We start from the raw sequence: 56,439 nt of genomic DNA on the forward strand, positions 1-56,439 counted from the left end.
CACGCCCAGCCCACCCAAAGTGGTCTGGCCGAAAATGCCGCAGGCGATGCCGCCCCACACGCCGCACAAGCCATGCAACGGCCACACACCCAACACATCGTCGATGCGCCATTTGCCTTGGGCCGCGGTAAAGCACCAGACAAACAACGCCCCCGCGACGGCACCGGTGACCAGCGCCCCCACAGGATGCATCAGGTCAGAACCGGCACAGATTGCCACGAGCCCCGCCAACGGGCCGTTATGCAGAAAGCCGGGGTCATTGCGCCCGACAATCAGCGCCGCCACCGTACCGCCCACCAGGGCCATCAACGAGTTCACCGCCACCAGCCCGCTGACACCTTGCAGGGTTTGCGCACTCATGACGTTGAAGCCGAACCAGCCAACAATCAGGATCCACGAGCCCAGTGCCAGAAACGGGATGCTCGATGGCGCGAACGCGACCAGCCGGCCCTCGCGATACCGGCCATTACGCGGCCCGAGCAACAGCACCGCCGCCAGTGCCAGCCAACCGCCCATGGCATGCACCACCACCGAGCCGGCGAAATCATGGAAACCGGCGCCAAAGCGCTCCAGCAACCAGGCTTGCAAGCCCAGATTGCCGTTCCAGACAATGCCTTCGAAGAATGGATAGATGAACGCGACAATCAACGCGGTTGCACACAGTTGCGGGACAAACCGGGCGCGCTCGGCGATCCCTCCGGAAATGATCGCCGGGATTGCCGCGGCGAAGGTCAGCAGGAAGAAAAACTTCACCAGTCCATAGCCATGGTCGGCATTGAGCACTGCCGCTGGTTGCATGAACGTCACGCCATAGGAAATCCAATAGCCTATAAAGAAGTAGGCCAGTGTCGAAACAGCGAAGTCGCTGAGGATTTTCGACAACGCATTGACCTGGTTTTTCTGTCGCACGGTTCCGACTTCGAGAAAGGCGAAACCGGCGTGCATGGCCAGAACCATGACCGCACCGATCAGAATGAACAGCGTGTTGGAGCTATGGACCAGGGTGTCCACAGCGCTTTGCAGATTTTCCATGGAATGGGCAGACCTTATGGCAGAAAAAAAGCACCAAAGCAGTTCGCGATGGCTGCCCATGCACCAATTTGCAGCTTCCAGGGATCAGCAGACTGATCCCGTTGAACCACTTTGGCGCACGGATGCCGCCCAGGAAAAACGCGCCCCGGACGTTTACGCGAGTTTTTGATTGTTGGTCCTACGGTTTTACTGAAATCATGCCCGGCAATAACGCAATGGTGCGGACCGGCGCACCACGACTCAGCAAAAGTTGTACCAGCCATTTGTACTGAACCTTCGCCGAAGGCTCATACTCGAACGCATCAGAACGCCACTTAAGGAGATCCACCATGGCCCGCACACAGGCAAAGACTGCTCAAGAAATCCTGATGAACGACTTTCAGACACTGGTCAGTGACACCGAACGGTTGCTGGAGCACACCGCGACCCTGGCCGGCGATCAGGCCGACGAGTTGCGCGAGCAGATCCACGACAGTCTCTTGCGTGCCCGTGAAACCCTGAAACTGACCGAAGACTCCCTGCGCGAACACGGCAAGGCTGCTGTCACCGCCACTGAAGACTATGTCCAGGCCAACCCTTGGCAATCCGTCGGGATCGCGGCCGGCGTGGGTTTCCTGATCGGCCTGCTGGCCAGCCGGCGCTGATATGTCGATCGGCGAATCCGGCCCGTCCATGACGGGAACCAGCTCCTCATCGCGGCGCCTGGGTGCTGCCTTCCTTGGGTTGCTGCACAGCCATGTCGAACTGTTCGGCATCGAATTGCAGGAACAAAAAGCCCGCACCGTCAGCCTGTTGCTGTTTGCCGGCCTGGCGCTGGTGTTTGCGTTGCTGCTGCTGGTAGGGCTGTCGACGCTGGTGCTTATCCTGTTCTGGGACACGTATCGCCTGGCCGCCATCATCGGGCTCTGTGTGTTCTACTCCCTCGCCGCCATATTCTGTGGGATGCGCCTGAGAGCAGCGATTTTCGATGAGTCCTCGCCCTTCCACGGCACCCTGGAAGAGTTGGCGAACGATCGGGAGCGCCTGCTGCCATGAGCCTGCCTGAATTGCCACAAAACAGCTCGCGCGCGGAAATGCGCAAGGCCCTGATCCGCCTGCGCATGGAAATGCACCGTCAGGAAATCCGCCACGAATCCGCGCAACTGCTGCAACCCTTGCAACGGGTGCGCGGGATGACGCAAAACCTGCAGGACGGCTTCGGCATCAAGCACGCTCCACTCTGGGGCGTGGCCGCCGTCACCTTGCTGGGTTTTCTGACCGGAAAGGGTGCAAAAAACGGGGGTGGTATCAGCAGCCTGACCCGGCTGATCCGCCTCGGCACCTCACTGGGGCCGCTGATCAAACTGATCATGCAGGGCTCTTCGCGCAAAGACTGATCAGTTTTTTCTGGCTGTATTCTTGCCATATCGACGGGATGTGCCCCTCTATCGAGGGGTGCAATCCTGTGCGCCTACCCGGTCAACAGGCACCCTCCAAAAAAGATCTTACAAGGAGGCCTCGATATCGACGCCGCCAGGTTGTAGTTCCGCTTGCAGGTCATGGCGCGAAACGGGAAGCTAGGCTATCAGTCACCTGACGGAGAGACCCCGCCTTGGATTGGCACACCCTGCTTACCCGCGAACGCCTCGGAAAACCTCTGCACAGCCCTGAAGAACTCGGCCGCAGCCCTTTCCACAAAGACCACGACCGCATCATTTTCTCGGGGGCTTTCCGCCGCCTCGGGCGCAAGACCCAGGTCCATCCGGTGTCCAGCAACGATCACATTCATACGCGCCTGACCCACTCGCTGGAAGTCAGTTGTGTGGGTCGTTCACTGGGTATGCGCGTCGGCGAAACCATCCGCAAGACTCTGCCCGAATGGTGCGAACCCAGCGACCTGGGGATGGTGGTGCAATCGGCCTGCCTGGCACACGACATCGGCAACCCGCCGTTTGGCCATTCCGGTGAAGACGCGATCCGCCATTGGTTCCAGCAAGCCGCCGGCCGTGGCTGGCTGGATGCAATGAGTGAGGCCGAGCGCAATGACTTCCTGAATTTCGAAGGTAATGCCCAAGGCTTTCGGGTACTCACCCAACTGGAGTATCACCAGTTCGACGGCGGCACCCGCCTGACCTATGCAACGCTGGGCACGTACCTGAAGTATCCATGGACGGCCAGGCACGCCGACTCGCTGGGCTACAAGAAACACAAGTTCGGCTGTTATCAGAGCGAGCTACCGCTGCTGGAGCAGATCGCCCATAAACTCGGCCTGCCACAACTGGAGGAGCAACGCTGGGCTCGGCATCCGCTGGTGTACCTGATGGAGGCCGCGGACGACATCTGCTATGCGCTGATCGACCTGGAAGACGGCCTGGAAATGGAGTTGCTGGAATACGCCGAAGTCGAATCCCTGCTGCTGGGGCTGGTGGGCGATGACTTGCCGGAGACCTATCGCCAGCTCGGCCCCGACGATTCGCGCCGACGCAAACTGGCTATCCTGCGCGGTAAAGCCATCGAGCACTTGACCAATGCCGCGGCCCGCGCCTTCGTCGAGCAACAGGATGCGCTGCTGGCCGGTACACTGCCCGGCGATCTGGTGGAACACATGCACGGTCCCGCCAAGCGTTGTGTGCTCAATGCCAAGGACATGGCCCGCAAGAAAATCTTCCAGGACAAGCGCAAGACCCTGCATGAGATCGGCGCCTACACCACGCTGGAAATCCTGCTCAACGCCTTTTGTGGTGCAGCGCTGGAGCAGCACAATGGGCGTACGCCGTCGTTCAAGAGCCGCCGCATCCTTGACCTGCTGGGCAACAATGCACCCGACCCTCACGGCCCGTTGCACACTTCGTTTTTGCGCATGATTGATTTCATCGCAGGCATGACCGACAGCTATGCCAGTGACATGGCTTTGGAAATGACCGGCCGCGCCAGCCACTGAAGTGAATCGGTTGGTCAGCCATTACGGCATTCGTTATGGCTGATCCCCCCTTGAACATCCAACAGCACTCAAGTTTCGTCGAATCGCCCTACAGCACATGGCGAGCAAACTGATCGCTTGCCCGGTACTCTCGCGAAACAATCGCCCTCCCTTCTGTTCGACAGATGAAGTGCACCCATGGCCGAAGACGATCTACGCATCCTCGTGGTGGAAGACCATCCTTTCCAACTAATAGCCACTCAATGCCTGCTGGAAAGTTATGGCTTCACCCGGCTGACGACCACCGACAGCGCCAAAGGCGCTCTGCAGCAACTGCTCGGGGCCGAGCAACCGTTCGACATCCTTTTATGCGATCAATGCCTGCCCGATCTGACGGGACTCGAACTGGTCCGGTTCGCCAGCCAGCGAGGGCTGATCAGGCAAGCGATCATTCTGAGTAGCCTGACGACGTCTGAACTGGATGAGCTTGAAAAAACGGCCACTAAACACGGGCTGCCATTATTGGGTTACTTGATAAAACCACTGAAACAATCTGAATTTAGAAACTTGTTGACCTCAGCACCACTATAGAAAAAAACATATAAAAGCTGACAAACACAAAGTGAAAAACCTACAAACAACTTCCTTTTAATGCACATCCACGGGCTGGACTTTTTTCAGCCTTCCTAATAAGAAACCTAGTTAATACGTAGTCCCATTCTTTTTAATCTGTAGGATTTCTCCTATATTGCTGCTACAGCTCGGTCAGTTCATGCGTCCCTTCTAGTATCTGAGCTATGGTGCGCGCTTTATTTGAGCTCGCATGGGACTTGATTATGAACTCCGTTTTTATTGTCGACGATCACCCGGTTATCCGCCTTGCCGTTCGAATGTTACTGGAGCATGAAGGTTACAAAGTCGTCGGCGAAACTGACAATGGGGTCGACGCCATGCAGATGGTTCGCGAATGCATGCCGGACCTGGTCATTCTCGACATCAGCATTCCAAAACTGGATGGCCTGGAAGTGCTGTCCCGATTCAATGCAATGAGCACCCCTCTTAAAACACTTGTACTGACAGCACAATGCCCGACACTTTTCGGTATTCGTTGCATGCAATCGGGTGCATCGGGCTATGTCTGCAAACAAGAGGACATCAGTGAACTGGTCAGCGCCATAAAAGCGGTATTTGCAGGTTACAACTATTTCCCGAGCGAGGCGCTGAACCCCATCCGCGGAGATGAAACACGCTGTATCGAACTGGAACTGTTCAAATCGGTAAATGACCGGGAACTAATGGTCTTGCAACTTTTTGCCCAAGGTCGCACAAACAAGGAAATCGCCAAGGGCATGTTCCTGAGCAACAAGACCGTGAGCACCTACAAAAAGCGCCTCATGCAGAAACTCAAAGCCAAATCCCTGGTTGAACTAATCGAGATGGCAAAACGTAACGCACTCGTGTGAGAACCTGGATGCCCAGCCGTTTGAAGGTCTATCTGATTCAACTGACCGCAGGTCTATGCGTGAGCACCTCGTTGCTCGGGGCACCGGGCAATGAAAACTACACGTTGCTCAGCCGCTCGAAGGTCGGAGCGCTGGAGGTTCGGCTGGATGAATCCCAGCAACAATGGATAACACAAAAAAAACAACTGACGCTCGGTACGTCGGCCCCGGACTATCCCCCATTCGACCTGACCACCAGTGGTCGGGACTATGAAGGGTTTACCGCCGATTACGCCGGTCTCCTGGGGAAAGTAACCGGTCTGCCCGTCACGGTTCGGCGTTTCGATTCCCGAGGGGCCGCGATCGCTGCGCTGGAGAACGGCGAAGTCGATCTGCTTGGCACCGCCAATGGATTCGAAGCTGGCAATGCCGACATTGCACTGTCCATACCCTATGCCGTCGACCAACCCGTATTGGTGACCCGCGAAGGGGAAACCCGATCCCTCACCGATGGCCTGGCCGGATTGCGCCTGAGCATGGTGTATCACTACTTGCCGCTGGCGGAAGTCAAGGCGTTGTACCCGAAGGCGATCATCACGTCCTATCCGTCCTACCAGAATGCTATCAATGCCGTTGCTTTCGATCAGGCGGACGTGTTTCTCGGTGACACCATTTCAACTCACTACATGATCAACAAGGGGTACCTGAACAACATCCGCATGGCCAACTTCGGCAAACATGAAGCCTTTGGTTTCAGCTTCGCCGTCAACCGCAACAACCCCGAGCTGCTTGGCATCATCAACGCGATGATCACTGCCATCCCCTCCAGTGAACGAGAAAACATCGCCAAACGCTGGAGCGCCGGCAGCGACATTCTGCTGACCGATCAAAAGCTGCAACTCACTGACCGGGAAGAGCGCTGGCTGAGCCACCACCCGATTGTGCGAGTTGTCGTCAACGAAGCCTTTGCGCCACTGACCTTTTTCGATAGCAATGGCAATTTTCGTGGGGTCACCGCGGATTTGCTTGAGCTGATCAGGCTGCGTACCGGCTTGCGCTTCGATATCCGGAGCAGTCGAAGCGATGACGAGATGATCAAACAGATCAAGGACAACAAGGTAGATGTGATCGCTGCGTTGCTCCCCAGCGCCCAACGCCAAACCCAGCTGAACTTTACCCGCCCCTTTCTGGAAAATTCCTACGTCCTGCTGACCCGCAAAGCCGCTGACAGCCCGACCAACCTCGCGCAGTTACAGGACAAGCGCCTGGCCATTGCCCGCGGCAATCCACTCATGGATTACCTGCGCGGTGAGTTTCCCAGGATCAAGTTGATCGAAACGCCGGACACCTTCAGCGCCGTAGAATTACTCGCCGAAGGCCAGGCAGAGGGCGCGGTGAACTCATTGGTCATTGCCAATTACTTCATTTCCTCGCGGCTGTTCGAGCACACATTGCAAATCAGCACCACCATCGGTACCGAGCAGGCGGCGTTTTCCCTTGCTACCGCTCTGGGCGCCAAAGAGCTGAACGCCATTCTCGACAAGGCGCTGCTGAGCATCTCGCCGGAAGAGCTGGGCATTATCAACAGTCGCTGGCGCGGCTATTCTGCGTCCTCGCAAAGCACCTGGCGCAACTATCAAAGACTGTTCTACCAAATTGTCATCGGTGCCGGCGTGCTGTTGCTGATTTCCGTTGCGTGGAACGACTACATGCGACGCCAGATCAAGCAGCGCAAGGCCGCCGAGCGTGCGCTGAACGATCAGTTCGAATTCATGCGATCGCTGGTCAATGGCACGCCCCATCCGATCTACGTACGTGACCGCCAGGGGCTGCTGCAAAGTTGCAACGACAGTTACCTGCAAGCGTTCTGCGCCCGGCGTGAAGATGTCATCGGCAAAAGCGTCATGCAGGGATCGATGAGCAATGTGTTTGAAGCCCGAGAGTACCAGGCCGACTACCAACGCGTGGTGGCCGAGGGCAGACCGTTGATCGTCGATCGCGAGCTGCACATTGGTGGCCGGCGGCTGACGATCTATCACTGGATTCTTCCCTATCGGGACTCCAGCGCAAAAGTGCAAGGCATTATCGGTGGCTGGATCGACATCAGCGAGCGGCGGCAACTGCTCGATGATCTGCGCTGCGCGAAAGAACGCGCCGATAACGCCAACCGGGCCAAAAGCACGTTTCTGGCCACGATGAGCCATGAGATCCGCACGCCGATGAATGCAATCATCGGCATGCTTGAACTGACACTCAAGCGTCTTGATCATCAGCACCCGGAGCGTGCGGCCATTGATGTCGCGTACAACTCGGCGAAAGGGTTGCTGGAATTGATCGGCGACATTCTCGACATCGCCAGAATCGAATCAGGACGCTTGAGCCTGAGCCCGGAGCGGGTTGATCCGGGTGAACTTGTGACCTCGGTCGTGCGGATTTTCGAAGGTCTGGCCCGACAGAAGGAACTCGAGCTAGTGCTGGAGTTTTCATCGGCGAACCCGACTTTCGATGTGTTGCTGGACCCATTGCGCTTCAAACAGGTGTTGTCCAACCTGATCAGCAATGCCATCAAGTTTACCGAGCAAGGCCAGGTCCGGGTCATTGTCGACCTGCACCCGGCAACGCAACCTGAGCGTGTGCATATGCGGGTGCAGGTTCACGACAGTGGTATCGGGATCAGCGAACAGGATCAACAACGCCTGTTCGAACCCTTCGCTCAGGCCGACCACGCCATGCAATCGGCCAGGGGAGGCGCAGGGCTGGGGCTGGTGATCAGCCGCAATCTCTGCGAGATGATGGGCGGTAGCCTGCAATTACGCAGCGAGCCGGGCATCGGCACCCAAGTGGAGGTGTTGTTGCAGCTGGAAACGTTGCCGTTGCAACAGTCAGCCCAAGTGGTCGAAACCCAAATCGTCGTCGCCACAACCCCATTGAATGTTCTGGTAGTCGACGATCACTCGGCCAATCGATTGCTCACTTGCCAGCAACTGGAGTTTCTTGGGCATCGCTTCACTGTCGCGGCCGATGGACAGGAGGGATTGGAGGCATGGAAGGACCAGCCTTTTGATCTGGTGATCGCCGATTGCAACATGCCAGTCATGAGCGGTTATGAGCTGAGCCGTGCCATTCGCCAGCATGAGCGACAACTCCATCGTCCTCCCTGCACCGTTCTCGGCTTTACCGCCAATGCCCAACCGGAAGAAATACAACGCTGCAAACAGGCCGGAATGGACGACTGCCTGTTCAAACCTCTCAGCCTCGGGGCCTTGAGTCAATGGGTGCAAAGCATTGAACCAACCCATGCAACCCCGGCGTTCAGCCTTCACGGGTTGAAACTGCTGACCGGGGGCAACCCGATGTTGAACCGACGATTGCTGAACGAGCTGGTGAACAGCAACCGCCAGGATCTGCCAACGCTGTTGTCGTTATCCAGCTCCGGGGATACCCAGGCGCTGCTGGACATTGCCCACAAAATCAAAGGCGCGGCCCGGATAGTACAAGCCACCCGCCTGATCGACCGTTGCGAGGCACTCGAAGCCGCCTGCCATGAGGATTTCGATCGCGAAGAAGTAGCTGGATGCTGCAAATCCATGGAGCGCGCCATGCTTGAGCTGGAGGACGCGTTGCTACGTCAGATCGAACATTACGACGAAAGCAAAATGCCAGAGCCTTAACTATGCTTGGTCCCTCGGCAGTGTGTTGACCATCATGGAGAAACCCGCAATGCCTGACCCACTGCGCACGGATCCACGAAGATTTCCGCTGCATGTCCATATCAGCGTGATGTTCACCTTTTTGTTGTTGCTGACCGGGGCGGTGCTGGGGCTTTTCAACTACCGGCAAACCACACAGATCATCTTGTCCGGCAGCGAAAAACTCTTCAACCGCATTGAGCAGGATGTCCGGCTGGACCTGCACGCGACCTATGACCCCATTCGTCATCTGTTGAGCCTGCTGGCACTCAATCCGGCGGGCCAGTCCCCTGATCTGGAACAGCGCCTGGCACTGCTCGAACCGTTCAGCCAGTCACTCGAGGACAACCCCAACCTGGCTTCGCTATACCTGGGCTACGACAATGGTGACTTTTTCATGGTCCGCCCGCTGCGCACTCCAGCGGTCAAAGCCCTGGTCAAGGCACCGGACACGGCGGTTTACCAAGTCTGGAGCATCGAGCACGACAGCAGCGGCCAGGCCCACTCCCAGTCGTTGTTTTTCGACCGGAACCTGGCACTTGTCAGCCGTCAGGACAACCTGAACGACACGTACGACCCACGCAATCGCACCTGGTTTACCAGCGCCCACGGAGACAATGACCAGATCACCACCGAACCCTATATCTTCTTTTCCACTCACAACATCGGCACGACGCTGGCGCGACGCAGCGGCGCCAAGGCAATCCTGGCCGCTGACCTGACCCTGGCCGAACTCAGCGCGACCCTGGCCAAGCACGTCGTGACCCCCAATACCGAAATCGTGCTGTTCGATGCCGAAGGCAATGCCATTGCCTACCCCGACAGCCACAGGCTGATCATCGATGATCAGACGTCCCGCCTGATCAAGGCGGCGGACCTGAGCCCCAGCCTGGGTGCGCTGCTCAACAGCCCCCCTCAGGGCAGTCGCCTGAACGCCAGCGGCCGGCAGTGGATCGTGGCCCGCAGCAGCATGCAGGAAGGCGGCCCCCAAGGCCTGCAACTGGCGCTACTGGTACCGGAAGACGAGTTGCTCGTCGACGCGTACCGGATGCGCTGGCAAGGTGCGCTCATTACCCTGGCAACCCTGCTGTTATGCGTACCGCTGGGTTGGCTGACGTCAAGAATCCTGGTCAAACCCTTACGCGCCCTGGTGCAGGAGGCCGATGCGATTCGCAGTTTCGACTTCAATTTTCCACTTTCCCGTCGCTCGCCGGTGCTCGAAGTCGACCAGTTGAGTGTGTCGATGGCTCGGATGAAAGACACCCTGGCGAGTTTCTTCCAGATCACAGACAGCCTCAGTGCCGAAACCCGTTTCGCCCCGCTGCTGGAACGGGTGTTGTTTGAAACCGTGAAAATCGGTCAGGCCCAGGCCGGCCTGATCTACCTGCGCGAAGGTGACGGCGAGCACATGGAACCCCACGGACTGGTCATCAATAACACCGCCGAAAACCTGCAAGCCTTCGACATCCGCGGACACTCGCTCAATAACCCGCAAAGCCCCCCATGGCTGAGCCAGTTGGCCAACGTCGACACTGTCGTCAGCAACCTGGGTTTCGAGCAGGCGGGTGATCTGCAGAAAATCCTGCTCGCGCTGGAAAGTCCCCGGGTCCATCTGATCGGGATCCGCCTGCACAATCGCCACAACGAAACCGTAGGTCTGCAGGTGTTGCTGTTGGCCGACAGTGGCGAGCAGAGTGATCTGGACAAACTGCGGCCGGACCGCATCGCGTTTCTCCAGGCGGTGTCCGGCGCGGCCGCCGTATGTATCGAAAGCCAGCGCCTGCAAGCCCGGCAAAAACAGCTGCTGGACGCCTTCATTCAACTGCTGGCCGGCGCCATCGACGCCAAAAGCCCCTACACCGGCGGCCATTGCCAGCGCGTGCCGGAACTGACCCTGATGCTTGCCCAGGCGGCGGCAAACAGCCAGGAGCCCGCCTTCAGCGCCTATCAGCCGACCGAAGATGAATGGGAGGCACTGCACATCGCCGCCTGGCTGCACGATTGCGGCAAGATCACCACCCCGGAATACGTCGTCGACAAAGCCACGAAACTGGAAACCCTGACCGATCGCATCCATGAAATCCGTACCCGTTTCGAGGTACTCAAGCGCGATGCCTGGATCAGCTACTGGCAGGCCATTGCCCTGGGCGGTGACGAACAAGCGCTGGCAGAATTACGCAATGCCAGCCTGGCCGGACTGGATAATGATTTCGCCTTCGTGGCCCATTGCAATCTCGGTGGCGAAACCATGGCCGACGCAGATCTGCAACGCCTGCGCAGTCTGGCTGAACGCACTTGGACCCGGACCCTGGATGACCGGCTGGGCGTGTCCTGGGAAGAAAACCGGCGTCAGGCCCGAACGCCCGCCCCCACCCTGCCCGTCAGCGAACCGTTACTGGCGGACAAACCCGAGCACCTGTTCGAACGCAGCGAAAACGAAGTGATACCGCAAGACAATCCCCTGGCCTTCAAACTCGACGTTCCGCCCCACAAATACAACCGGGGCGAGCTGTACAACCTGAGCATTGTCCGGGGCACACTGACCGGCGAGGAGCGCTATGTCATCAATAACCACATCGTTCAGACGATTCTGATGCTCAACCATCTGCCGTTCCCCGAGCACTTGCGCAACGTCGCGGAAATAGCCGGCGGGCACCACGAAAAAATGGACGGCAGCGGATATCCGAAACGCTTGAAGCGAGAAGAAATGAGCCTGCCAGCGCGGATGATGGCGATTGCCGATATTTTCGAAGCCTTGACGGCCGCCGACCGCCCCTACAAAAAAGCCAAGACCCTGAGCGAGGCGCTGGGCATCATGGCGTTCATGTGCCGTGATGCCCACATCGACCCGGAACTGTTCGGGCTGTTCATCAAGGCACAGATCTATTTGCAGTACGCCAGGCGCTTCCTCGACCCCGGGCAGATCGATACGGTGGACGCCTCGGGCCTACTGGCCAAGGCCGGCCTGGCGTCTTGATCAGCAGTCGGTCAGGCGCAGGAAAATCGCCGCCAGCTGTTCGATCCCGGCCTGGTCCTGCGCGGTGAAACGCGCGAGTTTCGGACTGTCGAGGTCGAGCACACCGATCAATATGCCGTCCTTGACCAGCGGCACCACCAGTTCGCTGTTCGAGGCGCTGTCGCAGGCAATGTGACCGGGGAACGCATGCACATCTTCGACTCGTTGAGTCTGCAAGGTGGCCGCCGCCGCCCCGCAAACGCCACGACCGAACGGAATCCGCACGCAAGCGATCTGCCCCTGAAACGGGCCCAGCACCAGTTCCTCATTACGATTGAGGTAGAAACCGGCCCAATTCAAGTCATCGAGTTGGTTGAACAGAAACGCCGAAAACTGTGCGGCATTGGCGATGAAGTCCCGCTCGTCCGCCAGCAATGATTCCAGCTGTGCGTGCAGCATTCCGTAGCCTTCGAGGCCCTGGCCGCTTTTTTGTAAATCGATCATGCCTTGTGCTCCAACAGTTTCAGCCCGACCCAATAACGGGCAAATTGATAGGCGCAACGCCCATTGCGATTGCCTCGGCCGGTGGCCCAGCGTACCGCCAGAATGTCCAGCTCTTCGCTGCGCTGCCAGGCCAATCCGGCCTTGCCGGCCAACTGGCCGATCCAGTGTTCGACGACGTCTAGGAAGTGTTCCTGGGTAAACGGATAGAACGACAGCCACAAACCGAAACGGTCCGACAGCGCGATCTTGTCTTCCACCGCCTCGCTCGGATGCAGTTCGCCGTCGACCCGTTTCCAGTTTTCATTGTCACTTTCCTTTTCCGGCACCAGGTGGCGACGGTTGGACGTGGCGTACAGCAAAACATTGTCCGGAGCCTGTTCCAGCGAGCCGTCGAGGACGCTCTTGAGCACCCGGTAATCACCTTCGCCCGACTCGAACGAGAGGTCATCGCAAAACAGCACGAAACGCTGGGGCAGCTTGCCGATCTGTTCGACCACTCGCGGCAGGTCTGCCAGGTGATCACGTTCAATCTCGATCAAGCGCAAACCGGCTTGAGCGTGCTCAGCCAGCAAGGCGCGCACCAGCGACGACTTGCCGGTGCCGCGCGAGCCCCAGAGCAAGGCGTGGTTGGCCGGCATGCCGTCGAGAAACTGTTGGGTATTGCGCCCAAGTTGCTCGACTTGCCGGTCGACGCCGATCAGATCCGACAAACGCATGTCGAGGCTGACTTCCAGCGGCATCAGATAACCGCCGCGCGACTCACGCTGCCAGCGCGCGGCCAGGCATTGCGTCCAGTCGATGGCGGGCCGTGGCGCCGGCAGCAACGGCTCGATACGGGCCAGAACGGCATCGGCGCGTTCAAGAAAAGCATTCAATCGAGAGTCCACGACTTCTCCTCAGGCACGTTCACAGTAATGATGGTGATACAGCGACGAAACACAGCGTCACACAAGCGGCTGCCCCCGCAGTACAGGCCTCGCGAGAACATCAGCAGGCAGGCATGATCGGCTATGCTTGAGCAGCGAAAGGAAACCGAAGTGGTTCACCCCCTCATGGACATCAAATTCACCAACCGGCTGTCATTCAAGCAAGCCCGGCTTACCGTGCTGGTCGGTTTCATTCTGGGCACGCTGCTCAGCCTGCTGCAAATAGGCATCGATTATGCCAGTGAAGACGCCTCCATCAATCGTGAAATCCTTTCATTACTGGAGATCAGCCACAATCCGGCCTCGCGAATCGCCTACAACATCGACGCCGAACTCGCCAAGGAACTGACCCAGGGCCTGCTACGCTCGCCAGCGATCATCGGCGCAAAACTGACCGACAACAACGGCACCGTGCTGGCCAACGTCAAGCGACCCGGTGTGGAAAACGGTTACCGGATGCTCAGTGACTTCCTGTTCGGCGCCAACCGACAGTTCGAAGACCGGCTTTACCTGGATCATTTACCCAACGAATCCCTGGGTACGCTGCGGCTGAACGTCGACACTTACGCCTTCGGCGACCGGTTCCTGCGCCGGGCCGAAGTGACCCTGATCAATGGCTTCGCCCGCAGCCTGCTGTTGTCCGGCATCCTGCTGGCGCTGTTCTATGTGATGCTGACCAAACCCCTGGTGCGGGTCATTCGTGAACTCAGCGGTCGCGACCCGAGCAGCACCGAGCCGACCTCACTGGAGTGTCCCGTCGTACACGCCGACGATGAGATCGGCGTGCTGGTCAAGGTTGCCAATCAGCAATTCAAGAACATCGCCACCGAAATCCAGCAGCGGCGCAACGCGGAAAACCGCCTGACCGAGTATCTGGGCCAACTGGAAAACATCGTCTCGGCCCGCACCGCCGAACTCAAGGCGATCAACACCCGGCTGAGCCAATCCAACGAGGAACTGGAAGTCGCCCGCAGTACCGCCCTCGACATGGCCGATGCCCGCTCGGTGTTCCTGGCCAACATGAGCCATGAAATTCGCACGCCTCTCAATGGCTTGCTCGGGATGATCGCGCTGTCCCTCGACGGGCCGTTGAATGCCGAACAACAGCAGCAACTGTCGATCGCCCATGACTCGGGCAAAGTGCTGGTGGAGTTGCTCAACGATATTCTCGACTTGTCGAAGTTCGATGCCGGCCAACTCGAACTTGAACACATCCCCTTCGACCTCGGTTCGCTGATCGAAGACACCGCCAACCTGTTGTCGCAGAACGCCGCCCCCAGCGTCGAACTGACCTGCCTGATCGATCCGCATTTCCCGGCACTGGTGCTTGGCGACCCGACCCGGGTGCGGCAGATCGTCAGTAATCTGCTGTCCAACGCCCTCAAGTTCACCCGTTTCGGACGGGTCGACGTGCGCCTGTCGACGTTCGGCGACGGCGTCAGAATCGAAGTGTGCGACACCGGCATCGGCATCCCTCTGGATGCCCAGGTCAAAATCTTGCAGCCCTTCACCCAGGCCGGTGTCGGTATTACCCGCCAGTTTGGCGGCACCGGGCTGGGCCTGGCCCTGACCTACAACCTTTGCGAAGCCATGCAAGGGCGCCTGACGATCAGCTCCGAGCCGGGCTTTGGCAGCCAGTTCTGCGCGGATTTGCCATTGCCCAGCCATACCCGTGCAACTGCTGTTTCGCTCAAGGGCAAAGTCATTGCCATCACGGCCGCCAGCAGCGGGCTGGGCGAGCTGCTCAACAGTCTGTTGCCTGGCTGGGGGCTGGACTATGAACGGCGTTCCATGGATGACTCACTGCTTGGCCTGGCAGCCGACGTGCTCATCACCGACTGCCCCGAATGCCTGTTCAGTTTGCGCCCCACCCTCAGCGCGCCGATCCTGCTGATCACCGCTTATGGCAACTTCATGCCCAGCGAAGAGGTCAACGCCCTCGCCCCCCTGCAACAACAGGCCCGCCCCTTGGCCCGCAGTACGCTGCTTCAGACGTTGCAGCGGATCCTGCAACCGCAAACCCACCCGATCAATGAGGCCCGGCTCGACACGCAATGCCCGCTACGCCGCGGACGCGTGTTGTTGGTGGAAGATAATCCGGTCAACCAGTTGGTGGCCAAGGGCATGCTCGGCAAACTCGGTTGCGAAGTCACCACTGCGGCTCATGGTGGAGAGGCCCTGGATCAACTCGAGCAACGGGAATTCGACCTGGTGCTGATGGACTGCAACATGCCGGTGATGGACGGCTATGAAGCGAGCCGGCAAATCCGCCGCAGCGGACGCTGGCCCCAACTGCCCATCGTCGCCCTGACGGCCAACGCCATGTCGGAGGAGCGCGAACGCTGTCGTGCCGCGGGCATGAGCGACTACCTGGCCAAACCCTTCCGGCGCGAAGAACTGGCCGCCCTGCTGGACCTGTGGATCCCCGCTACGACAGCGCCTTGATCTGCCCCAACAGGTGATCGAGGCCATCGCGCAAGTCGTTGAGACGATTCAGATCGACCCCGCTGTCGCACAACAGGCGCGCCTTGAGTGGCCCGACCTGGTCGCGCAAGGCCGTGCCGGCTGGTGACAGGCTCAGATGCACTTCACGTTCATCGCGTGCCGAACGCTGACGCTGCACCAGTTGCAGTTGTTCCAGGCGCTTGAGCAAGGGTGTCAGCGTGCCGGAATCCAGGGCCAGACGCTCGCCCAATGCCTTGACGGTCGGTTGCTCCGGGGCCGCTTCCTGCCACTCCCATAAAACCAGCATCGCCAGGTACTGAGGGTAAGTCAGGCCCAACTGATCGAGCATCGGCTTGTAGGCGCGAATCACCGCTCGGGAAGCCGCGTAGAGCTTGAAACACAGCTGGCTGTCGAGCTTCAGGGAATCGACTGACAAGGTATTCATTTGAGCAGGGCTTCGATCTCGCGGGTCAGGTCCTGCGGCTTGGTCGCCGGAGCGAAGCGCTTGACCAGTTGCCCATCCTTGCCGATCAGGAACTTGGTGAAATTCCACTTGATGCCCTGGGAACCCAGCACCCCCGGTGCGCGCTTTTTCAATTGCACGAACAGCGGATGGGCGTCGGCACCATTGACGTCGATCTTTTTGAACAGCGGGAAGCTGACACCGAAGTTCAGCTCGCAGAATTCGGAGATCGCCCCTTCGTTGCCCGGCTCTTGCTTGCCGAACTGGTTGCAGGGAAATCCGAGTACCACCAGGCCCTGTTCCTTGTAGGTCTGCCACAACTCTTCCAGGCCTTTGTACTGCGGAGTGAAACCGCATTTGCTGGCCGTGTTGACCACCAGCACGGCTTTGCCGGCGAAATCCGCCAGGGTTTTTTGCTCACCCTTGATCGTGGTGCAAGGGATGCTCAGCAGGTTGTCGCTCATGTTTGAGGTTCCGAATGAATGGAAGAATCAACAAAGTAGCGAGCAATTGAATTGTGTGCAATTTAAATATCGGGAAAGCGATCATCGGATCGCTTCGGGGACTTACTCGCGCGGTACCAGGTCCAGGCACACCGAATTGATGCAATAACGCAGGCCCGTCGGCGGCGGACCATCAGGGAATACATGCCCCAGGTGCGCGTCGCATTTGGCACAGACCACTTCGGTGCGGATCATGCCGTGGCTGACATCACGGATCTCGGTCATGGCGCTGTCGCCGATCGGCGCGTAGAAACTCGGCCAGCCGCAGCCGGAATCGAACTTGGTCCTGGAGTCGAACAGCGGCTCGCTACAGCAAATGCAGTGGTAGATACCGTCGGTCTTGGTGGCGTTGTATTTACCGGAAAACGGACGTTCGGTGCCTTTGAGGCGGCACACGTTGTACTGCTCTGGGTCGAGCATCGCCTTCCATTCTTCCAGGGTTTTTTCCAACTTTTCCATCATCACACCTCAGCGGCTGAAAAAGCCCGATCTGTACCTTTTCCACGGATCGGGCGGCACGTATGATTGCGCCTCGTCAAACGCCAGTCTGGCAGCCAGACCACGCGCATTCAAACGGAAATATGGGTGCTGCATCTCAAGGCGTCAGGCCTGTGTGAATACGCAGGATTCCCAGCACGGTTGCCCAAACGCCGTCTGGATCGTTCATTTTCGGGAACACATCGCCATGCAGGTCAGCAAATCGAACAAGCTCGCCAACGTCTGCTACGACATTCGCGGCCCGGTGCTCAAGCACGCCAAGCGCCTGGAAGAGGAAGGCCATCGCATCCTCAAGCTGAACATCGGCAACCCGGCGCCCTTTGGTTTCGAAGCACCGGATGAAATCCTCCAGGACGTGATCCGCAACCTGCCGACCGCCCAGGGCTACAGCGATTCCAAGGGCCTGTTCAGTGCGCGCAAGGCCGTCATGCAGTACTACCAGCAAAAGCAGGTGGAAGGCGTCGGCATTGAAGACATCTACCTGGGCAACGGCGTTTCCGAACTGATCGTGATGTCGATGCAGGCCCTGCTCAACAATGGCGACGAAGTGCTGGTGCCGGCGCCGGACTATCCATTGTGGACCGCAGCCGTGAGCCTGTCCGGCGGCAATCCGGTGCATTACCTGTGCGACGAGCAAGCCAACTGGTGGCCGGACCTGGCCGACATCAAGGCCAAGATCACCCCGAACACCAAGGCCCTGGTGATCATCAACCCGAACAACCCGACCGGCGCGGTGTATTCCAAGGAAGTGCTGCTGGGCATGCTGGAACTGGCCCGCCAGCACAACCTGGTAGTGTTCTCCGACGAGATCTACGACAAGATCCTTTACGACGATGCCGTGCACATCTGCACCGCCTCCCTGGCGCCGGACCTGCTGTGCCTGACCTTTAACGGTCTGTCCAAGTCCTATCGCGTGGCCGGTTTCCGTTCCGGCTGGATCGCCATTTCCGGCCCGAAACACCATGCCCAGAGCTACATCGAAGGCATCGACATACTGGCGAACATGCGCCTTTGCGCCAACGTGCCGAGCCAGCATGCGATCCAGACCGCCCTGGGTGGCTATCAGAGCATCAATGACCTGGTGCTGCCCCAGGGTCGCCTGCTGGAGCAACGCAACCGCACCTGGGAGTTGCTCAACGACATTCCGGGCGTGAGCTGCGTCAAGCCGATGGGCGCGCTGTATGCGTTCCCGCGGATCGACCCAAAGGTCTGCCCGATCCATAACGACGAAAAATTCGTCCTCGACCTGCTGCTCTCCGAGAAACTGCTGGTGGTTCAAGGCACCGCATTCAACTGGCCATGGCCAGACCACTTCCGCGTCGTGACCCTGCCCCGTGTCGATGACCTGGAGATGGCCATCGGACGCATCGGCGGCTTCCTCAAGTCCTACCGCCAGTAAGCGATCTGTCACCGTGCGACGTCACCGAACGTCGCACGGTGATTCATCCGGCAACATTTGTTTGCATTGCGCCACTGGCTGCCCCTTTGCCCGTTGGCGGATATCACCTTGCCTGCTCGCGCCTAACAAAGGCGGGGCCTTCGACACGAATTGACTGACAAACACTTCCCGCACACTTGTCGGAAATGCCCTGCAAGCAGCTAGACTGTCGCCGTAGGACACAGTTTGAAATAGTCACCCGGTTGAATACCCCGGTGCAGCACCTTATATACCCCGCAGTACGCTACATCTTTAGCTTGAGGAGATTTCTACAACCATGATGCGCATCCTGCTGTTCTTGGCCACTAACCTGGCGGTCGTGCTGATTGCCAGCATCACCCTGAGCCTTTTCGGCTTCAACGGGTTCATGGCGGCCAATGGGGTTGATCTCAACCTCAATCAGCTGCTGATTTTCTGTGCGGTCTTTGGTTTCGCAGGTTCGCTGTTCTCGCTGTTCATCTCCAAGTGGATGGCGAAAATGAGCACCAGCACCCAGATCATCACCCAGCCACGCACTCGTCATGAGCAATGGCTGCTGCAAACCGTCGAGCAACTGTCCCGCGAAGCCGGGATCAAGATGCCCGAAGTCGGTATCTTCCCGGCCTACGAGGCGAACGCCTTCGCCACTGGCTGGAACAAGAACGACGCGCTGGTCGCGGTCAGCCAGGGTTTGCTCGAGCGATTCTCGCCGGATGAAGTGAAAGCCGTTCTGGCCCACGAAATCGGCCACGTCGCCAATGGCGACATGGTCACCCTGGCGCTGATCCAGGGCGTGGTGAACACCTTCGTGATGTTCTTCGCACGGATCATCGGCAACTTCGTCGACAAAGTGATCTTCAAGAACGAAGAAGGCCAGGGCATTGCCTACTACGTGGCGACCATCTTCGCCGAACTGGTTCTGGGCATCCTCGCCAGCTCCATCGTCATGTGGTTCTCGCGCAAGCGTGAGTTCCGCGCCGACGAGGCCGGTGCAAACCTGGCCGGTACTGCCGCGATGATCGGCGCTCTGCAACGCCTGCGTGCGGAACAGGGACTGCCGGTGCACATGCCGGACACCCTGAATGCCTTTGGCATCAACGGTGGCATCAAGCAAGGCTTTGCCCGCATGTTCATGAGCCACCCGCCACTGGAAGAGCGTATCGACGCTCTGGCTCGTCGTCGGAGCTAAGAGACTTCACAGCAAAAATGAAAAGGCCCGCAGCGATGCGGGCCTTTTTTTGTCTGCTGGAATGTTTCGATGTTTTCAGGGCCCCTTTGCGAGCAGGCTCGCTCCCACATGGGATTGGGGCCGACCGAAAATCTTGTGGTTCAACCCGATCAACTGTGGGAGCGAGCTCGCTCGCGATGAGGCCAGCAAAGCCAGCCACTATTACCGACTGGAAACCCGATACACCCGCTCCTCCAGCCGCGTGACACCCGCCTCCAGGAATTTCCCGCTCTCGCTCAACACATCCTGATCTTCCAGGATCTTCAGCGCCCATGAGTCCCCGAACAACCGCCGCACCTCATCATCGAGTACAGCAAACGGCGGGCCGGGCATTTGCGCCTGGTCATAGTCCAGGGTGATCAACAGGCCAAGGGACTCCTTCGGCAGAATCCGCTTCAAATGGGCGGCGTAACGCTCTCGCATTTCCGCCGGCAGCGCGATCAACGCCGCGCGATCATAAAGTGCGGAGCAATCGGCAGCATCGCCTGCCGTCAGCTCGAAGAAATCGCCGCACCACAGCTCAATGGAGCCCGCCCGATAAACCTTGAACGGCCCCTGCTCGCTGACGGCGGGATCAAAGCCATGCTCGCTGAAAAACTCCTCGACGGCTTTTTCCGACAGCTCGACTCCCAAGACCTCATGGCCTTGATGGGCGAGCCATAGCAAATCCAGGCTTTTTCCACATAACGGCACCAACACGCGTGCGCCTTCTTCAAGGCTTAACGCTGGCCAGAACCGCTTCAGATGAGGGTTCACCTGCGGCAGGTGAAAGCCGATCTGGTTCGCCGCCCATTTCTTGTGCCAAAACTCCGGCTGCATAAATAACCCCGAAAATTCGATCAAAACACCCTAAAACTTATATTAGATTTAGATTAATGATCTGACTGAAGATGTTGCATCTTAACTCTCAGGAGCTCATTCATGTTCCCCAGCCTGTACATATCCCACGGCTCCCCCATGCTCGCCCTGGAACCCGGCGCCAGCGGGCCGGCACTCACCCGCCTGGCCGCCGAGATACCGAAGCCAAAAGCCATCGTGATTGTGTCTGCGCACTGGGAAAGCAATGAGCTGTTGGTCAGCGGCAATCCACAACCGGAAACCTGGCATGACTTCGGCGGTTTTCCCAAAGCCCTGTTCGAAGTCCAGTACCCGGCTCCCGGCGACCCATCACTCGCCACAGAGGTTGCCGAGTTATTGAAATCCGCTGGTTTTCCAGTACGTATCGACAGCAATCGGCCTTTCGACCATGGCGTCTGGGTGCCGTTATCGCTGATGTATCCGCAGGCAGACATTCCGATTGTCCAGGTTTCGCTGCCCACCCGTGGCGGCCCTGCCCTACAGACCCGCGTTGGCCACGCGCTGGCCAGCCTGCGTGAGCAAGGCGTCCTGCTGATCGGCTCCGGCAGCATCACTCACAACCTGCGGGAACTGGACTGGCATGCCGGCCCCGAGAGCGTTGAGCCCTGGGCCCAGGCATTTCGCGACTGGATGATCGACAAACTCGCAGCGAATGACGAAGCCGCATTGCACGACTACCGCGCGCAAGCACCGAATGCTGTGCGCAACCATCCCAGCGACGAACACTTGTTGCCACTTTACTTTGCCCGCGCCGCCGGCGGGCCGTTCAGCGTTGCCCACCAGGGCTTCACCATGGGTGCACTGGGCATGGACATCTACCGCTTCGGCTGAAGCACAGGGCTGTTTCGCAGGCAAAAAAAATCCCCGAACCAGTCGGGGATTTTTCATGTTCGATCAATCAGCCCGAGAGCGGATCAATCTTCGCGGTAGCGACGCAGCTTCAACTGCTTGCCGGCAACGCGAGTGTCCTTCAGCTTGGTCAGCAACTTCTCTAGACCATCTTCCGGCAGCTCGACGAGGCTGAAGCTGTCACGCACCTGGATGCGACCGATCGCTTCACGCGCCAGACCACCTTCGTTGAGGATGGCGCCCAGCAGGTTCTTGGCAGCGATACCGTCACGCGCGCCCAGCGCGGTACGGCAACGTGCACGGCCTTCGCCCAGTGGCATCGGAGCACGACGCTCGCGGTCGCCACGCTCAGGACGATCACCGGAACGCTCTGGACGATCGCCACGCGGTGCATTGTTCGGCACCAGTGGACGTTCTTTCTCGATAGCGGCCAGGGTCAGCGCTTGAGCGTTGGTAGCCTTGCGCAGCAGAGCAGCGGCCAGGGCACGCGGGGTGCAACCGATGTCGGCGGTCAGACGATCCAGCAGATCGCCATGAGTCGATTCGGCATCAGCAACCAGCGGCGACAGGCTGTTGGTCAGTTTCTTGATGCGCGCATCCAGAACGGCTTGAGCGTCCGGCAGGCGAACTTCAGCAACCTTTTGACCGGTTACACGCTCGATCACTTGCAGCATGCGGCGCTCACGCGGAGTCACCAGCAGCAGTGCACGACCTTCACGACCGGCACGGCCGGTACGGCCGATACGGTGAACGTAGGACTCTGGGTCGTACGGCATGTCAACGTTGAACACGTGAGTAATGCGCGGAACGTCCAGACCACGAGCAGCAACGTCGGTCGCCACAACGATGTCCAGACGGCCATCCTTGAGGGACTCGATCACGCGCTCACGTTGGTTCTGGGCGATGTCACCGTTCAGCGCAGCGGCTTTGTAGCCTTTGGCTTCCAGGGCACTGGCCAGGTCCAGGGTCGCTTGCTTGGTACGCACGAACATGATCAGGGCGTCGAAATCTTCCACTTCCAGCAAGCTGAGAACGGCGGAAGTCTTCTGGTCAGCGTGAACCAACAGGTGAGCCTGTTCGATCGCGGTAACGGTCTGGGTCTTGGTCTGGATCTTCACGTGTTGCGGATCGCGCAGGTGGCGTTCAGCAATGGCACGGATCGACTGCGGCAGGGTGGCCGAGAACAATACGGTCTGACGGGTGACAGGCAAGGCCTTGAAGATAACTTCCAGGTCGTCCATGAAGCCCAGTTTGAGCATTTCGTCGGCTTCGTCGAGAACCAGGTGGTTCACGGTCGCCAGTACTTTTTCGTCGCGACGCAGGTGGTCGCACAGACGGCCCGGAGTGGCGACAACGATCTGTGCGCCATTACGGATTGCTTTCAGCTGTGGGCCCATCGGCGCGCCGCCGTAGACAGCCACAACAGTTACGCCCGGCATTTGCTTGGCATAGGTTTCGAAAGCGGTTGCAACTTGTAGCGCCAACTCACGAGTTGGAGCCAGGATCAGGGCTTGCGGTTCGCGCTTTGCAGGATCGATGCGATGCAGGATCGGCAGGGCGAACGCAGCGGTTTTACCCGTACCGGTTTGCGCCTGACCAATCATGTCGTGACCGGCCATGATGATCGGGATCGATTGCTGCTGAATAGCCGATGGCTCTTCGTAGCCAGTCGCGGTGACGGCTGCAAGAATATTCGGATTAAGATTAAAAGCGGCGAAGCCGCCGGTTTCCTGGGTCATGGGTCTGCCTCTAAGTGCATCCGCAAAGACCCATGCTCCAAAGCTGCGCGTGCCGTGTTGAGACTCAAGAGTCGCCCTGGCAGCTTTGTCGGCGGGGATTTGCGAAAACGAATGAATGAAAAGAATCGTCAAGGGAGAGTCCGCTGGGCGGACGTGCAGCCGAAGCTGGCTTCGGGGAATTGCGCTACCTAAACGCGGCCCGGTTAAAGGCCGGCGCGCACTATACCGGAATTCACCCAAAAAGGGAGCTTTTTTTATCGGAAATCCACCGGATACACCGTTGTGTAACAGGCTTTGCGAATAATCGATCAGCCGTCTACTTTTCAAAGGCCCGGCCTTGCGGGTTATGGCGCTAAAACGGTTCACCCTTTGCCGTGTAGACCGCCGGTCTGGCACGCCTTTCCCACACCGAGGACAGCCACATGAATCAGCCCAACTCCAGTCGAGTCAGCCGCGAACGGCATGGTCATGTGTTCCTGATCGGTCTGGATCGGGTGGCCAAGCGCAATGCCTTCGATCTCGACCTGCTCAACGCGTTGAGCCTGGCCTATGGCGAGTTCGAAGCCGACAGCGAGGCGCGGGTGGCGGTGGTGTTCGCTCATGGCGAGCACTTCACTGCCGGGCTCGACCTGGTCAATGCCAGCGTCACTCTGGCAGATGGCTGGCAGGTTCCGCCCGGCGGCTGTGATCCGTGGGGGGTGTTCGCAGGCCCCAGGGTCAGCAAACCGGTGATCGTCGCCGCCCAGGGCTATTGCCTGACCATCGGCATCGAATTGATGTTGGCCGCCGACATCAACCTGTGCGCCAGCAACACCCGGTTCGCGCAGATGGAAGTGCAACGCGGGCTCTTCCCATTCGGCGGCGCCACCCTGCGTCTGCATCAAGTCTCCGGCTGGGGAAATGCCATGCGCTGGTTATTGACCGGTGATGAATTCGACGCCCGTGATGCCTTGCACCTGGGTCTGGTGCAGGAGGTCATGGCCAGTGAAGACTTGCTGCCCCGGGCGATTGAACTGGCCGAGCGGATCGCCCGGCAGGCACCGCTTGGGGTGCAGGCGACGCTGATGTCTGCGCGACAGGCCCGTTATGAAGGGGAAAACGCGGCGGCAAAGGCGTTGCCGCTGCTGGTCAGGAAGTTGATGGCCAGCGAGGACGTCAAGGAAGGTGTGCGGTCGATGGTGGAGCGGCGGCCTGGAGTATTCAAGGGTTGCTGACATAAACTTTGTGGCGAGGGGGCTTGCCCCCGTTGGACCGCGAAGCGGTCCCCAAATCCCTGCACCTAGCTCACTCGGACACACCGCGCCAGCCAGAAACACGACTGCTGCGCAGCCGAACGGGGCGGTGCGGCGGTCCGACAAGCCCCCTCGCCACAGTCATCTCACCAACTTTCAGGTGGCCGGACGAATGCACTTGATCAACGACTGCAACGAATACCCCAACCGCGGCGCCAGCGCTTCGGCACGGGCGATCAGGCCGTCCATGTCCAGTTCCTGGTCCAGCTCCGACGGCACGATCAGAATCACGTTGCCCTCCTTCACCGGTAGTTCCCAGTAATGTCGGTGATACAAACCGCGCAACAAGGCGGCGCCCAGGGGTTTACCATCATCGGTAGCCCACTGATTGATGACCAGCCAACCACCCGGATTCAATCGCTTCTGGCAGTTTTCCAGAAAGCTCCAGGCCAGATGCCCGACACCCGGACCGACGTCGGTATAAAGGTCGACGAAAATCAGGTCCGCCGATTCGGCGGTGTCCAGCAGCTCCAGCGCATCGCCAATGCGGATGTACAGGCGCGGATCGTCATCCAGCCCCAGATATTCAATGGCCAGGCGCGGTACGTCCGGGCGTAGCTCGATGGCTTCGACATCTTCCAGCGGCAGGAACTTGAGGCAGGCCTGGGTCAGCGTACCGGCGCCTAGACCAAGAAACAGCGCACTTTCCGGTTGCTCGTGGCACAGCGCGCCGATCAGCATCGCCCGGGTGTAATCGTACTCGAGCCAGCTCGGATCGGCCGTGAACACGCAGCTTTGCTCGATGGCATCACCGAACTCGAGAAAACGGTAATCGGCCACTTCCAGCACACGAATCACGCCGAACTCGTCCTGTACCTCGGCGAGCAGATGCTCGACGCGCTCCTCAGTCATTTCATCTCCTGATCGTCACCGGGGCCGGCAACGCAATAACACCGCGGGTAGAGAGCGGCAAAGGCGAGATTGTCGGCGAAGCGACAGGAACAGGTCACGCACTAATTTGCTGATAACATGGACGTCCGAGCGAAAACACTAGAGACCGTGATGAGCCAACCCTGGAGCCCTGACAGCTGGCGCGCCCTGCCGATCCAGCAACAACCCCAATACCCTGATGCCGCGCATTTGCAGCAGGTCGAGCAGACCCTGGCCAGCTATCCGCCGCTGGTGTTTGCCGGCGAAGCCCGGGAGTTGCGCCGTCAGTTTGCCGAGGTGACCCAGGGCCGCGCATTTCTGTTGCAGGGTGGCGACTGTGCTGAAAGCTTCGCCGAATTCTCCGCGGCGAAAATCCGCGACACCTTCAAGGTGTTGTTGCAGATGGCGATCGTGATGACTTTTGCCGCCGGCTGTCCGGTGGTCAAGGTCGGGCGCATGGCCGGGCAGTTCGCCAAACCGCGTTCGGCCAACGACGAAACCATCGATGGCGTGACCTTGCCCGCCTACCGCGGCGATATCGTCAATGGCATCGGCTTCGACAAAAAAAGCCGCGTGCCGGACCCGGAACGCCTGCTGCAGTCCTATCACCAGTCCACCGCTACCCTGAACCTGTTGCGCGCGTTCGCCCAGGGCGGTTTTGCCGATCTGCATCAGGTGCACAAGTGGAACCTGGACTTCATCGCCAACTCGGCGCTGGCGGAAAAGTACAGCCACCTGGCCGACCGCATCGATGAAACCCTGGCGTTCATGCGCGCTTGTGGCATGGACACCTCGCCACAACTGCGCGAGACCAGTTTCTTCACCGCCCACGAAGCGCTGCTGCTGAACTACGAAGAAGCCTTCGTGCGTCGCGACAGCCTGACCAACGACTACTACGACTGCTCGGCCCACATGCTGTGGATCGGCGACCGCACCCGCCAGCTGGACGGCGCCCATGTCGAATTCCTGCGCGGAGTGAACAACCCGATCGGGGTCAAGGTCGGCCCGAGCATGAACCCCGACGACCTGATTCGCTTGATCGACGTGCTCAACCCGCAGAACGATCCGGGTCGCCTGAACCTGATCGCGCGGATGGGCGCGAACAAGGTCGGCGATCACTTGCCGCAGCTGATCCGCGCCGTCCAGCGCGAAGGCAAGCAAGTGCTGTGGAGTTCCGACCCGATGCACGGCAACACCATCAAGGCCAGCAGCGGCTACAAGACCCGCGACTTTGCGCAAATCCTTGGCGAGGTGAAGCAGTTCTTCCAGGTGCACGAAGCCGAAGGCAGTTATGCCGGTGGTATCCACATCGAAATGACCGGGCAGAACGTGACCGAGTGCATCGGTGGTGCGCGACCGATCACCGAGGATGGCTTGTCGGATCGCTACCACACCCATTGCGACCCACGAATGAATGCCGATCAGTCGCTGGAACTGGCATTTTTGATTGCCGAGACTCTGAAGCAGGTTCGGCGCTAAATCCCGGCGCCCTCATCGCGAGCAGGCTCGCTCCCACATTGGACCGCGCTCCCCTGTGGGAGCGAGCCTGCTCGCGAAGAGGCCAGCTCAGTCACCATCAATCTGTGCCAATGCCACCCGCAACCTTGCCGCACTGGCCCGCGGGCAATTGAGCTGAACCTGTGCCAGCCCCAGCCAATCCGCCATCTGCCGCAGATTGACCGCCAACACCATCATCCCATCTTCATCCAGCCCCGCGTCCTCTTCATGCACCGCATGCACTGCCAAACGGCCCGCCCCCCGTTCGGCGCGCAGATCGACCCGTGCGGCAATCCGCTCGTTGTGCAAAAACGGCAGGACGTAATAGCCGTACACCCGCTTGTCCTGCGGCGTGTAGATCTCGAGCCGATAGCGGAAATCAAACAGCCGCTCGGTCCGGCTGCGCTCCCAGATCAGCGAATCGAACGGCGAGAGCAATGCACTGGCGACGACTTTGCGCGGCACTTTTGGCTCGGGCAGACAATAGGCCGGATGCCGCCAGCCCTGGACTTCGCAGGTCAGCAATTCCCCGGCCTCGACCAACTCGGCCAAACGGGGGCGGCTGTCCGCTGGGTTCAAGCGGAAATAGTCACGCAAGTCTTTCTCCGTACCGACACCCAAGGCCATTGCCGCATGCCGCAACAGGCCGCGCTGGGCCTCGTCATCACTCAGGACGGGGATCGCAAGCACCTCCGAAGGAATCACCCGCTCCGGCAGATCGTAGAGCCTTTCGAATCCGCGCCGTCCGGCAACGGTCACTTCACCGGCAGCGAACAACCATTCCAGCGCATGCTTTTCCGCGCTCCAGTCCCACCAGGAGCCGGCCCGTTCCTGACGGGTCGACAGACTTCCGGCCCCCAGCGCGCCCTGCTCCTCGACCGAAGCCAGCACCCGGCGAATGGTGTCTTGCTGTTCACGGCCGAAGCGCGCCAATTGCTGATAAATGTCTTCGCCACGGCTCGCACGCTGCATGCGCCAACGCATCAACGGGTACATGGAAAGTGGTAGTAACGAGGCTTCATGACCCCAGTACTCGAACAACGTACGGCGCCGGCCCTGGCTCCAGGCAGCCTGGTCAAGCAAATCGGATGAGTAATTGCCGAGGCGGGAAAACAGCGGAAGGTAGTGCGAACGCACCAATGCATTGACCGAATCGATCTGCAGAATGCCCAGCCGCTCGATCAGGCGATTGAGCGCAGCAGCCTTGATCGTCGCTGGCGACGACCGCCCGTTGAACCCTTGGGCGGCCAGCGCCAGACGCCGAGCCTGTTTGAGGGTAAAGGACAATGTTGCGGGCATGAGTGCCTCCTTGTCTGCTCGCAACCTACCTCACCGGTAAGGGGTTTGTGTAGCGTGGCCTTCATCATTTATGCATCGGGTCATTCCAGAACGGTTTGATCGACTCGTTCTCCACATCCGCACGGCTCATGCCGATGTCCTTGAGTGCTTCGTCGCTCAAGCTCGCCAGCAGTTCGCGCTCGCGATGCAGTTCGTACCAGCGGCCGACCTTGTGCAGCAGATCGGATATCACGTGAATAGAGTGTTTTTCTGATCCGTGGAACTCGTGTTGACCTTTCATCTTGTTGCCCTCCGTTTGGATGGCTCCAGTCTCGCGCCGGGTCTAAGATCAATCCAACGAATGTTTCTGATGTCACATATCTCGGAGATTGATGGATGTCCGCCTACCCGAGTATCGATACCGAAGTGTTGCGCACCTTCGTCGCCATCGCCGACCAGGGCGGCTTTACCCGCGCCGGCGAAATGGTCAACCGCACCCAGTCAGCCGTCAGCATGCAGATGAAACGACTGGAAGAAGATGTGCTGCAGCGCCAGTTGTTCCAGCGCGACGGGCGGCAGGTGCGACTGACGGCTGAAGGCCAGGTGTTGCTCGGCTATGCGCGACGGATCCTCAAGCTGCACAGCGAAGTATTCAACACCTTGCGTGAACCCGACATGGTCGGCACCGTGCGCATCGGCACGCCTGACGATTATGTGATGCGGTTCCTCCCGGGGATTCTGCGCCGGTTTGCTCAGTCTTACCCGCTGATTCAGATAGAAGTGCACTGCGAATCATCAAAACAACTGTTGATGCGCCAGGACCTCGACCTGTCCATCGTCACCCGCGAACCAGGCAGTGAAATCGGCCAGTTGTTGCGCAAGGAGCGTTTTGTCTGGGCCGAAGCGCAATGCTACAGCGCTCATGAGCAGACGCCGCTGCCACTGGCGATGTTCAACAGTGATTGCTTCTGCCGCCAGTGGGCCTGTAACGCCCTGGATGCCCGGGGGCGTGATTATCGGGTGGCGTACAACAGCGACAGCCTGTCAGCGATCATGGCGGTGGTCAGCGCCGGCCTGGCCGTCACGGCGCAACTTGAAAGCCTGATCACCGCGGACATGCGCATCCTCGGCGAGGCCGAGGATCTGCCGCTACTGCCCGAGGCCAGCATCATGCTCGTGCGCAACCTGCATAACCCGTCACCCATCACCGAGTGCCTGGCCGAGCACATTGTCGATGGCTTCAAACCTTGAAGGCGAGCATCACCGCACAGAACACCAGGAACCCGCAAAACAGCCCGCGCAGCAGCCGCTCCGGCAATGCGTGGGCAACCTTCACGCCCCAACTGATGCTCATCAGCCCACCGATCGCCAAGGGTAAGCCGATCACCCAGCTGACCTGATGGTGCGCGGCGTAAGTCACCAGCGTCACCCCCGTACTCGGCAAGGCCAGCGCCAACGACAACCCCTGCGCAACTACTTGGCTGGTGCCAAACAGGCTGGTCAGCACCGGTGTCGCCACCACCGCGCCTCCCACGCCGAACAATCCGCCCATTGTGCCGGATGCAGCGCCAAGCAGGCCCAGCCAGGGCCATGAGTAGTTCATCTGAGAAGCCGCCGGGGCGCTGGCGGCGAACATGCGGACGAGGTTGTACGCCGACAGCGCAACTAGAAAGGCGACAAAACCCATGCGCATGGTTTGCGCATCAATGCCCACCGCCCAGATCGATCCGAGCCAGGCGAAGCAGAACCCCATGATGGCCAGCGGTAACGCGTGGCGCAGTTCGATCCGGTTGCGCTGATGATAGCGCCACAGCGCCAGCATCACGTTCGGCACCACCATCACCAGGGCCGTGCCTTGGGCTATCTGCTGATCGAGCCCGAACAGCACGCCCAGTAGCGGAATGGCGATCAGGCCGCCGCCGATGCCGAACAACCCGCCGAGCGTGCCCAACGCAGCGCCAAACGCCAGATACATCAAGAACTCAATCACCACATTTTCCCCATTGCCATCAGGCCTTTGATCCTACGCAGTTGCTTCTGGCGCGGAAACGCACAGCATCGCACAATGGCTGTGCCAAATTTGCACAAGCGCAAACCTGCCATGAACCCCAATCAACTGACCGACCAACTGGCCTTGTTCCTTGACGTGCTGGAAACCGGCAGTTTTTCCGCTGCCTCACGGCGTCATCCGCTGACCCCTTCGGCCGTGGCAAGGCGTATCGACAGCCTGGAAAGCGCGGTCGGCAGTCAGTTGTTCCTGCGCAGCACTCATGCGGTACGCGCCACTCCGGCGGGATTGGCCTTTGCCGAGCGCGCACGGCGGATCGTCGCCGAATTGCGCCTGGCCCGGGCCGAGGCCGTGTCCCTGAGCAGCGCGCCGGAAGGCCTGATTCGTATCGATGCGCCGGCAGCCTTTGGGCGCCGGCACCTGGCACCGGTGATTGCCGATTTCCTGATGCTCTACCCCGGGCTCGATGTGCAACTGCACTTGATCGACAGCTTCGTCGACATGCAGGGCCTGAACCTGGGCAAGGTCGATCTGGTATTGCGCGCCGGGCAACTGGCCGATACCCGGCTGGTGGCCACGCCACTGGCGAGCATGGTGCGTATCGCCTGCGCCAGCCCTGATTATTTGCGGCGTCGCGGCGTTCCGACCGAGCCCACACATCTTATTGAACACGACGGGCTCGACTGGGATGGCTTGGCCCCGCCCTTCGCCTGGCGTTTCGAGCGCGACGGGCAAATGCAGTTGCACCGGCCGGCGCGGATCCGCATGAGCGCCAACAATGCCGAGGCGCTGGTGTGCGGCGCATTGGCCGGGCTGGGAATCGCGCATCTGCCGACCTGGCTGGCCAGCGAGTACCTGTTGCGGGGTGAGTTGTTGCCGCTGTTCTGCGACAGCGGGCTGCCGAAACCGGAAAGCGCCGGCATCTATGCCTTGCGCCTGGAACAGCAACCCAACTCCCGCAGTCGCTTGTTGCTGGAGTACCTGAAAACCCGCTTCAGCCCGGTTCCGCCCTGGGATCTGGTGCTGCAAACCCATCTGCAGCGGCATTGATCAAAATTATCTGGCGCATTAAAGATTCGCCCGCTAGATTCTTGAGATCACAGATCAAGGCTTCGACATGACCACCGAGCGCAACACTCCGGACAACTGCGACAACCTGCTGCTGGACAATCAGGCCTGCTTCGCCCTGCATTCCACTTCGCTGATGATGACCAAGGTCTACAAACCCTTGCTGCAAGCGCTGGGCCTGACCTACCCGCAATACCTGGCGATGATGGTGTTGTGGGAAAGGGACGGTTTGACCGTAGGTGAAATCAGCACGCGGTTGCTGACCGATCCAGGCTCGTTGACGCCGCTGCTCAAGCGCCTGGAAGCCGAAGGCCTGCTCAGCCGAACCCGCAGCCGCGAAGACGAGCGGGTGGTAATCGTCGAACTCACCGAACAGGGTCGGGCCTTGCGTGACAAGGCCCGTGATGTTCCCCAGTGCATCCTCGGCGCCAGCGGGATGACCGTGGAGCGTCTGCAAAACCTGCAAGCGGAGTTGCAGGAGCTGCGTCGCCACCTGCAAGACAGCCTGTAGTTTCAAGGCCAGCACAAAGCCCGCTCCCACATTTGCTTTGTGCTGTCCCACAGAACCCGATTCCCCTTCCGAAAAAGCCGCCTGTAAAACCTCCAGTCGCTCTAACTCAATAGCTCCAGCCAATCCTTCTCAACCGTTCGTCTGTCCTGGCAAATTAATTTTACTATTTATCTTGTGCGCTAAATATTTGCGCGATACATTCATCTCGCCATTACTTAGCGCGCAAATATTTAGCGTAAAACAAACAAACCCTGAACGAGGCTTTCACCATGCAAACTCTCTACACCGCAATCGCAACTTCCACCGGTGGCCGTGACGGTCGTGCGGTTTCCAGCGACAACATCCTCGACGTCAAGCTCGCCACGCCGAAAGAACTCGGCGGTGCCGGCGGCGCAGCCACCAACCCTGAGCAACTGTTCGCTGCCGGCTACTCCGCCTGCTTCATCGGTGCCCTGAAATTCGTGGCCAGCCAGACCAAGCGCAGCATCCCGAACGACGCTTCGATCACTGCCCACGTCGGCATTGGCCAGATCCCCGGCGGCTTCGGCCTGGACATCGACCTGCACATCAGCCTGCCGGGTCTTGAACAAGCCGATGCACAAGCACTGGTCGACGCGGCCCACCAGGTCTGCCCGTACTCCAACGCCACCCGTGGCAACGTCGATGTGCGTCTGCACGTAACCGTCTAAGCGCTGGCTACCCAGGCCCGAACAGGAAACGAACATGAACACTTTCAGCAAAGTCTTGACCGGTACCCTTCTCGCCTTGTCCATCAGCAACGCATTCGCAGGTAGCGGGGTTGAGCACAACACCCAAGCATTCCTCGATGTGCTGAATGCCGGTACCGGCAAGCCGATGGAGCAAATGACGCCCGCCGAGGCCCGCGCCGTTCTGGTAGGTGCGCAAGCCGGGGTCAAGCTGACGCTGCCAAAAGCCGATGTCAGCCAGAAGACCATTCAAGTCGACGGCCAACCGATCAGCCTGACCATCGTCCGGCCGGCCGGGGTCAAGGGCGAGCTGCCGGTGTTCATGTTCTTCCACGGCGGTGGCTGGGTGCTGGGGGATTTCCCGACCCACGAGCGGCTGGTGCGTGACCTGGTGATGGGTTCGGGTGCCGCGGCCGTGTTCGTGAACTACACGCCGTCGCCGGAAGCGCATTACCCGGTGGCGATCAACCAGGCTTATGCCGCAACCCGATGGGTGGCCGAGCACGGTAAAGAGATCAGCGTCGATGGCAAGCGCCTGGCGGTAGCCGGCAACAGTGTCGGCGGTAACATGGCGGCGGTGGTTGCGCTGATGGCCAAGGACAAGGGCACACCGGCGATCAGGTTCCAGGTGCTGTTGTGGCCAGTGACTGATGCCAACTTCGAAACCGCGTCCTACAACCAGTTTGCCGAGGGGCACTTCCTCACCAAAAACATGATGAAGTGGTTCTGGGACAACTACACCACCGACGCCAATCAACGGAATGAGATCTACGCCTCGCCACTGCGCGCGACCAGCGCTCAGTTGAAAGGATTGCCTCCAGCGCTGGTGCAGACCGCCGGTGCCGACGTGTTGCGCGACGAAGGCGAAGCCTACGCCCGCAAACTGGACGAGGCCGGAGTGCCGGTGACTTCGGTTCGCTACAACGGCCTGATCCACGACTACGGTTTGCTCAACGTGGTGAGCCAGGTGCCAGCGGTGCGTTCGGCGATGTTGCAGGCTTCGCAAGAGCTCAAGGAACACCTGAAATAAAAAGCTCGCTCCCACAGGGTTTCTGGTTGAACCCGAAATCGCAGGCACAAAAAAGCCCGACTCAATGGTCGGGCTTTTTCATTCCTGAAGCTGTGCTTATTTGGCACGGCCTTTGTAGGAACCGCCTTCGCGGGTGTCGATCTCGATCTTGTCACCGATTTCGATGAAGTCAGCAACTTGCAGCTCGGTACCGTTGCTCAGCTTGGCTGGCTTCATTACTTTGCCGGAAGTGTCGCCGCGAGCCGAACCTTCGGTGTAGTCAACTACGCGCACGATGGTGGTCGGCAGCTCTACGGAAACCAGACGCTCTTCGAAGAAGATCGCTTCGCAAACATCGGTCATGCCTTCTTCAACGAAAGGCAGAACGGCTTCGATGTCTTCAGCGTTCAGCTCGTACATGGTGTAGTCGGTGGTGTCCATGAACGTGTAGGTGTCGCCGCTGATGAAGGACAGGGTCGCTTCTTTGCGGTCGAGGATTACGTCGTCCAGTTTGTCGTCGGCGCTGTAAACGATCTCGGTCTTGTAACCGGTCAGCAGGTTCTTCAGCTTGGTCTTCATGATCGCGCTGTTACGACCGGACTTGGTGAATTCAGCTTTCTGAACCAGCCAAGGATCGTTTTCGAGACGAATCACGGTCCCGGGTTTCAGTTCTTTACCAGTTTTCATTGCGAATATCCGAATTTGGATGGGATTTACAAAAATCTAGGCCGCGTATCATATCCAATTTCCATAAAACTGTACCAGCGCCGTGGCAAGATCGGCCTGCAAGGCCTGTTCCTGACACCACGCCTCGGCGTGTTTTTCCAGCTCTGGCCAGTGTTTACGGGTAAATTGCCAGTGGTCGGCTATTTTTTCACCAGCGTTCCACGCCCGCCAGAGACCGCTGATCGCCTCCCGCGCAGGCGCAGATAACCCTTTTACATAAAGTTCGAGGAAGGCTTCGAGCTTGTCCAGGTGGATGTCTTCTTCCTGCCGGTAAATGTGCCAGAGAAATGGCCGGCCGGCCCATTGAGCGCGCACGAAGGAATCTTCGCCGCGCACGGCATTGAAATCGCAGCACCACAGCAACCGGTCGTATTGATCCTGGCGGACAAATGGCAGCACTTGCACGGTCAAGGCATCCCGCACATGCACTGCACCGGCCGCCAGACCCTGCACACCAAGCCAACGCTCGACGTCGCCGAGAATCCGCCCTTCCGGCACCAGCAGATGAGTGGCCGTAGAATCGCCAGCCATCCCATCGAGCCAACTGGCCAGACCGGTGTTTTCGTAGGCAAACAATGAGATCAGCTGCGTGCCAGGCGCAGGATCAATCCCCAAACCTTGCAAGAATTCTCTTTGAACTTGCGGATTTTGCTGAAATTGCCGACGCCGTTCCAGCAACCCTCGCTCACGCAGCAGTCCACCGGTGCCCTTCCGGAATCCAGGGAAGAAGAAGAACTTCTGCACATTTTTGTACTTCACCGAGGGCAAACCGTGGCAGCCGATCACCCAGTCTTCGGCGCTCAGATAGTCGAGGTTCATCCACAGCGGCGTCTTTTCCCGTTCGGCCATGGCCTCCATATAGGCGCTCGGCAATTGGCAGGCAAAGGCAGCAATCACCACATCGGCGGCTTCAGTCGGCTGCCACTCGGCGGGCCACTGGCACACTTCGACGTCCTGCTGCCACTGTTGCGCAGCATGGATGTCGATTTCCGGGCACAGGCGCTCGAACGCTCGAAGATCATCGACCCACAGACGCACCGCCAGACCATGTTCGGCCACCAGTTGCCGGGCCAGTCGCCAGGTCACCCCGATGTCGCCGAAGTTGTCGACCACGGTGCAAAAAATATCCCAGCGGGTTTTCATTTCAGGCATTCCAGGCTCCCGTTGGCAAAGGCGCCGATTGTCCGCATAAATTACCCCGTGCAGAAGAGCCGACGGCGATTATTCTTCATGCGACAATCGCCACTCGCCAGTGACCTTTCGCCAGGAGGCAATCATGCCCCACCGCCCCACTCCACGCCGATCCTTCCCGATCAGCCTCAACGCCCTGCAACTGACCGGCAGCATCGCCCTCGGCATGTGGCTGGGATTCATTGCCATCGTGCTGACCTGCTGGCTCGCTTCGCGCCTGCTTTTCAGCGAGCAATTGGCGTCTGTGGCGACAGCTGTGGAGCAACTGGCCAAACCACCTGTGGTGGCCCAATCGGTGCCGGACATGCCGTCACAAAGCCCGCTGTTCGACCAATATGAAGAAAACCTGCGCAAGAACGAGCAGCAGCAACGGCTCGATCAGGCGCGCAGCAGCAGCAGTCGCAACCTGTCCAACCCAAGCTGTCAGTTCTGGCTGCAACAGGACCGGACTGCGCCCAGCGAAAAAAGTCGCGCCAACGTCCTGCAATTCTGCGATTGATCATGAATAAGCAAACCGTCCACCAACTGATTCTCGACAAGCTGCGGATCGATCTCGACATCGCCGAGCGGGCCGCGCAAACCGCCTACGAAACGGCAACCCACGAAGAAAACATCGCCGAGAACAAGTACGACACCCTGGGGCTGGAAGCGTCCTATCTCGCGGCCGGGCAAGCCAGGCGGGGCGAGGAAATTCGCCAGTCACTGAACCTCTGCCTGAACCTGGCCCTGCGCCCGTATGACGATCAGCGGGGCATCGAAGTGGGCGCGCTGCTCGGGCTCGAGGACGAAAAGGGGCGCGAACAATGGCTGTTTCTGGCACCCGATGCAGCCGGGCTGAAGGTCGATCTGGTGGGGCAACTGATCACCGTCATCACCCCGCGCTCACCGCTGGGCAAAAGCCTGCTGGGTAAATTCGAGGGCGATGAGGTGGAGATCATGGTGGCGGGCGCTCGGCAACAGTTCGCTGTCACCGAGGTAGTTTGACCGGCAGAAACGCTATCAGTGAACGGGCAGTTCGACGCCCTCGAACAGCTCTTCCAGTTCCTGCTTGTTGTGGCACTGAATGGCCTTGGCCATGACTTCGCGGGTCAGGTGCGGCGCGAACTTCTCGATGAAGTCGCACATGAAGCCTCGCAGGAAGGTGCCGCGACGGAAGCCGATCTTGGTCACGCTGGACTCGAACAGTTCGCTGGCGTCGAGCACCACCAGGTCGCTGTCGAGTTTGCTGTCGACGGCCATTTTCGCCACGATGCCCACGCCCAGCCCCAGGCGAACATAGGTCTTGATCACGTCGGCGTCGGCAGCGGTGAACACCACTTTCGGCGTCAGGCCGCGATGGCTGAAGGCTTCGTCGAGTTTCGAACGGCCGGTGAAACCGAACACATACGTCACGATCGGGTATTCGGCCAGTGCTTCGAGGGTCAGTTTCGACAGCTTGGTCAGCGGGTGGCCCTGAGGCACGACCACGCATCGGTTCCAGCGGTAGCACGGCATCATCACCAGATCGCCGAACAGCTCGAGCGCTTCGGTGGCGATGGCGAAATCCACGGTGCCGTCAGCGGCCATTTCGGCGATTTGCATCGGCGATCCCTGGTGCATGTGCAGGGCAACGTCCGGGTATTGCTTGATGAAATTGCTGATCACCGGCGGCAATGCATAACGCGCCTGGGTGTGAGTGGTGGCAATCGACAGGGTGCCTTTCTTCTCGTTGGAGAATTCCTGGGCGATCTGCTTGATGCTTTCAACCTTGCGCAGAATCTCGCCAGCGGTGGTGATGATGCGCTCGCCGGCTGGGGTAACGCGGGTCAGGTGCTTGCCGCTGCGGGCAAAAACCTCGACGCCCAGCTCGTCTTCCAGCAGACGGATCTGCTTGCTGATGCCCGGTTGAGAGGTGTAAAGACTTTGGGCTGTAGCGGAAACGTTGAGGTCGTGGTGCGCCACTTCCCAGATGTAGCGCAATTGTTGAAGCTTCATATGAATCCCTCAAAGCAGGTAGACGCCACGGGCATCAGCGACGATATATAACTATATTAATGGCTCGAAGAATAAATCTAGAACTTTTTTATCAGATTGCCATTATTCGTGTCCTAGCGGTCCCCTTGGCGACGACGTTGCACCAACGGCACCAGATAGACCGGCACCTTGGACAGTTGCAACACACGGGCGGCGGTTCGCCCCAAAGGCGTTTCCGCACCGGCGCCATGGCTGTGACTACCTACGATCAACAAATCCACGGAGAGTTTCTGCGCCTGGTCCAGAATCACCTGCGACGGATCGCCCTGCAGCACCCGTACTGCCTGAATCCGCTCCAGGTCGTGCTCCCCTTCATCCCCCAACTCCTCACGAAAACTGTCGAGCACCCGTTGCTCGATACTGGCAATCACCGTATTGAGGCCCTGGCTGTGAAACTCGTTCAGCGCCTGTTCATCGAGATAACTTTGCAGCACCGATTCGGCAAACAACCCCATGGGTTCAACCGCATGCACGACGTACAAACCGGCATTGAAGGTCCTGGCCAGCTCCAGGGCATGCTGCATCACCACGGGCGCATACAGGCCAAGGTCAGTGGCATACAGCATCGTACGAATCATATGACCTCCTCGACTGCCAACATGGCGGAGATTTGATTCAGCTTAGCAGTGCCTTGGCGACTACGACGTCCGGCGCAACGCATTGAACGGTGGGCTTAAACCTTTTGCTCGTTGCTTATGCCATGGGGCACATGACCGGTGGCGACGACTTCACGGGCCAACTCGCAGTGGCCGGCCTGATCGTCGAAAAACACGTCCGCCGCGAAGGCTTCGAGAAAGGCCGACTTGGTCAGGCCGCCGAGGAACAGCGACTCGTCGAGACGGATGTCCCATTCGCGCAACGTGCGAATAACCCGCTCATGGGCCGGTGCCGATCGCGCCGTGACCAGCGCGGTACGGATCGGACAGGTGTCTTCCGGGAATTCACGCTGCAACAGATTGAGAGCAGCGAGAAAGCCCTTGAACGGCCCTCCGCGCAACGGCTCGCGGGCGGCCTCACGCTCGCTGGCCTGGAACGCTTCCAGACCACCGGCCTGATAAATGCGCTCCGACTCATCGGAAAACAGCACCGCGTCTCCGTCGAAGGCAATGCGTAACTCGTCGCTAGCCGCACGGCTGGCACCACCCGACAGAATGGTCGCTGCCGCGAACCCGGCGTCCAGTGCATTGCGTACGTCTTCGGCGTGGGTCGAGAGAAACAGATCGCAGCCAAAGGCCTTGAGGTAGGGATACGGACTGCGCCCGCCGACAAAGGCCGCACGGGAAATTGCCAGTCCGTAGTGGTCAATCGAGTTGAACACCCGCAGCCCGGTGTCGGCGCTGTTGCGCGACACCAGAATAACTTCGACCCGGGCGCGGCCGAGGCTGTTGTTGAGGTTCAGGAGTTTCTGCACCAACGGGAAGGCATCGCCGGGCTCGAGGATTTCGTCTTCATGTTCGATCTGATACTGCCGGTAGGCTTCGACGCCACTCGACAGGTAGACCTTGTGGCTTTCGCTCAGGTCGAACAGCGCCCGCGAAGAAATCGCCAGCACCAGCTTGTCGTCAATTGCCTTTGGCATGCCCTTCCCCCTCAGGTCGGTCGACTCAGGTGTTGCGTCGATCAATGAAACTCAAACTGCGATACAAGGCCTCGGTGCGTGGCATCTCACACCCGGCTGCCTTCGCCGCCGCCAAAGGCCGGGCGTAGATCGCGGCCAGTTCCAGCGGTCGCTTGTGCAAGTAATCGTGGTACATGCTCGGCCAGTAGTCGGGCATCTTTTCGGTCACCATGAACAAATGCTCGGCATACCCTGCCGGTACGTCATGCCCGCAGGCAACTGCGCCTTGAACCACTTCAGCCATCAGCGCCTTGACCAGCTCGCGGCTGTCAGCATCGGCCATCAACGGTGTGGTGCTCGCCCCCAGCAAAACCGAGAGACCGTTGTAAGGGATATTCCAGACCAGTTTTTGCCAACGCGCCTGATGTAAATTCGCCATGGCCTGGGAATCGAGGCCGGTGCTGCGAAACAGCCCGACGCCCTCCTCGACAATCGCAGTGCGTGCCGGCCCATCGGCGGGACCGCTGTGATACCCCACATGCACCGCGCCCAGCGCCTGATGGGTGATGACGCCCGGCGCCTCGCGATGGACGCAGATGTAGCACAGCCCTCCGAGCACATGCAGCGAATCGGGGAGCAGCTCGCGCAGGCTGTCTTCGACGTCCAGGCCGTTTTGCAGCAGCAGTACCTTGGCATTCGGTGCCGCCGCTTGCAGGATGGCAGGTGCCAGGTCGGCGTTGCTGGTGGTTTTCGCCCCCACAAGCAGCCAGTCGCAGGGCGGCATGTCTTCAGCGTTCGAATAAGCCTGTACCGGATTCAGTTTCAGCGCACCGTGGGGCGCGCTATCGACTTGCAACCCGTGCTCGGTCACGGCGGAAAACTCGCTGCGTAGCAGAAAATGCACATCAAAACCGGCTCGCGCCAGCATCACCCCGTAGAAACCGCCGATTGCGCCGGTCCCGATAATGCCGATCGTCGGCCTGGCAACTGTCCCCGTCATGGCAACTCCTCTGCTGTTCGACTCAGCGCCTGGCGCACGGCTCGATTGAGCTCGGTGTCGGTCAGACGCGATTTGAGTGCTCCAAAGAATTCACCGTCGCGAACGACAAACAGCGCCGGCAAGTGAAAGACCTGATAACGCTCGACCACCCCGCCGTTGTTGCCGGCATCAATCCAGCACAGTCGGTCGACTGCCAGATCGAGTGTCGGCAATTGCTCACGGGCAAAACGGCAACTGGCGCAGCCGACACTGGTGAAAATGACCAGCGATACGCCGCTCATCGCCAGCAGCCGTTGGTCGGCGTCAAAATCGGTCAGTTCCAATTCGACCACTATACTGGAGGGAACAATGTCAGATGGCCGACACATGGAGTCTGTGTTCATGGGACGATTCATTCCTCACCCTGACGATGTGCCCGTCGAGTTAAAGTTGCTGAAACCTGAGTGTCTTTCGCGACGACAGCTGCACACTATCAGCCTCGGGGGCATGGCTTGCAATTATCACCGCGCGTGGCGCCACGGCACGGCGCTGGAGGTACGCATGCCGACCGTGAACCCGGACATGCGCTACCTGGGCTATGTCGCCTGGTGCCTGCGACGCAAGCGTGGTTACCTGGTGGGCATCGCCTTCGTCGATGAACAAACGCTGTTCAGCGCCCGAATGGGTGAGCAGGTGTGCCAGATCGAACGCTACTGCCGCCTGCATGACGCCCACGAGGACTTGCAGGATATCCAGGCCCTGGCCCTCGAATGGGTCCAAGAGCATGCCGACGAGTTCTCTCACGATTCGGTGCGCAAGGCTTTTGCGCAGCCGGTGCTGGAATAGGGGTGTTCTTGATCGGTTTGCCCCTCACGGCAGGGAAACTGACTGCGAAAGCCCACCAAACCGGCGTCTGCCCATTGTCGAGCCACGGTGTAACGCGCTAAGGTTCGGGTCCCCGACGCGCTTAATTTGCTGTGCTCCGCCGCGCGGGTTCGCTGGCGGCCGGCACCCGTGACCTGACGAGTAAACGATGGCTGATTTACCGATCAACGACCTAAACGTCGCCTCCAACGAGACACTGATCACTCCCGATCAGCTCAAGCGCGATATTCCCCTGAGCGACGCCGCACTGCGCACCGTCACCAAGGGCCGCGAAGTCATTCGCAACATTCTGGATGGCACCGACCATCGCCTGTTCGTCGTCATCGGGCCTTGCTCGATCCACGACATCAAGGCCGCCCACGAATATGCCGAGCGCCTGAAGGTTCTCGCCGCCGAAGTGTCCGATACCCTGTATCTGGTCATGCGCGTGTATTTCGAGAAGCCACGTACCACCGTCGGCTGGAAAGGCTTGATCAACGACCCGTACCTGGACGACTCGTTCAAGATCCAGGACGGCTTGCACATCGGTCGTCAATTGCTGCTGGACCTGGCCGAAAAAGGCCTGCCGACCGCCACCGAAGCCCTCGACCCGATCTCCCCGCAGTACCTGCAGGACCTGATCAGCTGGTCGGCCATCGGCGCGCGCACCACCGAATCCCAGACTCACCGTGAAATGGCCTCCGGCCTGTCCTCGGCCGTCGGCTTCAAGAACGGCACCGATGGCGGCCTGACCGTAGCGATCAACGCCCTGCAGTCGGTTTCCAGCCCGCACCGCTTCCTGGGCATCAACCAGGAAGGTGGCGTGTCGATCGTGACCACCAAGGGCAATGCCTACGGTCACGTGGTGCTGCGCGGCGGCAACGGCAAGCCGAACTACGATTCGGTCAGCGTTGCGCTCTGCGAGCAGGCGCTGAACAAGGCGAAGATCAAGCCGAACATCATGGTCGATTGCAGCCACGCCAACTCCAACAAGGATCCGGCCCTGCAACCGCTGGTGATGGAGAACGTCGCCAACCAGATCCTCGAAGGCAACAAGTCGATCATCGGCCTGATGGTTGAAAGCCACCTGAACTGGGGCGCCCAGGCGATCCCGAAAGACCTCGCCGACCTGCAATACGGCGTGTCGATCACCGACGCCTGCATCGACTGGACTGCGACCGAAAACACCTTGCGCAGCATGCATGCCAAGCTCAAGGATGTGCTGCCTAATCGCGATCGCAGCTGATCGCCTGTTTGGCGGCGCAAAAAGCGCACACAAAAAAAACGCCGGGCTGAACCCGGCGTTTTTTTATGTGTTCGTTTTGTTGAAGGTCACTGACTCAGCTTGGCCGCATGCCGCTGGTGACGCTCCATGTAGCGCTCGACGTAGGAGCACGATGGAATGACGGTGTAGCCCATTTCGTCAGCGTACTCCAGCGCCTTCTCGGTCAAGGCTGCCGCAATACCGCGACCACGCAATGCGTTGGGCACGAAGGTGCGATAGATATCCAGGGTCTGTTTCCCCAGATCCATATAGGTCAGATAGGCACGATGACCGTCCACATTGGTCTCGAACTGATGACCAGCCTGGTCATGGTGGATGGACAACGCCTCGCTCATCACTACTCCTCGCGGGTCTGGAATTCCGACCCCTACCTTACCGATGTTTTTCCGGCGAAGGAACATCTACGCCACCCCGTGCCTGAATGGACACCGAGAAGAGCTGCACCGATCTCGCGCTACCGAGCACGTACAAATAGTAGGCACCATTGGCAGAAATGCTCAAGATGCGCTCGTCATCGTGCCGGTTGGCGGGTGCGGCTCCGGATCACGCAGGATTGGCTCGACCGAAGATCACTCCGGGTCGATAGCCTGTACATTGCCGGATGTTGAGACTTAAGACGAGCGCCCGTTGTTAAAGTCACCTGAACATCGAGAAAGATATTGAGAGGCGCCACACAAAAGCCGAACAAAAGTGTAGACGAATCCATGTAGGCGGACTTTAGCCGGACCAGGAAAAAGAGCGCCGTGCCACAGGAACTTTTTCTCGCCAGTTCGCTCAGCCACGGGCCTTGCAGCTGGATATTTTTTAAACAATTCAGTTAAAAGTTGCTCGAAAAAGAATCAACGCCTACAATTTTTTTTGCTTCTTGCGTCACGTCAGTTTTACTTACTACAAGTAATGGGTAGTATGTACGCCGGCTATTTCCTCAATCGGAGGAGATAGCTACTTAATAGAAAGTCCTTGAAGGGGAACACGATGAACAACGTTCTGAAATTCTCTGCTCTGGCTCTGGCCGCAGTTCTGGCTACCGGTTGCAGCAGCGCATCGAAAGAAACCGAAGCACGTCTGACCGCTACTGAAGACGCAGCTGCTCGCTCCCAGGCTCGTGCAGACGAAGCTTACCGTAAAGCTGATGAAGCTCTGGCTGCTGCTCAAAAAGCACAACAGACTGCTGACGAAGCTAACGAGCGTGCTCTGCGCATGCTGGACAAAGCTAGCCGCAAGTAATAATCCTTCGGGATTGTTATCAAGCCGACCCATTTTTTGGGTCGGCTTTTTTATTGCCTGGCGTTTCTCCGGGCAATAAAAAACCCGTCGACGCGGTCCGCGCCGACGGGTTCTTTGCCAGCATTACTGCAGCGGATCGACCGGAGTGCTCGACACCATCGGTACGACACCGTTGCCCGGCACAGCGATCTCAACCGGCAGACCGTCTTCAGCGGCGACCACATCACGCACCACATCCCAGTTCATGCGCAGGTTGTTGGTGATGTCTTCACGCTTGAGCATCGCATTGATGACTGCGGTGTGCTTGTCGACCACCGACGGGTTGCCCTTGTCGTCCAGCGGCGTATGCGCCTCCAGATAGACCTTGCCGCCACTCAGGCCAAACTTGTACGGGTCGTTGATGATCCGCACCGACGTACCGACCGGCACCATGCCCGCCATTTCCAGCACGTTGTTGTTGAACATGCGGAAGCAGCCGTGGCTGGTGCGCATGCCGATGCCGAACTTCTTGTTCGAACCGTGGATCAGGTAGCCCGGTGTGCCCAAGGTGAACTTGAACGGCCCCAGAGGGTTGTCAGGGCCGGCCGGCACGACGTTGGGCAGCGGATCACCGTCTGCTGCGTGCTCGGCCTTGATCGAAGCCGGAGGCGTCCAGGTAGGGTTCGGTGTCTTGGCGGTGATGCTGGTGTGGGCAATCGGCGAGCCCCAGCCTTCACGACCGATACCCAGCGGGAACGTGTACACCACGTTCTTGCCTTTCGGGTAGTAGTAGAGGCGGTACTCGGCCAGGTTGATCACGATGCCTTCACGCGGGCCTGGTGGCAGGATGAAGCGGGTCGGCAGGATGATTTCCGTGCCGGCGCCTGGCAACCAGGCATCGACACCCGGGTTGGCCGCGACCATTTCCGTGTAGCCCAGATCGTAGGCGGTACCAAGGTCGGCGAAGGTATCTTCGTACTTGGCCTTGATCACCTGCACCTGGCCGATGATGTCCTCACCTGGCGGTGGCAGGGGAAACTCCAATGCTGCGACTGGACCGGCCACAAAGAGGGCGGCAAGAGTCAGGCAGCGGGTGACGGCAGGAAAACGCGGCAACATCCGGAAAATCCTTCGCATGATCAACAGAGATATAAGAGCGCGATTGTACACCGCTGTCTGTTATTTCGGGGAGATGGCCCGATTGCAGGCAGTGCAAGGCGATTTTGAGGTTGTCCTCGATCCCGTGTGGGAGTGAGTCTGCTCGCGATGGCTGTGTGTCAGGCGGCATGGATTTTGATGGTGTACATATCCGTTTCTGCGGTAACGGCCACCTATGGTTCCGCTCTTACAGCGGGTCACTTGGAAAAGCCCCAAGTAACCAAGGGCTCTTGCCCCTGACATTCGGTGCCTCGCCGTGGCTCGGCATGCCCTCGCTCCGGTCCTGCTCCGTGGGCCCGCCGCCATCGGCCATCCATGGCCGGGGGCAGCTAACCCGGCATCCATGCCGAGTTGCCCACTGCGCAGAACCTGCGCTCGGCCTCACGAGGGGGCGTACACCGCAACAGCGTCCGAGGCGGCCTGCCGGCCGGCCTGGTTGCTCGGTGCGTTCGTCAGTGATGTACCTGGTCGACTGGAAGGCCGCTATCGCGAGCAAGCTCGCTTGTATGTTTAGACTTGAAGGGGTGGGCGGGACTAAAAGCTCGATTCCGACTCTAGCCAGTACGGACCGTGGGAGATTTCTCCTCCCGCCCTTTCTACCCAAAAGCGCCGATAAGGAATTCATCGGTAAAACCGACGATAGAGGCAAGCCAGCTCCTACAGTTGATCGGCGTACACCCACGCTTCTCACCACTCATCAGGCCGAGCGTTAGCTCGCCTGCAGCTTTTGATCTTGATCCACCCGCCCCCTCGGGAGGCTGAACGGAGGTGTTCATCCGGGGATTGGCGCGCAGCGCCGTTCGACGCAGTCGAACTCATTGCATGTAGGTCGAAGCGAAGCCGACCGGAGGGCAATGCTCCCGGATGAATACCGCAGCGAAGGAACGCCGAGCCTCAGCGAGGGGCCGTACGTAAGGGGCGAGACTTTTTGGTTCCTTTTGGGGCGTTTGCCAAAAGGGACTCGCCGTAAGGGCGAAACCATAAGCCGCTGTTACCGCAGCAACGGATATGTACACGGTCAACAAAAGTCAGGTCGGCTCGAAGGCCGCCTCTATTAATGACGGATCAAAGCTCGAACCGCAGTTCAGGCCAGATCGGCGACGTCCCCCGCTTCTGCGACTCAAGAATGGCCCGGCACAACGAACACAGCCGCTGGTCCTGAAACACCCGGCGATCAACACTCGACCAGCGAGGCGAAGCCGGCAACAGACTGCCACACAAGGTCCGGTCCGCCGAACCGCCCAACTCCAGCTGACGGGTCACCAGATGCACCCGCACTTCCTGGCAGGCAAACAGATCCAGCTGTTCGTCAGGCTCGATCAGTTGATAGGCAAATAGTGACCAGGCGGGACGCGGCATCGGGGGCTCCAAATCGGGGGCGCCACCTTAGCCGAAAGCCTGCCTCTAGAAAAGTGTCATAACAGCGGTTTTAGAGTAGGCCAGACATTTTCCAGCAACTTGTCCTGGGCCCCGGCCGCCGGGTGTATGCCGTCGGCCTGCATCAAGTCCGGATGGCCGCCCACGCCGTCGAGGAAAAACGGCACCAGCGGAATCTTTTTCTCATCGGCCAGGTTGCTGTAGACCTCCGCGAACGCCTTGGTGTAACGCGCACCGTAATTGGGTGGTAATTGCATGCCGAGCAGTAACACCTTGGCGCCGCTGGCCCGGGAGCTGTCGATCATCGACGCAAGATTTTGTTGCAATTGAGTTGGCAGCATCCCGCGCAGGCCATCATTGCCGCCCAACTCGAGGATCACCAGTTCCGGTTTATGCTCTGCAAGCAGCGCGGGCAGGCGCGCCTGGCCTCCGGCACTGGTGTCGCCACTGATGGACGCATTGATCACTTTGTCGTCGAAACCTTCGCGCCTGAGCCGTTGCTCAAGCAGCGACACCCACCCCAGCCGGGTATCCAGCCCGAAACCGGCGCTGATACTATCGCCAACGATCAGGACTGTACCCGCCGCTGCGTTTTGGGCCATGCACATCAAGGCCAGGCCAGCACTCAAAAACCAGACACGCATCGGACTCTCCATGGGCGCAAGCATTCTCATCGCGAAGGACCTTAGCAAAGTGGTTCCCAGCGCGGAAGGTGAACTGACCATCCTGCACCAACTCAGCCTGGAACTGAACAAGGGCGACAGCCTGGCCATCGTCGGCGCTTCCGGCTCCGGCAAGTCCACCCTGCTGGGCCTGCTTGCCGGCCTCGACCTGCCGAGCAGCGGCGAAGTCACCCTCGCCGGGCAAGGCCTGAGCAACCTCGATGAAGACCAGCGTGCGCGCATCCGCGCCGAGCACGTGGGTTTTGTCTTTCAATCGTTTCAGCTGCTCGACAGTCTCAATGCCCTGGAAAACGTCATGCTGCCGCTGGAACTCGATGGCCGCAAAGACGCCCGCGAACGCGCCACCCAATTGCTGCAACGGGTGGGACTGGGCCAACGCCTGACTCACTCGCCGCGCCAGCTCTCCGGCGGCGAGCAACAACGGGTGGCGATTGCCCGCGCGTTTGCCGCCGAGCCCGATGTGCTGTTCGCCGACGAACCGACCGGCAACCTCGACAGCCACACTGGCGAGCGCATCAGCGACTTGCTGTTCGAGCTCAACCAGGAGCGCGGCACGACTCTGGTGCTGGTGACTCACGATGAACGCCTGGCCCATCGCTGCCGGCGCCTGATCCGTCTTGAAGCCGGCCTGCTGGTCGCCCCTCTGGAGCCTTGATGGCACGTCTGCCGCTGTTGCGCCTGTTCAGTCTCGCCATCCGCCAGTTGCTGCGCGATGCCCGCGCTGGCGAATTGCGCGTGTTGTTTTTCGCCTTGCTGGTGGCCGTTGCCGCCAGCACCGCCATTGGCTATTTCGGCGCGCGCCTGAACGGCGCCATGATGCTACGCGCTACCGAATTCCTCGGTGCCGACCTGCTGCTCGAAGGCAGTTCGCCTGCGCGCCCCGAACAGATAAGAAGCGGCACCGAACTGGGTCTGGAACACGCCCAAGTGGTGGAGTTCTCCAGCGTCATCGCCACCGACAACGGCATCCAGCTGTCCAGCATCAAGGCGGCCGATGACACCTACCCGCTACGGGGCGAATTGAAAAGCGCGCCCGCACCCTTTGCCACGGAAACAGTCGGTGGCGGACCGCAACCCGGTGAAGCCTGGGTCGAGGCACGCCTGCTAACCGCCCTGGACCTGAAGATCGGCGACAGCATCGATGTCGGCATGAAAACCCTGAAACTGGCGCGGGTGCTGACCTACGAACCCGATCGCGCCGGCAATTTCTACAGCCTGACGCCGCGGGTGCTGATCAACCTCGACGACCTTACGGCCACTGGCGTGGTGCAGCCCGGCAGCCGGGTCAGCTATCGCGAATTATGGCGAGGCAGCGCTCAGGCACTCGAAACGTATCGGCAACTGATCAAACCGGGGCTTGCCGCCAACCAGCGCTTACAGGACGCCCGCGACGGTAACCGGCAGATCGGCGGCGCCCTGGGCAAGGCCGAACGCTACCTGAACATGGCCAGCCTGGTGGCGGTGTTGCTGTCCGGTGTGGCGGTGGCGCTGTCGGCAACCCGCTTCGCCACCCGCCGGTTCGATGCCAGTGCCTTGCTGCGCTGCCTCGGGCTGTCACGCCGGGAAACCATGGTGTTGTTCAGCCTGCAACTGACTGTGCTCGGGCTGCTGGCCAGCATCAGCGGCGCCCTCCTCGGTTGGCTCGCCCAGCTGGGGTTGTTTGCCCTGCTGCATGACTTGTTGCCCACCGACGTGCCACCGGGCGGGCTGTTTCCGGCTATTGCCGGGATCGGCACCGGACTGGTGGCGCTGGCCGGTTTCGCCTTGCCGCCACTGGCAGCTCTGGGCCGGGTTCCGCCATTGCGTGTGCTGCGCCGGGACATGCTGCCGATCCCTTCCAGCACCTGGATGGTCTACGGCGCAGCGCTGGGCGCCCTCGGCCTGATCATGTGGCGCCTGAGCCTGGACCTGGTGCTGACCTTTGCCCTGCTCGGCGGCGGAGTGATTGCAGCACTGGTGCTGGGCGGCTTGTTGTTGCTGCTGTTGAAGAGTCTGCGGCGCATGCTTGCGCGTGCGTCCTTGCCCTGGCGTCTGGGTCTGGGCCAACTGCTGCGTCATCCGCTCGCTGCGGCGGGCCAGTCCCTGGCGTTCGGTCTGATTCTGCTGTCGATGGCGCTGATCGCCTTGTTACGGGGCGAGTTGCTGGACACCTGGCAGAACCAGCTGCCGAAAAACGCTCCAAACTACTTCGCGTTGAACATCCTGCCGGCGGACAAACAGGCCTTCACCGATCACCTGATCGCCGTGTCGGCGCAATCGGCACCGCTGTACCCGGTGGTGCCGGGCCGACTGATCAGCATCAACGGCGAACCGGTGCAGCAAATCGTCACCAAGGAATCGGCGGGTGATCGGGCGATCCAGCGCGACCTGAGCCTGACCTGGGCCGCGGACCTGCCGGCGGGCAACAAACTCACGGCCGGCAACTGGTGGAACGAACAGACGCCGGACGATGTTCCCGGCGTGTCGGTAGAAGGCAAGGTCGCCGAAAGCCTGAAAATCAAGCTCGACGATCATCTGGTTTTCAGCGTTGGCGGGGTCAATCGCGAGGCGAAGGTCACCAGCCTGCGGGAGATCAACTGGGACAACTTCCAGCCGAACTTCTTCATGATCTTCCAGCCCGGCACCCTCAAGGATCTGCCAGCGACCTACCTGACCAGTTTCTATCTGGCATCAGGTCACGACCAACAGATTGTCGACCTGTCCCGCGCCTTCCCGGCGGTGACGATCCTGCAGGTCGAAGCCTTGCTGGAGCAACTGCGCAGCATCCTCGCCCAGGTGACCCTGGCGGTGGAGTACGTGTTGTTGTTCGTGTTGGCGGCGGGCATGGCGGTGCTGTTCTCCGGTCTGCAAGCGACGCTGGATGAACGCATTCGCCAGGGGGCGTTACTGCGTGCGCTGGGGGCGGAGCGGCAATTGCTGGTCAAGGCTCGACGTATCGAGTTCGGTTTGCTGGGCGCAGTCAGTGGCTTGCTGGCGGCGCTGGGTTCGGAAGTGGTGAGTTGGGTGCTCTACCGCTACGCCTTTGACCTGCCGTGGCATCCACATCCATGGCTATTGTTGCTGCCATTGCTGGGCGCAGTGCTGATCGGTGGTGCCGGTGTGTTCGGCACCCGTCGGGCATTGAACGCCAGCCCGCTGACAGTCCTGCGCGAGGGTTGATAGACTCCTGCCATCCTCACCACAAGAAGCTGTCATGAGCCGTTACCGCCCTCCCCGCACCGCTGGCACCGCGCTGATCACCCCCGAGGGTGAAGCGCGGATGCGCGCCGAGTTCCATGAGCTGTGGCATGTACGTCGGCCCCAGGTTACCCAGGCTGTCAGCGAAGCCGCGGCCCAGGGTGATCGCTCGGAGAACGCCGAATACACCTACGGCAAAAAGATGCTGCGAGAGATCGACAGCCGCGTGCGTTTTCTCACCAAACGCCTGGAAGCGCTCAAGGTTGTCAGCGAAAAACCCAGCGATCCGAACAAGGTCTATTTCGGCGCCTGGGTCACGATCGAAGACGAGGATGGCAAAGAGTCGCGCTACCGCATTGTCGGGCCGGATGAACTGGACCTCAAACAGGGCCTGATCAGCATCGACTCGCCCTTGGCCCGCGCACTGATCGGCAAGGCACTGGACGCCGAAGTCCGGGTCCAGACGCCGACCGGTGAACAGTGTGTGTACATTGTGGCGATCGACTACCCGTGAGCTTTAACGCCGGGTAATCAGTCCTTGCCGGGCAACGCGGGTCAGTTGCCGGATCACTTCAGGCGCATCTTCGAGGCTGGGGGACTGAATCACTGCCAGATCGAAACTGTCGTCGGCAAAACGAGCGAGCGACTCACCGTCTTCGACAAACTGGATCAGGAAGGCAGCGGGACCACCGGTACGACGTGGCCAACCATCGAGATAACGCAAGAGCGTCGGCTGATGTTTGCCACCAAGCAGGATTTTTGGATTGCGCTGGGTCAGGTGTGCCGTGATCGGCGCGGGACGTACAACAGCATTTAGTGCATTCATTGTGTCGTGTCTCTGCCTCAAAAGTCTGCATGGCAGGTGAGAGGCAACACCGAACCAGCGCTTTAGCGGTATTTCGAAGCCTGTTCTGGCTTCTATCGGTAACTGGATGAGTCACCTGGCGCCCCGCAAGTAGCTGTTTAAATCGGCGCATGAGCAACATCCTAGAGAAGCTGACTGGACAGTGTCAAGAATGACGCGATCGAGTAGGAGGCGGGGTTGCCCCCGCCGTCCTCTCACACCACCGTACGTACGGTTCCGTATACGGCGGTTCCTGCCTACTGACAAACAACGTCAGCGAGCTTGGTTCCGTTGATGTGTCGCCTGCGGTATCTAAGCGCCCAGACCGGCCCTCGGAGCTTCCGGCTCCTACCTCCTAATGGTCTTGACCTCCGCTACGCGGAGTTTCTGCTTTACGCTCCAACAGAGATCACACCCGACTATCCACTCATGGCAGGTTCAGCCCTTCATTACTCCGGTTTCGAGCAACTACTACGGCCTCTGCTGACTTCTGTCGCCCATCCCGTCATCTCGCGACGCCGGTAGCACATGGCAGGCTAAACAGATCTCCCAGGGTAATTCGCGCGACCTTCCTGCTTATGCCTGTCGGATCTACGTCGCAGCGTTCCGTGCAAGTATCGGGCTTTGAAGATATTGGCCTTCTTACCCCGCTGCGCCGCCTCTATCCGCTTCCTGTTCGTCAGGCCAGCATTTTGCCTCGGGCTTCCTTCAGATTCGCAGTCACCCGCGACACCCTTGCCTCTGGCTAACACTTCCCCTTGCCGGGTGTGTAGAGGACTTTCACCTCCAAGTCACCAGCGTGGCCACCACAGCCAAGCTGGTTGCGCTTACGCGCAACGCGCCATGCCTGGCGCACCAACAAAAAAGGCCCGCACAATGCGGGCCTTTTCGTTGAACCAGAGCGGTCAACCGGCGATGGCGCGGTCCGCTGAGAGTTTGCCCGCACCTTCGATCAATACCGCGATACTGCCACCGAGCAAGGCCAGGGCGAATTCATAACCGTTGTTGGCCATGAACAGTCCGTTGCTGATGTGCACCGAGAAAATCGCCACCAGCAACAGGAAGGCCAGGCCAAGCGCGGCCGGGCGAACCAGCAAGCCGATGATCAGGGCCAGGCCGGCGAAGAATTCGATGCCGCCCGCCAGTGTCGCCATCAGGTAACCCGGCGTCAGTCCGAGGCTTTCCATGTACTGCGCGGTTCCAGCCAGACCATAGCCACCGAATGCCCCGAAGAGTTTCTGCGAGCCGTGAGCGGCGGAAATAATGCCGACCACGATGCGCAGAACCGTCAGGCCGTAGCCAGCGCGGGTAGACAGTACCTTGTTGATCAGAGTGCTCATGCTGATTCATTCCTTGTAAGTGTGTGTTGGTTGGCCGCTATATTAATCAGTAATTCACATGTTAAAAGCGCAAAAACCCCGCCATAACAATCAGATTAGTTGATCATTTTCGTGAGGCAACTTTTTGCTCCTGGGGCTCCAACGACTCGCGCTCCCGGTCGAACGCCAAGTAATACTTGTTCACGCTATTAACATAGCTGACAGGCCCCATACCCACTTGCTCCATGGCCACGCGTTCGACCTGGAAGAACCACTGGTTGGGATTCAAGCCTCGCCGCCGGGCTTCGGCGCGCATGCCCTGGACCCGCTCCGGCCCGATGTTGTAGGCCGCCAGCACGAAGGCCATGCGTTCGCGCTCGTTGAGCTTGGGGCTGGCAAAAAATTTGCGCCGGATCATCGCCAGGTACTTGGCCCCGGCCTGCACATTGCCATCAAGGTCCTGGATATTGTTGACCCCCACCCGCTGCGCCGCAGAAGGCGTGATCTGCATCAGACCGGTCGGGCCACCGCCACTGCGAGCGGCGGGTTGCAGGGCTGACTCCTTGAAGGCCAGCGCCGCCAGGTTCAACCAATCCATGCCTTGGGCATCGGCGTGCTTCTGCAGCACCGGGCGAAGCTTTTCCAGGCGCTGCCGGTCCGCCTTGGCCAGCGGATAGTGCACTTGATAGAGACGACGATAGATCCGCAGGAACGCGGCGTCCTGATCCGATGGTTTTTTGTAGACGGTGAGGAAGCGATCAATGCTGGCCCGCAGCATCGAGGCATCACGGCGCACGAACCAGAACTCTTCTCCCGGCTCGCTGACAAGTACCTGCTTGTCGAAACGCAGTTTGGGCAGGATCTTGCCCCAGCGTTCGGCGATCGGCTGCTCGACGATGGTCAGATGGAAGATCCCGCCCTGCACCATCTCCAGCACATCCTCGACGGCAAGGGTCGGATCGACCCATTCGATTGTGACCGGTGGCAGTTTGTGCAGGGCGAGCTTTTGATTGATCTGGCTGACGGCATCCCCGGCAGCGCTGCCGGCGGGTAACGCCAGGGTCTTGCCGGAAAGCTGTTCAAGCTTGGTGTAGCGGCGTTCGCCTTTGATGCCCACCAGGACCAACGGGATGTTGCTGGCAATCGGCTCACTGGTGCTGACGGCGAAGCCCGGTTGCAGATCGAGCAACTCGCCTGGCGCCACCAGATCGCCCTCCCCGCGCTGCAATGCGCCGAGCAGTTGATCCTTGGCCTTGGGAATGATCTTGAGGGTGATTTCCTGACCGTCACGGGCGTGGCCGTTGAGATACTGCTCGAACGCTCTCAGGCGATGGTATTCGACCCCGATCGCCTGCCCCTGGACTTCGCCGGAACTGTTGCGGCTCTGGTTGACCAACACCCGCAGCACACGACTGCTGCGAATTTCCGCAAGGTCGCGCACCTTGCTGGCCGGTACGGCTTGCAGCGGCCCGGGCAGACGCGCGACCGCCGACATCGGCAGTAGCAGCGAACAACACAGCAGTAGCAAAACCGAGGGACGAATCATCCACTCTCCGGAAAGAATATGAGGCCCGCTTCAATGACGAAAACCATCAAGCGCGGCGACAAAAACAGAGCGCCCAAGGCGCTGGCAAAGTGCGAAAGACTGGCACAATGATGGCAAAACTACCAACCCAGCCTGGTCCGCGGCTCAAGAGACAGCGTTAACCCGTTGTAGTTCTTGGCTTTTCTTATAAATCCACGGCTCTGATATGCTTTCCGGCCTTTGGGCCGAGGTAGCACCATGCAACTCATCGATATCGGCGTCAACCTGACCAACGCCAGTTTTGCCGACAAACACCGGGCCGTACTCGACCGCGCCTACGCGGCCGGCGTGTGCCAACTGGTGCTGACCGGCACCAGTGTCGAGGGCAGTGAACAGGCCCTTGAGCTGTGCCAGCAACTGGACGAAAGCGCCCAGCGCCTGTTCGCCACCGCCGGTATTCACCCTCATTGCGCCAGCGACTGGAACGCCGACAGCACCCGACGTTTGCGCAGCTTGCTCATGGAGCCGAATGTGGTGGCCGTGGGTGAATGCGGGCTGGATTTCAACCGTGATTTCTCGCCGCGTCCGCAGCAGGAGAAAGTCCTCGAAGAACATCTGGCCATGGCCGTCGAATTGCAGTTGCCGGTGTTTCTGCACGAACGCGACGCCAGCCAGCGATTGCTGGAAATCCTGCGCGACTTCCGCGACCGACTGCCGGCCGCCGTAGTGCACTGCTTCACCGGGGAGCAGAAGGCACTGTTCAGCTACCTCGACCTCGACCTGCACATTGGCATTACCGGCTGGATCTGCGACGAGCGCCGGGGCACGCATTTGCATCCACTGGTCAAGGAGATCAAGCGCGGGCGCCTGATGCTCGAAAGCGATGCACCGTATTTGCTGCCGCGCAGCCTGCGCCCCAAACCGAAAAACGGGCGAAACGAGCCGGCATACCTGACCGAAGTACTGCGCGAAGTGGCACTGCATCGCGGGGAAAGCCAGGAAGATCTGGCGGCGCACACGACCGCCTGTGCGCGGGCGTTCTATGGGCTGCCATTGATCTCCTGATCACCATAAATCCCACAGGCTTGAAGTTGATCTGCATCAAGAATCAGCCACCTGAGTAGCGGCACAATAATGGCACCTTGCCAAAACTGTTTCCGCTATCAGAGAAGACCTCCATGGGTGCCTGGCTTAGCAATATCTCGCTGAAATACAAATTCTGGGCGGTCAACGCTGTCGCTTTCGTCACCACCCTGTTGCTGGTGCTGTACGCGGTACAGCTCGAACAGCAGGCCCGCAGTCACGCCGCCCAGGCTTCGGCCCAGGCCCAGGCGCGATTGCTCGAAGCCTGGCCTGCCGGGCAACCGCTGCCCCACGCCGACAACCTGCTGACGTTCAATCGCGGACAGGCGCCGTCGCTGAATGAACAACCCATTGTGGAGCTCATCAATGCAAACGGTTGGGTCGAGATCAACGTGATGCCGCTGTTCGGTGACAATCCGTTGATGGGTGCCGAAGTGTTTACCCGTGCCGACGGCCAGCAGGTCGCCGTGATTGCCCACGGCCCAAGTCTGAGCCAGGTGTTCAGCGAGCGCTTTGCCAACTACGCGATGGCGGTGTTCATCCTGATGCTGGCAATGCTCGGCGCATCACAGTTATTGATCCGCTTCCTGCTCAGCCAGCTCAACACCTTGAAAGACGTCATGTTGCACGTGGAGAAAACCGGCGACCTGTCGGCCCGCGTGCCATTGGCTTGCAGCGACGAAGTCGGGCAAATGGCCAACGCCTTCAACGCCATGCAGGCCGGTTATCAACGGGTGGTCAACACCGTCGCCAGTACAGCCCGGCAGCTGGACGTCGGCGCCGCGCGGTTGGCGGCCAGCATGAATGAAGTGCGCCACGGCATGCTGGGCCAGCAAAGCGAAACCGATCAGGCCGCCACGGCGATCAATGAAATGACTGCCACTGTGTATCACATCGCCCAACACGCGGGTGCCACCCGTGACCTTTCGCAATCGGCCAATACCCTGGCCGGCAGCGGGCAGGAGGTCGTGACACGGGTGCAGCGCTCGATTGCCGGACTGTCCACCGGCGTCCAGCAGACCGCCGAGATGATTCAACGCCTGGCCGAGGACAGCCAGAAGATCAACGGCGTGGTCAACGTGATTCACAGCATCGCCGAGCAGACCAACCTGCTGGCGCTGAACGCCGCCATCGAAGCGGCCCGAGCCGGCGAAATGGGTCGCGGCTTCGCGGTGGTCGCCGATGAAGTACGCAACCTCGCTAAACGCGTGCAGGCCTCGACGGATGAGATCACCCTCATGGTCTCGGCGTTGCAGGCCGGCACGCGGGACGCCGTGGATTTCATGCAAGAGAGTTCGTTCAAGGCCGACGACTGCGTACAACAGGCGCAAGAGGCCGGCGCGGCATTGGCCGAGATCACCGGCGCAGTGGCGCAGATGCGTGAAAGCAACACGCAGATCGCGGTGGCGGCCGAGCAGCAGAGCCAGGTGGCGGAAGAGATGAACCGGGCGGTGGTGAGTATCCGTGACGTGACCGAGAACACGGTGCAGCAGACGGTGACGTCGGCGACCACCAGCAATGAGCTGGCGGCATTGGCCGGGGAACTGAGCAAGGCCATAGGTCAGCTCAAACTTTGAGGGCCTCATCGCGAGCAAGCCCGCTCCCACAGGTGACCGAGTTCTTTCATTAGAATGCGGACGAATGTGGGAGCGGGCTTGCCCGCGATGAGGCCGGAACCGGCAACATCAATCCAGACCATGACACCTATCAAGCCAATAGCCAGCCTTGATTCGCCGCCAGCATGGACCAGGCCTATTCTTCCT

At 59.7% G+C, this 56,439-nt stretch carries 55 protein-coding genes; 29 read left to right on the plus strand and 26 right to left on the minus strand.

All coding sequences use genetic code 11. The annotated features are described in order from the left end of the window. On the minus strand, window positions 1–1,032 hold a 1,032-nt coding region (locus KGB07_RS16655; protein ID WP_223465987.1), incomplete at its 3' end, for an ammonium transporter. Window positions 1,033–1,361: 329 nt separating this feature from the next. Here KGB07_RS16655 and KGB07_RS16660 point away from each other — a divergent pair. From KGB07_RS16660 to KGB07_RS16695, 8 genes are all read left to right on the plus strand, one after another. Further along, window positions 1,362–1,676: a YqjD family protein gene (locus KGB07_RS16660; RefSeq protein WP_046040614.1), complete on the plus strand. Its 315-nt coding sequence runs from the start codon at window positions 1,362–1,364 to the stop codon at window positions 1,674–1,676. Window position 1,677: 1 nt separating this feature from the next. Further along, window positions 1,678–2,067: a phage holin family protein gene (locus tag KGB07_RS16665; protein ID WP_046040616.1), complete on the plus strand. Its 390-nt coding sequence runs from the start codon at window positions 1,678–1,680 to the stop codon at window positions 2,065–2,067. Next, window positions 2,064–2,408, plus strand: a complete 345-nt coding sequence (locus KGB07_RS16670; protein WP_046040617.1) for a hypothetical protein — start codon at window positions 2,064–2,066, stop codon at window positions 2,406–2,408. Before KGB07_RS16665 ends, KGB07_RS16670 begins: the two co-directional genes overlap by 4 nt. A 215-nt stretch (window positions 2,409–2,623) precedes the next feature. Beyond that, the gene (locus KGB07_RS16675) at window positions 2,624–3,952 is read left to right on the plus strand and encodes a deoxyguanosinetriphosphate triphosphohydrolase (protein WP_046040619.1); all 1,329 of its coding nucleotides are present in this window, start codon (window positions 2,624–2,626) and stop codon (window positions 3,950–3,952) included. Between the two features lie 177 nt (window positions 3,953–4,129). Further along, window positions 4,130–4,522: a response regulator gene (locus KGB07_RS16680; protein ID WP_046040621.1), complete on the plus strand. Its 393-nt coding sequence runs from the start codon at window positions 4,130–4,132 to the stop codon at window positions 4,520–4,522. 245 nt (window positions 4,523–4,767) lie between these two features. Further along, on the plus strand, window positions 4,768–5,394 hold the full coding sequence (locus tag KGB07_RS16685) for a response regulator transcription factor (RefSeq protein ID WP_223465988.1): 627 nt from the start codon (window positions 4,768–4,770) through the stop codon (window positions 5,392–5,394). Between the two features lie 8 nt (window positions 5,395–5,402). Then, window positions 5,403–9,044: a transporter substrate-binding domain-containing protein gene (locus KGB07_RS16690; protein WP_046043412.1), complete on the plus strand. Its 3,642-nt coding sequence runs from the start codon at window positions 5,403–5,405 to the stop codon at window positions 9,042–9,044. Window positions 9,045–9,093: 49 nt separating this feature from the next. After that, complete coding sequence (locus KGB07_RS16695; RefSeq protein WP_046043410.1) at window positions 9,094–12,039, plus strand: HD domain-containing phosphohydrolase; 2,946 nt, start codon at window positions 9,094–9,096, stop codon at window positions 12,037–12,039. On the opposite strand, the gene KGB07_RS16700 is transcribed toward KGB07_RS16695, so the two are convergent. Both KGB07_RS16700 and KGB07_RS16705 read right to left on the minus strand, forming a co-directional pair. Further along, window positions 12,040–12,522 carry a GAF domain-containing protein gene (locus KGB07_RS16700; protein WP_046043409.1) on the minus strand — a complete coding sequence of 161 codons (483 nt, stop codon included), beginning with the start codon at window positions 12,520–12,522 and terminating at the stop codon, window positions 12,040–12,042. After that, a complete protein-coding gene (locus tag KGB07_RS16705) occupies window positions 12,519–13,409 on the minus strand; it encodes an ATP-binding protein (protein ID WP_046043407.1) in 891 nt (296 codons plus the stop codon). The genes KGB07_RS16700 and KGB07_RS16705 overlap by 4 nt, the downstream gene beginning before the upstream one ends. A gap of 123 nt (window positions 13,410–13,532) precedes the next feature. On the opposite strand from KGB07_RS16705, the gene KGB07_RS16710 reads away from it, so the two are divergent. After that, window positions 13,533–15,893: a response regulator gene (locus tag KGB07_RS16710; protein ID WP_046043406.1), complete on the plus strand. Its 2,361-nt coding sequence runs from the start codon at window positions 13,533–13,535 to the stop codon at window positions 15,891–15,893. Here the strand turns inward: KGB07_RS16710 and KGB07_RS16715 are convergent. From KGB07_RS16715 to msrB, 3 genes are all read right to left on the minus strand, one after another. Next, entirely contained in the window at window positions 15,877–16,338 is a 462-nt protein-coding gene (locus KGB07_RS16715; RefSeq protein WP_046043405.1) for a MarR family winged helix-turn-helix transcriptional regulator, read from the minus strand. The two genes, KGB07_RS16710 and KGB07_RS16715, sit on opposite strands and share 17 nt — an antisense overlap. Next, on the minus strand, window positions 16,335–16,820 hold the full coding sequence (locus tag KGB07_RS16720; RefSeq protein ID WP_046043404.1) for a glutathione peroxidase: 486 nt from the start codon (window positions 16,818–16,820) through the stop codon (window positions 16,335–16,337). The genes KGB07_RS16715 and KGB07_RS16720 overlap by 4 nt, the downstream gene beginning before the upstream one ends. A gap of 102 nt (window positions 16,821–16,922) precedes the next feature. Next, on the minus strand, window positions 16,923–17,318 hold the full coding sequence (gene msrB / locus KGB07_RS16725; RefSeq protein ID WP_046043423.1) for a peptide-methionine (R)-S-oxide reductase MsrB: 396 nt from the start codon (window positions 17,316–17,318) through the stop codon (window positions 16,923–16,925). Between the two features lie 226 nt (window positions 17,319–17,544). On the opposite strand from msrB, the gene KGB07_RS16730 reads away from it, so the two are divergent. Both KGB07_RS16730 and htpX read left to right on the plus strand, forming a co-directional pair. Further along, the gene (locus KGB07_RS16730) at window positions 17,545–18,756 is read left to right on the plus strand and encodes a pyridoxal phosphate-dependent aminotransferase (protein ID WP_046043403.1); all 1,212 of its coding nucleotides are present in this window, start codon (window positions 17,545–17,547) and stop codon (window positions 18,754–18,756) included. Between the two features lie 316 nt (window positions 18,757–19,072). Beyond that, the gene (htpX, locus tag KGB07_RS16735; protein WP_223465989.1) at window positions 19,073–19,963 is read left to right on the plus strand and encodes a protease HtpX; all 891 of its coding nucleotides are present in this window, start codon (window positions 19,073–19,075) and stop codon (window positions 19,961–19,963) included. A 201-nt stretch (window positions 19,964–20,164) separates the two neighbouring features. On the opposite strand, the gene KGB07_RS16740 is transcribed toward htpX, so the two are convergent. Then, the gene (locus KGB07_RS16740; RefSeq protein ID WP_046043401.1) at window positions 20,165–20,821 is read right to left on the minus strand and encodes a thiopurine S-methyltransferase; all 657 of its coding nucleotides are present in this window, start codon (window positions 20,819–20,821) and stop codon (window positions 20,165–20,167) included. A 102-nt stretch (window positions 20,822–20,923) separates the two neighbouring features. On the opposite strand from KGB07_RS16740, the gene KGB07_RS16745 reads away from it, so the two are divergent. Continuing rightward, a complete protein-coding gene (locus tag KGB07_RS16745; protein WP_046043400.1) occupies window positions 20,924–21,691 on the plus strand; it encodes a DODA-type extradiol aromatic ring-opening family dioxygenase in 768 nt (255 codons plus the stop codon). 83 nt (window positions 21,692–21,774) lie between these two features. Here the strand turns inward: KGB07_RS16745 and KGB07_RS16750 are convergent, their stop codons facing one another. Then, entirely contained in the window at window positions 21,775–23,448 is a 1,674-nt protein-coding gene (locus KGB07_RS16750; protein WP_046043399.1) for a DEAD/DEAH box helicase, read from the minus strand. A 422-nt stretch (window positions 23,449–23,870) separates the two neighbouring features. Between KGB07_RS16750 and KGB07_RS16755 the strand changes: the two genes are divergently transcribed. After that, window positions 23,871–24,662: a crotonase/enoyl-CoA hydratase family protein gene (locus KGB07_RS16755; protein ID WP_046043397.1), complete on the plus strand. Its 792-nt coding sequence runs from the start codon at window positions 23,871–23,873 to the stop codon at window positions 24,660–24,662. A gap of 174 nt (window positions 24,663–24,836) precedes the next feature. Here the strand turns inward: KGB07_RS16755 and KGB07_RS16760 are convergent, their stop codons facing one another. Beyond that, entirely contained in the window at window positions 24,837–25,592 is a 756-nt protein-coding gene (locus tag KGB07_RS16760) for a spermidine synthase (protein ID WP_046043396.1), read from the minus strand. A gap of 150 nt (window positions 25,593–25,742) precedes the next feature. Between KGB07_RS16760 and KGB07_RS16765 the strand changes: the two genes are divergently transcribed. Further along, window positions 25,743–27,089, plus strand: coding sequence for a class II 3-deoxy-7-phosphoheptulonate synthase (locus tag KGB07_RS16765; RefSeq protein WP_046043395.1), 1,347 nt, complete (start codon window positions 25,743–25,745; stop codon window positions 27,087–27,089). A gap of 87 nt (window positions 27,090–27,176) precedes the next feature. On the opposite strand, the gene KGB07_RS16770 is transcribed toward KGB07_RS16765, so the two are convergent. Continuing rightward, window positions 27,177–28,406: a winged helix-turn-helix domain-containing protein gene (locus KGB07_RS16770; protein ID WP_223465990.1), complete on the minus strand. Its 1,230-nt coding sequence runs from the start codon at window positions 28,404–28,406 to the stop codon at window positions 27,177–27,179. Between the two features lie 64 nt (window positions 28,407–28,470). After that, window positions 28,471–28,686, minus strand: coding sequence for a DUF1127 domain-containing protein (locus tag KGB07_RS16775; RefSeq protein ID WP_046043392.1), 216 nt, complete (start codon window positions 28,684–28,686; stop codon window positions 28,471–28,473). 95 nt (window positions 28,687–28,781) lie between these two features. On the opposite strand from KGB07_RS16775, the gene KGB07_RS16780 reads away from it, so the two are divergent. Then, on the plus strand, window positions 28,782–29,636 hold the full coding sequence (locus tag KGB07_RS16780) for a LysR substrate-binding domain-containing protein (RefSeq protein WP_046043391.1): 855 nt from the start codon (window positions 28,782–28,784) through the stop codon (window positions 29,634–29,636). Here the strand turns inward: KGB07_RS16780 and KGB07_RS16785 are convergent. Next, window positions 29,626–30,360, minus strand: a complete 735-nt coding sequence (locus KGB07_RS16785) for a sulfite exporter TauE/SafE family protein (RefSeq protein ID WP_223466014.1) — start codon at window positions 30,358–30,360, stop codon at window positions 29,626–29,628. The genes KGB07_RS16780 and KGB07_RS16785 overlap by 11 nt on opposite strands. A 126-nt stretch (window positions 30,361–30,486) precedes the next feature. Here KGB07_RS16785 and KGB07_RS16790 point away from each other — a divergent pair, with 126 nt between their 5' ends. The 4 genes from KGB07_RS16790 (at window position 30,487) to KGB07_RS16805 (ending at window position 33,709) form a co-directional block, all read left to right on the plus strand. Continuing rightward, the gene (locus KGB07_RS16790) at window positions 30,487–31,443 is read left to right on the plus strand and encodes a LysR family transcriptional regulator (RefSeq protein WP_046043422.1); all 957 of its coding nucleotides are present in this window, start codon (window positions 30,487–30,489) and stop codon (window positions 31,441–31,443) included. Between the two features lie 67 nt (window positions 31,444–31,510). Then, window positions 31,511–31,972, plus strand: coding sequence for a MarR family winged helix-turn-helix transcriptional regulator (locus tag KGB07_RS16795; protein WP_046043389.1), 462 nt, complete (start codon window positions 31,511–31,513; stop codon window positions 31,970–31,972). A gap of 269 nt (window positions 31,973–32,241) precedes the next feature. After that, a complete protein-coding gene (locus tag KGB07_RS16800; protein WP_046031808.1) occupies window positions 32,242–32,661 on the plus strand; it encodes an organic hydroperoxide resistance protein in 420 nt (139 codons plus the stop codon). A 34-nt stretch (window positions 32,662–32,695) separates the two neighbouring features. Next, window positions 32,696–33,709, plus strand: a complete 1,014-nt coding sequence (locus KGB07_RS16805; RefSeq protein WP_223465991.1) for an alpha/beta hydrolase — start codon at window positions 32,696–32,698, stop codon at window positions 33,707–33,709. 96 nt (window positions 33,710–33,805) lie between these two features. Here the strand turns inward: KGB07_RS16805 and KGB07_RS16810 are convergent, their stop codons facing one another. Beyond that, a complete protein-coding gene (locus KGB07_RS16810; RefSeq protein WP_028619992.1) occupies window positions 33,806–34,375 on the minus strand; it encodes an elongation factor P in 570 nt (189 codons plus the stop codon). Window positions 34,376–34,423: 48 nt separating this feature from the next. Then, complete coding sequence (gene earP / locus KGB07_RS16815; RefSeq protein WP_223465992.1) at window positions 34,424–35,566, minus strand: elongation factor P maturation arginine rhamnosyltransferase EarP; 1,143 nt, start codon at window positions 35,564–35,566, stop codon at window positions 34,424–34,426. Window positions 35,567–35,690: 124 nt separating this feature from the next. Here earP and KGB07_RS16820 point away from each other — a divergent pair, with 124 nt between their 5' ends. Then, window positions 35,691–36,104 carry a hypothetical protein gene (locus tag KGB07_RS16820; protein ID WP_223465993.1) on the plus strand — a complete coding sequence of 138 codons (414 nt, stop codon included), beginning with the start codon at window positions 35,691–35,693 and terminating at the stop codon, window positions 36,102–36,104. A 2-nt stretch (window positions 36,105–36,106) separates the two neighbouring features. Further along, window positions 36,107–36,589: a transcription elongation factor GreAB gene (locus tag KGB07_RS16825; RefSeq protein WP_223465995.1), complete on the plus strand. Its 483-nt coding sequence runs from the start codon at window positions 36,107–36,109 to the stop codon at window positions 36,587–36,589. 15 nt (window positions 36,590–36,604) lie between these two features. On the opposite strand, the gene cysB is transcribed toward KGB07_RS16825, so the two are convergent. The 5 genes from cysB to KGB07_RS16850 all read right to left on the minus strand — a co-directional run bounded on the left by cysB (window position 36,605) and on the right by KGB07_RS16850 (window position 40,559). Continuing rightward, window positions 36,605–37,579 (minus strand): HTH-type transcriptional regulator CysB, encoded by a 975-nt coding sequence (gene cysB, locus KGB07_RS16830; protein WP_046043380.1) that lies wholly within the window; start codon window positions 37,577–37,579, stop codon window positions 36,605–36,607. 113 nt (window positions 37,580–37,692) lie between these two features. Continuing rightward, window positions 37,693–38,196: a universal stress protein gene (locus KGB07_RS16835; RefSeq protein WP_046043379.1), complete on the minus strand. Its 504-nt coding sequence runs from the start codon at window positions 38,194–38,196 to the stop codon at window positions 37,693–37,695. A gap of 95 nt (window positions 38,197–38,291) precedes the next feature. Beyond that, window positions 38,292–39,197 carry a 5'-nucleotidase gene (locus tag KGB07_RS16840; protein WP_046043378.1) on the minus strand — a complete coding sequence of 302 codons (906 nt, stop codon included), beginning with the start codon at window positions 39,195–39,197 and terminating at the stop codon, window positions 38,292–38,294. A 25-nt stretch (window positions 39,198–39,222) separates the two neighbouring features. Further along, window positions 39,223–40,176 carry a putative 2-dehydropantoate 2-reductase gene (locus tag KGB07_RS16845; RefSeq protein WP_223465997.1) on the minus strand — a complete coding sequence of 318 codons (954 nt, stop codon included), beginning with the start codon at window positions 40,174–40,176 and terminating at the stop codon, window positions 39,223–39,225. After that, complete coding sequence (locus KGB07_RS16850) at window positions 40,173–40,559, minus strand: thioredoxin family protein (protein ID WP_046043375.1); 387 nt, start codon at window positions 40,557–40,559, stop codon at window positions 40,173–40,175. Before KGB07_RS16850 ends, KGB07_RS16845 begins: the two co-directional genes overlap by 4 nt. Between KGB07_RS16850 and KGB07_RS16855 the strand changes: the two genes are divergently transcribed. Both KGB07_RS16855 and KGB07_RS16860 read left to right on the plus strand, forming a co-directional pair. After that, window positions 40,558–41,001 (plus strand): PilZ domain-containing protein, encoded by a 444-nt coding sequence (locus tag KGB07_RS16855; protein WP_046043374.1) that lies wholly within the window; start codon window positions 40,558–40,560, stop codon window positions 40,999–41,001. The genes KGB07_RS16850 and KGB07_RS16855 overlap by 2 nt on opposite strands. 187 nt (window positions 41,002–41,188) lie before the next feature. After that, entirely contained in the window at window positions 41,189–42,265 is a 1,077-nt protein-coding gene (locus tag KGB07_RS16860) for a 3-deoxy-7-phosphoheptulonate synthase (RefSeq protein ID WP_046043373.1), read from the plus strand. Window positions 42,266–42,351: 86 nt separating this feature from the next. On the opposite strand, the gene KGB07_RS16865 is transcribed toward KGB07_RS16860, so the two are convergent. Then, a complete protein-coding gene (locus tag KGB07_RS16865) occupies window positions 42,352–42,639 on the minus strand; it encodes a GNAT family N-acetyltransferase (RefSeq protein WP_007973562.1) in 288 nt (95 codons plus the stop codon). 640 nt (window positions 42,640–43,279) lie between these two features. Here KGB07_RS16865 and oprI point away from each other — a divergent pair. Continuing rightward, window positions 43,280–43,531, plus strand: a complete 252-nt coding sequence (oprI, locus tag KGB07_RS16870) for an outer membrane lipoprotei OprI (protein ID WP_003199355.1) — start codon at window positions 43,280–43,282, stop codon at window positions 43,529–43,531. Window positions 43,532–43,654: 123 nt separating this feature from the next. On the opposite strand, the gene KGB07_RS16875 is transcribed toward oprI, so the two are convergent. The 3 genes from KGB07_RS16875 to KGB07_RS16885 form a co-directional block, all read right to left on the minus strand. Continuing rightward, window positions 43,655–44,629 carry a L,D-transpeptidase family protein gene (locus KGB07_RS16875; RefSeq protein WP_046043371.1) on the minus strand — a complete coding sequence of 325 codons (975 nt, stop codon included), beginning with the start codon at window positions 44,627–44,629 and terminating at the stop codon, window positions 43,655–43,657. Window positions 44,630–45,733: 1,104 nt separating this feature from the next. Further along, a complete protein-coding gene (locus KGB07_RS16880; RefSeq protein WP_007991769.1) occupies window positions 45,734–46,027 on the minus strand; it encodes a hypothetical protein in 294 nt (97 codons plus the stop codon). A gap of 56 nt (window positions 46,028–46,083) precedes the next feature. After that, the gene (locus KGB07_RS16885; protein WP_008049055.1) at window positions 46,084–46,689 is read right to left on the minus strand and encodes an arylesterase; all 606 of its coding nucleotides are present in this window, start codon (window positions 46,687–46,689) and stop codon (window positions 46,084–46,086) included. Between the two features lie 10 nt (window positions 46,690–46,699). On the opposite strand from KGB07_RS16885, the gene KGB07_RS16890 reads away from it, so the two are divergent. From KGB07_RS16890 to greB, 3 genes are read left to right on the plus strand one after another with little or no spacing between them, the layout of a single operon-like run. Further along, window positions 46,700–47,383 (plus strand): ABC transporter ATP-binding protein, encoded by a 684-nt coding sequence (locus KGB07_RS16890; RefSeq protein ID WP_046043370.1) that lies wholly within the window; start codon window positions 46,700–46,702, stop codon window positions 47,381–47,383. Continuing rightward, window positions 47,383–49,887, plus strand: coding sequence for an ABC transporter permease (locus KGB07_RS16895; RefSeq protein WP_046043369.1), 2,505 nt, complete (start codon window positions 47,383–47,385; stop codon window positions 49,885–49,887). Before KGB07_RS16890 ends, KGB07_RS16895 begins: the two co-directional genes overlap by 1 nt. Window positions 49,888–49,921: 34 nt before the next feature. Further along, on the plus strand, window positions 49,922–50,419 hold the full coding sequence (greB, locus tag KGB07_RS16900) for a transcription elongation factor GreB (protein WP_007973570.1): 498 nt from the start codon (window positions 49,922–49,924) through the stop codon (window positions 50,417–50,419). 3 nt (window positions 50,420–50,422) lie between these two features. Here the strand turns inward: greB and KGB07_RS16905 are convergent, their stop codons facing one another. From KGB07_RS16905 to KGB07_RS16915, 3 genes are all read right to left on the minus strand, one after another. Next, window positions 50,423–50,731: a hypothetical protein gene (locus tag KGB07_RS16905; protein ID WP_046043367.1), complete on the minus strand. Its 309-nt coding sequence runs from the start codon at window positions 50,729–50,731 to the stop codon at window positions 50,423–50,425. A gap of 923 nt (window positions 50,732–51,654) precedes the next feature. Then, window positions 51,655–52,089: a DoxX family protein gene (locus KGB07_RS16910; RefSeq protein ID WP_046042643.1), complete on the minus strand. Its 435-nt coding sequence runs from the start codon at window positions 52,087–52,089 to the stop codon at window positions 51,655–51,657. A gap of 103 nt (window positions 52,090–52,192) precedes the next feature. After that, window positions 52,193–53,614, minus strand: a complete 1,422-nt coding sequence (locus KGB07_RS16915; RefSeq protein ID WP_046042642.1) for a transglycosylase SLT domain-containing protein — start codon at window positions 53,612–53,614, stop codon at window positions 52,193–52,195. Window positions 53,615–53,851: 237 nt separating this feature from the next. Between KGB07_RS16915 and KGB07_RS16920 the strand changes: the two genes are divergently transcribed. Both KGB07_RS16920 and KGB07_RS16925 read left to right on the plus strand, forming a co-directional pair. Then, on the plus strand, window positions 53,852–54,658 hold the full coding sequence (locus KGB07_RS16920) for a TatD family hydrolase (protein WP_223465999.1): 807 nt from the start codon (window positions 53,852–53,854) through the stop codon (window positions 54,656–54,658). 113 nt (window positions 54,659–54,771) lie between these two features. Beyond that, window positions 54,772–56,253, plus strand: coding sequence for a methyl-accepting chemotaxis protein (locus KGB07_RS16925; protein WP_046042640.1), 1,482 nt, complete (start codon window positions 54,772–54,774; stop codon window positions 56,251–56,253). The last annotated feature ends 186 nt before the right edge of the window (window positions 56,254–56,439 follow it).

The organism is Pseudomonas sp. GL-RE-26 (assembly GCF_019956275.1).
In the GTDB taxonomy this organism is placed as follows: Bacteria; Pseudomonadota; Gammaproteobacteria; order Pseudomonadales; family Pseudomonadaceae; genus Aquipseudomonas; species Aquipseudomonas grandcourensis.

Coding starts and splice junctions, on each gene's coding strand:
- KGB07_RS16660 (WP_046040614.1), top strand. CDS start 1,362: ATGGCCCGCACACAGGCAAAGACTGCTCAAGAAATCCTGATGAACGAC.
- KGB07_RS16665 (WP_046040616.1), top strand. CDS start 1,678: ATGTCGATCGGCGAATCCGGCCCGTCCATGACGGGAACCAGCTCCTCA.
- KGB07_RS16670 (WP_046040617.1), top strand. CDS start 2,064: ATGAGCCTGCCTGAATTGCCACAAAACAGCTCGCGCGCGGAAATGCGC.
- KGB07_RS16680 (WP_046040621.1), top strand. CDS start 4,130: ATGGCCGAAGACGATCTACGCATCCTCGTGGTGGAAGACCATCCTTTC.
- KGB07_RS16685 (WP_223465988.1), top strand. CDS start 4,768: ATGAACTCCGTTTTTATTGTCGACGATCACCCGGTTATCCGCCTTGCC.
- KGB07_RS16690 (WP_046043412.1), top strand. CDS start 5,403: ATGCCCAGCCGTTTGAAGGTCTATCTGATTCAACTGACCGCAGGTCTA.
- KGB07_RS16695 (WP_046043410.1), top strand. CDS start 9,094: ATGCCTGACCCACTGCGCACGGATCCACGAAGATTTCCGCTGCATGTC.
- KGB07_RS16700 (WP_046043409.1), bottom strand. CDS start 12,522: ATGATCGATTTACAAAAAAGCGGCCAGGGCCTCGAAGGCTACGGAATG.
- KGB07_RS16710 (WP_046043406.1), top strand. CDS start 13,533: ATGCTTGAGCAGCGAAAGGAAACCGAAGTGGTTCACCCCCTCATGGAC.
- KGB07_RS16715 (WP_046043405.1), bottom strand. CDS start 16,338: ATGAATACCTTGTCAGTCGATTCCCTGAAGCTCGACAGCCAGCTGTGT.
- KGB07_RS16720 (WP_046043404.1), bottom strand. CDS start 16,820: ATGAGCGACAACCTGCTGAGCATCCCTTGCACCACGATCAAGGGTGAG.
- msrB (WP_046043423.1), bottom strand. CDS start 17,318: ATGGAAAAGTTGGAAAAAACCCTGGAAGAATGGAAGGCGATGCTCGAC.
- KGB07_RS16730 (WP_046043403.1), top strand. CDS start 17,545: ATGCAGGTCAGCAAATCGAACAAGCTCGCCAACGTCTGCTACGACATT.
- htpX (WP_223465989.1), top strand. CDS start 19,073: ATGATGCGCATCCTGCTGTTCTTGGCCACTAACCTGGCGGTCGTGCTG.
- KGB07_RS16740 (WP_046043401.1), bottom strand. CDS start 20,821: ATGCAGCCGGAGTTTTGGCACAAGAAATGGGCGGCGAACCAGATCGGC.
- KGB07_RS16745 (WP_046043400.1), top strand. CDS start 20,924: ATGTTCCCCAGCCTGTACATATCCCACGGCTCCCCCATGCTCGCCCTG.
- KGB07_RS16750 (WP_046043399.1), bottom strand. CDS start 23,448: ATGACCCAGGAAACCGGCGGCTTCGCCGCTTTTAATCTTAATCCGAAT.
- KGB07_RS16755 (WP_046043397.1), top strand. CDS start 23,871: ATGAATCAGCCCAACTCCAGTCGAGTCAGCCGCGAACGGCATGGTCAT.
- KGB07_RS16760 (WP_046043396.1), bottom strand. CDS start 25,592: ATGACTGAGGAGCGCGTCGAGCATCTGCTCGCCGAGGTACAGGACGAG.
- KGB07_RS16765 (WP_046043395.1), top strand. CDS start 25,743: ATGAGCCAACCCTGGAGCCCTGACAGCTGGCGCGCCCTGCCGATCCAG.
- KGB07_RS16770 (WP_223465990.1), bottom strand. CDS start 28,406: ATGCCCGCAACATTGTCCTTTACCCTCAAACAGGCTCGGCGTCTGGCG.
- KGB07_RS16775 (WP_046043392.1), bottom strand. CDS start 28,686: ATGAAAGGTCAACACGAGTTCCACGGATCAGAAAAACACTCTATTCAC.
- KGB07_RS16780 (WP_046043391.1), top strand. CDS start 28,782: ATGTCCGCCTACCCGAGTATCGATACCGAAGTGTTGCGCACCTTCGTC.
- KGB07_RS16785 (WP_223466014.1), bottom strand. CDS start 30,360: ATGTATCTGGCGTTTGGCGCTGCGTTGGGCACGCTCGGCGGGTTGTTC.
- KGB07_RS16790 (WP_046043422.1), top strand. CDS start 30,487: ATGAACCCCAATCAACTGACCGACCAACTGGCCTTGTTCCTTGACGTG.
- KGB07_RS16795 (WP_046043389.1), top strand. CDS start 31,511: ATGACCACCGAGCGCAACACTCCGGACAACTGCGACAACCTGCTGCTG.
- KGB07_RS16800 (WP_046031808.1), top strand. CDS start 32,242: ATGCAAACTCTCTACACCGCAATCGCAACTTCCACCGGTGGCCGTGAC.
- KGB07_RS16805 (WP_223465991.1), top strand. CDS start 32,696: ATGAACACTTTCAGCAAAGTCTTGACCGGTACCCTTCTCGCCTTGTCC.
- KGB07_RS16810 (WP_028619992.1), bottom strand. CDS start 34,375: ATGAAAACTGGTAAAGAACTGAAACCCGGGACCGTGATTCGTCTCGAA.
- earP (WP_223465992.1), bottom strand. CDS start 35,566: ATGCCTGAAATGAAAACCCGCTGGGATATTTTTTGCACCGTGGTCGAC.
- KGB07_RS16820 (WP_223465993.1), top strand. CDS start 35,691: ATGCCCCACCGCCCCACTCCACGCCGATCCTTCCCGATCAGCCTCAAC.
- KGB07_RS16825 (WP_223465995.1), top strand. CDS start 36,107: ATGAATAAGCAAACCGTCCACCAACTGATTCTCGACAAGCTGCGGATC.
- cysB (WP_046043380.1), bottom strand. CDS start 37,579: ATGAAGCTTCAACAATTGCGCTACATCTGGGAAGTGGCGCACCACGAC.
- KGB07_RS16835 (WP_046043379.1), bottom strand. CDS start 38,196: ATGATTCGTACGATGCTGTATGCCACTGACCTTGGCCTGTATGCGCCC.
- KGB07_RS16840 (WP_046043378.1), bottom strand. CDS start 39,197: ATGCCAAAGGCAATTGACGACAAGCTGGTGCTGGCGATTTCTTCGCGG.
- KGB07_RS16845 (WP_223465997.1), bottom strand. CDS start 40,176: ATGACGGGGACAGTTGCCAGGCCGACGATCGGCATTATCGGGACCGGC.
- KGB07_RS16855 (WP_046043374.1), top strand. CDS start 40,558: ATGGGACGATTCATTCCTCACCCTGACGATGTGCCCGTCGAGTTAAAG.
- KGB07_RS16850 (WP_046043375.1), bottom strand. CDS start 40,559: ATGAACACAGACTCCATGTGTCGGCCATCTGACATTGTTCCCTCCAGT.
- KGB07_RS16860 (WP_046043373.1), top strand. CDS start 41,189: ATGGCTGATTTACCGATCAACGACCTAAACGTCGCCTCCAACGAGACA.
- KGB07_RS16865 (WP_007973562.1), bottom strand. CDS start 42,639: ATGAGCGAGGCGTTGTCCATCCACCATGACCAGGCTGGTCATCAGTTC.
- oprI (WP_003199355.1), top strand. CDS start 43,280: ATGAACAACGTTCTGAAATTCTCTGCTCTGGCTCTGGCCGCAGTTCTG.
- KGB07_RS16875 (WP_046043371.1), bottom strand. CDS start 44,629: ATGTTGCCGCGTTTTCCTGCCGTCACCCGCTGCCTGACTCTTGCCGCC.
- KGB07_RS16880 (WP_007991769.1), bottom strand. CDS start 46,027: ATGCCGCGTCCCGCCTGGTCACTATTTGCCTATCAACTGATCGAGCCT.
- KGB07_RS16885 (WP_008049055.1), bottom strand. CDS start 46,689: ATGCGTGTCTGGTTTTTGAGTGCTGGCCTGGCCTTGATGTGCATGGCC.
- KGB07_RS16890 (WP_046043370.1), top strand. CDS start 46,700: ATGGGCGCAAGCATTCTCATCGCGAAGGACCTTAGCAAAGTGGTTCCC.
- KGB07_RS16895 (WP_046043369.1), top strand. CDS start 47,383: ATGGCACGTCTGCCGCTGTTGCGCCTGTTCAGTCTCGCCATCCGCCAG.
- greB (WP_007973570.1), top strand. CDS start 49,922: ATGAGCCGTTACCGCCCTCCCCGCACCGCTGGCACCGCGCTGATCACC.
- KGB07_RS16905 (WP_046043367.1), bottom strand. CDS start 50,731: ATGAATGCACTAAATGCTGTTGTACGTCCCGCGCCGATCACGGCACAC.
- KGB07_RS16910 (WP_046042643.1), bottom strand. CDS start 52,089: ATGAGCACTCTGATCAACAAGGTACTGTCTACCCGCGCTGGCTACGGC.
- KGB07_RS16915 (WP_046042642.1), bottom strand. CDS start 53,614: ATGATTCGTCCCTCGGTTTTGCTACTGCTGTGTTGTTCGCTGCTACTG.
- KGB07_RS16920 (WP_223465999.1), top strand. CDS start 53,852: ATGCAACTCATCGATATCGGCGTCAACCTGACCAACGCCAGTTTTGCC.
- KGB07_RS16925 (WP_046042640.1), top strand. CDS start 54,772: ATGGGTGCCTGGCTTAGCAATATCTCGCTGAAATACAAATTCTGGGCG.